At 39.1% G+C, this 57,671-nt stretch carries 47 protein-coding genes (2 of these 47 cut by a window edge); 28 read left to right on the plus strand and 19 right to left on the minus strand.

Translation table 11 applies throughout. The features are described 5' to 3' along the window. A protein-coding gene (locus PX700_RS15480) for a PepSY-associated TM helix domain-containing protein (RefSeq protein WP_479521175.1) crosses the window boundary here: on the minus strand, positions 1-1,119 show its 5' portion. Its footprint begins 477 nt before the window's first position; only the first 1,119 of its 1,596 coding nucleotides appear in the window; the start codon lies at positions 1,117-1,119; its stop codon lies off the left edge, out of view. Continuing rightward, positions 1,116-1,403 carry a hypothetical protein gene (locus PX700_RS15485; protein WP_197120138.1) on the minus strand — a complete coding sequence of 96 codons (288 nt, stop codon included), beginning with the start codon at positions 1,401-1,403 and terminating at the stop codon, positions 1,116-1,118. Before PX700_RS15485 ends, PX700_RS15480 begins: the two co-directional genes overlap by 4 nt. Before the next feature lie 236 nt (positions 1,404-1,639). Between PX700_RS15485 and PX700_RS15490 the strand changes: the two genes are divergently transcribed. From PX700_RS15490 to PX700_RS15505, 4 genes are all read left to right on the plus strand, one after another. Continuing rightward, entirely contained in the window at positions 1,640-2,410 is a 771-nt protein-coding gene (locus PX700_RS15490; protein ID WP_479521176.1) for an undecaprenyl-diphosphate phosphatase, read from the plus strand. A 9-nt stretch (positions 2,411-2,419) separates the two neighbouring features. After that, on the plus strand, positions 2,420-2,641 hold the full coding sequence (locus PX700_RS15495) for a penicillin-binding protein (protein ID WP_479521177.1): 222 nt from the start codon (positions 2,420-2,422) through the stop codon (positions 2,639-2,641). A 222-nt stretch (positions 2,642-2,863) separates the two neighbouring features. Beyond that, complete coding sequence (locus tag PX700_RS15500) at positions 2,864-4,879, plus strand: GAF domain-containing hybrid sensor histidine kinase/response regulator (RefSeq protein WP_479521178.1); 2,016 nt, start codon at positions 2,864-2,866, stop codon at positions 4,877-4,879. Positions 4,880-4,971: 92 nt separating this feature from the next. Then, complete coding sequence (locus PX700_RS15505) at positions 4,972-6,531, plus strand: hypothetical protein (RefSeq protein WP_479521179.1); 1,560 nt, start codon at positions 4,972-4,974, stop codon at positions 6,529-6,531. A 136-nt stretch (positions 6,532-6,667) separates the two neighbouring features. Here PX700_RS15505 and ahpF read toward each other — a convergent pair whose 3' ends face one another. Both ahpF and ahpC read right to left on the minus strand, forming a co-directional pair. Continuing rightward, positions 6,668-8,242, minus strand: coding sequence for an alkyl hydroperoxide reductase subunit F (gene ahpF, locus PX700_RS15510; RefSeq protein ID WP_479521180.1), 1,575 nt, complete (start codon positions 8,240-8,242; stop codon positions 6,668-6,670). A 154-nt stretch (positions 8,243-8,396) separates the two neighbouring features. Then, positions 8,397-8,966 (minus strand): alkyl hydroperoxide reductase subunit C, encoded by a 570-nt coding sequence (ahpC, locus tag PX700_RS15515; RefSeq protein ID WP_008134426.1) that lies wholly within the window; start codon positions 8,964-8,966, stop codon positions 8,397-8,399. Between the two features lie 279 nt (positions 8,967-9,245). On the opposite strand from ahpC, the gene PX700_RS15520 reads away from it, so the two are divergent. The 3 genes from PX700_RS15520 to PX700_RS15530 all read left to right on the plus strand — a co-directional run bounded on the left by PX700_RS15520 (position 9,246) and on the right by PX700_RS15530 (position 10,950). Beyond that, positions 9,246-9,665, plus strand: coding sequence for a DUF3429 domain-containing protein (locus tag PX700_RS15520; protein WP_479521181.1), 420 nt, complete (start codon positions 9,246-9,248; stop codon positions 9,663-9,665). A 67-nt stretch (positions 9,666-9,732) separates the two neighbouring features. After that, positions 9,733-10,131 carry a hypothetical protein gene (locus PX700_RS15525; protein WP_479521182.1) on the plus strand — a complete coding sequence of 133 codons (399 nt, stop codon included), beginning with the start codon at positions 9,733-9,735 and terminating at the stop codon, positions 10,129-10,131. Between the two features lie 3 nt (positions 10,132-10,134). Continuing rightward, complete coding sequence (locus PX700_RS15530; RefSeq protein ID WP_479521183.1) at positions 10,135-10,950, plus strand: class I SAM-dependent methyltransferase; 816 nt, start codon at positions 10,135-10,137, stop codon at positions 10,948-10,950. A 13-nt stretch (positions 10,951-10,963) separates the two neighbouring features. Here the strand turns inward: PX700_RS15530 and PX700_RS15535 are convergent, their stop codons facing one another. Continuing rightward, on the minus strand, positions 10,964-12,568 hold the full coding sequence (locus PX700_RS15535; protein ID WP_479521184.1) for a GMC family oxidoreductase: 1,605 nt from the start codon (positions 12,566-12,568) through the stop codon (positions 10,964-10,966). Between the two features lie 102 nt (positions 12,569-12,670). Between PX700_RS15535 and PX700_RS15540 the strand changes: the two genes are divergently transcribed. From PX700_RS15540 to PX700_RS15555, 4 genes are all read left to right on the plus strand, one after another. Then, positions 12,671-13,690, plus strand: a complete 1,020-nt coding sequence (locus PX700_RS15540) for an AraC family transcriptional regulator (protein ID WP_479521185.1) — start codon at positions 12,671-12,673, stop codon at positions 13,688-13,690. Between the two features lie 305 nt (positions 13,691-13,995). Further along, complete coding sequence (locus tag PX700_RS15545; RefSeq protein ID WP_479521186.1) at positions 13,996-14,982, plus strand: Gfo/Idh/MocA family protein; 987 nt, start codon at positions 13,996-13,998, stop codon at positions 14,980-14,982. Positions 14,983-15,432: 450 nt separating this feature from the next. Then, positions 15,433-16,176: a FadR/GntR family transcriptional regulator gene (locus tag PX700_RS15550; protein ID WP_415637203.1), complete on the plus strand. Its 744-nt coding sequence runs from the start codon at positions 15,433-15,435 to the stop codon at positions 16,174-16,176. 285 nt (positions 16,177-16,461) lie between these two features. Further along, positions 16,462-17,325 carry an EamA family transporter gene (locus PX700_RS15555; RefSeq protein ID WP_479521187.1) on the plus strand — a complete coding sequence of 288 codons (864 nt, stop codon included), beginning with the start codon at positions 16,462-16,464 and terminating at the stop codon, positions 17,323-17,325. A 73-nt stretch (positions 17,326-17,398) separates the two neighbouring features. On the opposite strand, the gene PX700_RS15560 is transcribed toward PX700_RS15555, so the two are convergent. Then, entirely contained in the window at positions 17,399-18,595 is a 1,197-nt protein-coding gene (locus PX700_RS15560; protein ID WP_479521188.1) for an MFS transporter, read from the minus strand. A gap of 72 nt (positions 18,596-18,667) precedes the next feature. Further along, positions 18,668-19,762 carry an NADH:flavin oxidoreductase/NADH oxidase gene (locus PX700_RS15565; protein ID WP_479521189.1) on the minus strand — a complete coding sequence of 365 codons (1,095 nt, stop codon included), beginning with the start codon at positions 19,760-19,762 and terminating at the stop codon, positions 18,668-18,670. Positions 19,763-20,239: 477 nt separating this feature from the next. Between PX700_RS15565 and PX700_RS15570 the strand changes: the two genes are divergently transcribed. Together PX700_RS15570 and PX700_RS15575 are read left to right on the plus strand one after the other, a co-directional pair. Next, complete coding sequence (locus PX700_RS15570; protein WP_479521190.1) at positions 20,240-22,663, plus strand: TonB-dependent receptor; 2,424 nt, start codon at positions 20,240-20,242, stop codon at positions 22,661-22,663. Between the two features lie 104 nt (positions 22,664-22,767). Then, positions 22,768-24,351 (plus strand): tetratricopeptide repeat-containing sulfotransferase family protein, encoded by a 1,584-nt coding sequence (locus tag PX700_RS15575; protein ID WP_479521191.1) that lies wholly within the window; start codon positions 22,768-22,770, stop codon positions 24,349-24,351. A 133-nt stretch (positions 24,352-24,484) separates the two neighbouring features. Here the strand turns inward: PX700_RS15575 and PX700_RS15580 are convergent, their stop codons facing one another. Both PX700_RS15580 and PX700_RS15585 read right to left on the minus strand, forming a co-directional pair. Further along, entirely contained in the window at positions 24,485-25,333 is an 849-nt protein-coding gene (locus tag PX700_RS15580; protein ID WP_479521192.1) for a pirin family protein, read from the minus strand. 369 nt (positions 25,334-25,702) lie between these two features. Next, complete coding sequence (locus tag PX700_RS15585) at positions 25,703-26,443, minus strand: FAD-dependent oxidoreductase (protein ID WP_479521193.1); 741 nt, start codon at positions 26,441-26,443, stop codon at positions 25,703-25,705. A 122-nt stretch (positions 26,444-26,565) separates the two neighbouring features. Here PX700_RS15585 and PX700_RS15590 point away from each other — a divergent pair, with 122 nt between their 5' ends. Beyond that, complete coding sequence (locus PX700_RS15590) at positions 26,566-27,444, plus strand: LysR family transcriptional regulator (protein WP_479521194.1); 879 nt, start codon at positions 26,566-26,568, stop codon at positions 27,442-27,444. Positions 27,445-27,797: 353 nt separating this feature from the next. On the opposite strand, the gene PX700_RS15595 is transcribed toward PX700_RS15590, so the two are convergent. The 3 genes from PX700_RS15595 to PX700_RS15605 all read right to left on the minus strand — a co-directional run bounded on the left by PX700_RS15595 (position 27,798) and on the right by PX700_RS15605 (position 29,950). After that, positions 27,798-28,541, minus strand: coding sequence for a DUF4145 domain-containing protein (locus PX700_RS15595; RefSeq protein ID WP_479521195.1), 744 nt, complete (start codon positions 28,539-28,541; stop codon positions 27,798-27,800). A 365-nt stretch (positions 28,542-28,906) separates the two neighbouring features. After that, positions 28,907-29,452 carry a DUF7010 family protein gene (locus PX700_RS15600; protein WP_479521196.1) on the minus strand — a complete coding sequence of 182 codons (546 nt, stop codon included), beginning with the start codon at positions 29,450-29,452 and terminating at the stop codon, positions 28,907-28,909. A gap of 81 nt (positions 29,453-29,533) precedes the next feature. After that, positions 29,534-29,950 (minus strand): hypothetical protein, encoded by a 417-nt coding sequence (locus tag PX700_RS15605; RefSeq protein WP_479521197.1) that lies wholly within the window; start codon positions 29,948-29,950, stop codon positions 29,534-29,536. 201 nt (positions 29,951-30,151) lie between these two features. Between PX700_RS15605 and uvrA the strand changes: the two genes are divergently transcribed. Beyond that, positions 30,152-32,719, plus strand: coding sequence for an excinuclease ABC subunit UvrA (uvrA, locus tag PX700_RS15610; RefSeq protein WP_479521198.1), 2,568 nt, complete (start codon positions 30,152-30,154; stop codon positions 32,717-32,719). Positions 32,720-32,940: 221 nt separating this feature from the next. On the opposite strand, the gene PX700_RS15615 is transcribed toward uvrA, so the two are convergent. Next, complete coding sequence (locus tag PX700_RS15615) at positions 32,941-33,531, minus strand: 3'-5' exonuclease (protein ID WP_479521199.1); 591 nt, start codon at positions 33,529-33,531, stop codon at positions 32,941-32,943. Positions 33,532-33,988: 457 nt separating this feature from the next. After that, positions 33,989-34,885, minus strand: coding sequence for a haloalkane dehalogenase (locus PX700_RS15620; RefSeq protein ID WP_479521200.1), 897 nt, complete (start codon positions 34,883-34,885; stop codon positions 33,989-33,991). 108 nt (positions 34,886-34,993) lie between these two features. Here PX700_RS15620 and PX700_RS15625 point away from each other — a divergent pair, with 108 nt between their 5' ends. From PX700_RS15625 to PX700_RS15650, 6 genes are all read left to right on the plus strand, one after another. Then, the gene (locus PX700_RS15625) at positions 34,994-35,506 is read left to right on the plus strand and encodes a MarR family winged helix-turn-helix transcriptional regulator (protein ID WP_479521201.1); all 513 of its coding nucleotides are present in this window, start codon (positions 34,994-34,996) and stop codon (positions 35,504-35,506) included. Positions 35,507-35,780: 274 nt separating this feature from the next. Beyond that, entirely contained in the window at positions 35,781-36,848 is a 1,068-nt protein-coding gene (locus tag PX700_RS15630; RefSeq protein ID WP_479521202.1) for a hypothetical protein, read from the plus strand. A gap of 54 nt (positions 36,849-36,902) precedes the next feature. Beyond that, positions 36,903-37,739 carry a TonB-dependent receptor gene (locus PX700_RS15635; RefSeq protein WP_479521203.1) on the plus strand — a complete coding sequence of 279 codons (837 nt, stop codon included), beginning with the start codon at positions 36,903-36,905 and terminating at the stop codon, positions 37,737-37,739. A gap of 67 nt (positions 37,740-37,806) precedes the next feature. Further along, entirely contained in the window at positions 37,807-38,592 is a 786-nt protein-coding gene (locus PX700_RS15640) for an ETEC_3214 domain-containing protein (protein WP_479521204.1), read from the plus strand. A 9-nt stretch (positions 38,593-38,601) separates the two neighbouring features. Next, positions 38,602-39,900, plus strand: coding sequence for a transglycosylase SLT domain-containing protein (locus tag PX700_RS15645; RefSeq protein ID WP_479521205.1), 1,299 nt, complete (start codon positions 38,602-38,604; stop codon positions 39,898-39,900). Beyond that, complete coding sequence (locus PX700_RS15650) at positions 39,890-40,450, plus strand: hypothetical protein (protein ID WP_479521206.1); 561 nt, start codon at positions 39,890-39,892, stop codon at positions 40,448-40,450. The genes PX700_RS15645 and PX700_RS15650 overlap by 11 nt, the downstream gene beginning before the upstream one ends. A gap of 62 nt (positions 40,451-40,512) precedes the next feature. On the opposite strand, the gene PX700_RS15655 is transcribed toward PX700_RS15650, so the two are convergent. Beyond that, positions 40,513-41,130 carry a LysE family translocator gene (locus PX700_RS15655; protein WP_479521207.1) on the minus strand — a complete coding sequence of 206 codons (618 nt, stop codon included), beginning with the start codon at positions 41,128-41,130 and terminating at the stop codon, positions 40,513-40,515. A 72-nt stretch (positions 41,131-41,202) separates the two neighbouring features. Further along, a complete protein-coding gene (locus PX700_RS15660; RefSeq protein WP_479521208.1) occupies positions 41,203-43,665 on the minus strand; it encodes a S9 family peptidase in 2,463 nt (820 codons plus the stop codon). Between the two features lie 166 nt (positions 43,666-43,831). Here PX700_RS15660 and PX700_RS15665 point away from each other — a divergent pair, with 166 nt between their 5' ends. The 3 genes from PX700_RS15665 (at position 43,832) to PX700_RS15675 (ending at position 47,396) form a co-directional block, all read left to right on the plus strand. Beyond that, on the plus strand, positions 43,832-44,827 hold the full coding sequence (locus PX700_RS15665) for a LacI family DNA-binding transcriptional regulator (RefSeq protein WP_479521209.1): 996 nt from the start codon (positions 43,832-43,834) through the stop codon (positions 44,825-44,827). Continuing rightward, positions 44,824-46,053: a glycosyltransferase gene (locus PX700_RS15670; RefSeq protein ID WP_479521210.1), complete on the plus strand. Its 1,230-nt coding sequence runs from the start codon at positions 44,824-44,826 to the stop codon at positions 46,051-46,053. Before PX700_RS15665 ends, PX700_RS15670 begins: the two co-directional genes overlap by 4 nt. Before the next feature lie 116 nt (positions 46,054-46,169). Beyond that, the gene (locus PX700_RS15675) at positions 46,170-47,396 is read left to right on the plus strand and encodes a threonine/serine exporter family protein (protein ID WP_479521211.1); all 1,227 of its coding nucleotides are present in this window, start codon (positions 46,170-46,172) and stop codon (positions 47,394-47,396) included. 553 nt (positions 47,397-47,949) lie between these two features. Here the strand turns inward: PX700_RS15675 and poxB are convergent. After that, positions 47,950-49,674, minus strand: a complete 1,725-nt coding sequence (gene poxB / locus PX700_RS15680) for a ubiquinone-dependent pyruvate dehydrogenase (RefSeq protein WP_024597229.1) — start codon at positions 49,672-49,674, stop codon at positions 47,950-47,952. Between the two features lie 316 nt (positions 49,675-49,990). Here poxB and PX700_RS15685 point away from each other — a divergent pair, with 316 nt between their 5' ends. After that, positions 49,991-51,646 (plus strand): RluA family pseudouridine synthase, encoded by a 1,656-nt coding sequence (locus PX700_RS15685; protein ID WP_479521212.1) that lies wholly within the window; start codon positions 49,991-49,993, stop codon positions 51,644-51,646. A 1-nt stretch (position 51,647) separates the two neighbouring features. Here the strand turns inward: PX700_RS15685 and PX700_RS15690 are convergent, their stop codons facing one another. Further along, positions 51,648-51,866, minus strand: coding sequence for a DUF6500 family protein (locus tag PX700_RS15690; protein ID WP_024597227.1), 219 nt, complete (start codon positions 51,864-51,866; stop codon positions 51,648-51,650). Between the two features lie 363 nt (positions 51,867-52,229). Between PX700_RS15690 and PX700_RS15695 the strand changes: the two genes are divergently transcribed. Continuing rightward, complete coding sequence (locus PX700_RS15695) at positions 52,230-52,655, plus strand: hemerythrin domain-containing protein (RefSeq protein ID WP_008134499.1); 426 nt, start codon at positions 52,230-52,232, stop codon at positions 52,653-52,655. Positions 52,656-52,749: 94 nt separating this feature from the next. Here the strand turns inward: PX700_RS15695 and PX700_RS15700 are convergent, their stop codons facing one another. Continuing rightward, positions 52,750-53,163, minus strand: coding sequence for a hypothetical protein (locus PX700_RS15700; RefSeq protein WP_024597226.1), 414 nt, complete (start codon positions 53,161-53,163; stop codon positions 52,750-52,752). Positions 53,164-53,581: 418 nt separating this feature from the next. On the opposite strand from PX700_RS15700, the gene PX700_RS15705 reads away from it, so the two are divergent. After that, on the plus strand, positions 53,582-55,942 hold the full coding sequence (locus tag PX700_RS15705; protein ID WP_479521213.1) for a TonB-dependent receptor: 2,361 nt from the start codon (positions 53,582-53,584) through the stop codon (positions 55,940-55,942). Between the two features lie 10 nt (positions 55,943-55,952). Beyond that, positions 55,953-57,671 carry the 5' portion of an FAD-dependent oxidoreductase gene (locus tag PX700_RS15710; RefSeq protein ID WP_479521214.1) on the plus strand. 435 nt of this gene lie beyond the right edge of the window, so the window shows 1,719 of its 2,154 coding nt (coding positions 1-1,719); its start codon is at positions 55,953-55,955; its stop codon lies off the right edge, out of view.

The raw sequence follows: 57,671 nt of genomic DNA on the forward strand, positions 1-57,671 counted from the left end.
AGGTAAAAGCGCAGTACTTAAGCCAAGTAATACCCAAAGCAGTTTTACAAACACTCCTGCAAAGTTCCCAAAGTGCAGCGGAAACATCAACTCAATTACTTTTATCGAAACACCTGAAATATCACCAAAACTACTCATCGACTGTACAAACTCACCATTGCCCTGATAATGCAGCAACTGAGAAGCAACAGCCTCGCCACCTAACAAACGCAAATATACCTGCGCGTTCGCATCGTTATGCGCCATTATGGTTACATCTCTAATTATTGCTTGAGGGTAACGACTATGAGCATGCTCTAAAATAGTGTCTATTTTTGTAGGCTGCTTAATGTGGCTAACTACAGGCTCAGGAATGGCGGTAAACGTTTCTATTAACTTATCTTGATCGCCACCAAAGCTCACAAACGCTGCTGCTGGTAGTAAAATAATGGTCGCGAGCCCTAAAAATGATCCTGTAAAACCAATCAAAATATTAAATACGCTGCCCCAAATACCTATAACCTTATGTGCATCGCTTACTGCAATATCTAACCCTTTATCTCGCCTAAACGTAAAGAGCTCTTTTATCAATTTGCGATGAATAAACAAGCCTGTCACTGCACTTACTAAAAGCGTTAAACCTAAAAACCCAGTGAGTATTAACCCAATTGGTCGTCCTAAATGCAAATCTGCATGAAACTCACCTATATAAGTTGGCGCATCCGTTTTTTTATTAGCGTAAAACTCTTTACTAGGCCCATAATAAGTATTTTCCAGCGCCAACGTATCCGGATGAAACTGGAATACTCTAGCCACCTCTTGGTCGTAATTTTCATCGCCATGGTGAGATTCAAATACCAACGTTAATAAATGAAAGTTATGCCCACTGGGTAAAAACACATGAATGTTTTCGCCAAATTCACTAGGCACCTGTTTATGGTATTCATTTACTAATCGGTTAATTTGAGCGCTAGCAACGTGTTGGCTAGATTGTAGTTCTGGATTAGCCCATATTTTTAACTCAGGGCGCGACAGCACCGCTAATGCCCCACTAAATGCGACAATAAATAGCAGCACAGCAGTAATAATTCCTACCCAGCTATGTAATAAAAATAGCTTTTTTAAAGTAATCGACTTCATCCCTGCCCCTGCGTTAACGCCCAAAAACTCAATAAACCATGTGATACACACAATGCAATCATTACTACAAAAGGTTGCCATACTTTTTGCGCCAAATACGCATAAATAAACAACGCAGTCCAAATAACAGGAAAGAGTAAAATAGGCAGTAATATTTGTTCATTCATTTGAAACGGTAAATAGGTTGTCATACCCGGAATCATTATTACCGCAGTAACTAACGCTAATACACACGCAATTAAGTGCCTTCGCCGTGTAGCTGTAAAGGTTTTTTTATTATTCATTATTCGCTCATTAAATTTGCCCAAACATATACAAAACAGCACATGCAAATGATAACAATTGCCATTATATTGTGCATTTAATGCTTAATGCAATTTATTAAACAAATTAAGTCTAAAAACACTGTTGGTTTGCCTTAAGAGCTTTTATGCTACGCCTCGCAATTTAGGTACGCAGTAATGCGTCATTTCAGTTAAGCCGAGTTCGGGCTTTTTAATTTTTCAGGAAGCAGTAAACCGTGGATATAATTAACGCGATTATTTTAGGTATTATTGAAGGTATAACAGAATTTTTACCCATATCATCAACTGGGCACTTAATTGTAGCGTCAAAGTGGTTAGGCATTGAATCAACAGACGCTAACCTCGCCTTCGAAGTAATTATCCAGCTTGCCGCCATTTTAGCGGTACTTGCCAATTATAAAGACAAGTTCAGCCCTAAACACTTCAATTTATGGGTTAAAGTTGCCATTGCATTTATTCCCTTGGGTATTATTGGCTTTATATTTAGCGATGTAATAAAAACACTGTTTAGCGTACCAGTAGTCGGTGTTATGTTTATTGTAGGCGGTGTGATTTTTTTACTATTAGAGCGCAGTTATAAAGAAGCTAACTGCACAACTACCGATGTAACCCAAGTTACTTATAAACAAGCTCTTTGGATTGGCGTAGCACAAGTATTTGCGTTAATTCCGGGGACTAGTCGTGCTGGGAGCTCTATTGTTGGTGCCATGTTATGTGGCTTAAATCGAAAAGCCAGCGCTGAATTTTCATTTTTACTTGGTTTACCTGTACTTGCAGCAGCCTCAGGGTACGACTTACTTAAACATTACCAACTGTTTAGCTTAGATGACCTAACTGCACTTGCTGTGGGTTTTATTACCTCTTTTGTTGTTGCCTATTTTACTATTAAACTGTTTATTCGATTTTTAGAAAACTTCACTTTTGTAAGTTTTGGTATTTATCGAATCGTATTTGGTGTTATTTTATTAACTATAGCCTACACATAAGAGAACATTATGAGCGAAAAAATAAACGAAGAAGCACTCCACGCCCTAAAAATAGCTTTTACTTACATGCCTAAAGCTATTGAAGTTACAAAGTACGAATATGGCGAACGTTACCAAACAGTGCTTAATCACATAGAAGCTGTACGCGAAACATTGCTTATTAACGATGTAGATCCAGAAGAAGTGGGCGGTGATATCAACCCGCAATATACCCCAAATTCAACGTATTAAAAGTATGCCGCTGAGTATTATATACTTGGCGGTATCGCGTTCTATACTACTATTAATAAACCACTAACTTAGTTCATAAAAACATAAGGTTATAAAATTTAATACATATCAATTTTAGTTATTACTTATTAAAACTGCTAAACTGAATTTTAAACTAATCACAACGCCTTAACTGGCTTATGTATTATATATATTGAACAAAAGCTTACGGGGTGTTTTCTTTTGAATTTTTTACGACGTTTTCATGATATAGTTTCGAATCAATCGCTTGATTTTGAAAGTAAAATTAATAAGCTCTTAGTGTTTGGGTTAGAAGTATTTAACCTAGAGCTAGGTATTATTAGTAAAGTAGATGAAAACAGCTATACCGTTTTACATGCCATAACCCCCGACAACTCACTTTTGCCCGGTACTGTGTTTGATTTACAAGGCACCTATTGCGTACATACGCTCGCTGCAGGCTCTGCACTTGCCTTTCATAAAGCATCTCAAAGCGCAATTGCAAACCACCCCTGTTATATCAATTTTCAGTTAGAGTCTTATATCGGCGCGCCAATAAAAATTGGCGAAAAAATATTTGGTACCGTTAACTTTTCATCTGCAAAAGACTCCCTCGCTTTTAATGATGACTCATACGACTACATAGAACTTCTTGCACAATGGCTAGGCTCAGAATTTGCTCGCACCCAAACTAAAGAACAATTAATAAAAAATAGTAATACACTACTAAAGTTAGAAAGCGTTGCAAATATAGGCACTTGGGAAGTTGATCTAATCTCCGATAAAATTACCTGGAGTGAACAAACCTATCTCATATATGAAGTGGGTGAACAATTTCAACCGCAAATGAATTCTGCAATCGAGTTTTATAAAGAAGGCCCAAGTCGTGAAGGCATAACACGCGCGGTAGAATTAGCCATAGAAAAAGGCAAAAAATGGAATCTAGAACTAGAAGCAGTAACCGCTAAAAATAAACATCTATGGGTAGCTACTTTTGGTGAGGCCGAATTTGATGAAGGCCGATGTGTACGATTATTTGGCACCTGCCAAGATGTAACCGAATCAGTAATGCTCCGAGAAGAACTTAAACAAAAGCAAGCCCAAGCCGAGCGCTTACTTGAAGACAGAAGCATGCTATTTGCTAAAATCAGCCACGAATTAAGAACCCCTCTTAATGGCATTACAGGTATGCTAACTACATTAGTTGATGAACACAGTGAAGAAGTTCGCGCTGAAAAAATTAAAATAGGCCTTAGAAGCGCCGATATTTTACTTAGTATTATTAACGAAGTGCTCGATTTTTCTAAAATTAATCATGGTGAGCTAAAGCTAGAACCCACTGACTTTTTATTAAAAACAATTTTTACCGATTTAACGTCTTTGTATACACCTCTATTTAAAAACACGCATGTAACGCTGCAAGTAAATAATACAATTGATGATAACTGCTGGGCGTTTAGCGATAACACACGCCTTAGCCAGATTACTTCTAACTTACTGAGTAATGCGCTTAAATTTACTGAAAATGGTTCAGTTACACTAAACACCAGCCTTTCTAAAGTAAAAGCTAAGCTAATTTTAAATATTGAAGTGTCTGATACTGGCCGAGGAATGAGTAAAGGTTTTTTAGAATCACTGTTTTCTCCTTTTTCTCAAGAAATCGACGCTAAAAACTCAAAAGGTGGCGCAGGCCTTGGGCTTGCAATAGTAAAAGAACTTGTTGAATATATGGGCGGTACAATAAAGGTAAACAGTGCACCTAATAAAGGCACTTCGTTTTTAGTAAATATTCCTATTGAACAAGGGACAGAACAAAAACAAGAAAGCCTTAAATCAACGTTAGATATCAATGGCAGTGAACTATCAGTACTTGTAGTTGATGATAACGATATTAATAGGTTGGTGCTTCATGCTTCTTTAGGCAAACTTAATATTAAAGCCGACTCAGCAGTAGATGGCCAAGATGCAGTATTAAAATGTCGCCAAAAGCATTATGACCTTATTTTTATGGACTGTATAATGCCCATACTCGATGGATTTGAGGCAACAAAGCAGCTCAGATCAGAAAACATCTGCTCGCATGAAAAAACCTACATAGTGGCCATAACTGCTAATACTTCATCACAAGACAAACTTGCCTGCAAACAAGCAGGTATGGATATGTTTATATCAAAACCATTTAAAATGCACTCATTAGAAATTGCGATTGCATCGGCCGCTAAACGGCTAGATTTTTAAACTTATTGACCTTTATATACTTACGAGTGAATAAAAACTAATATAATTAAAGTGTTTATCTCGAATAATTTGAATCATAAGGAAAGCGAAGTATGATCTTCGGTAGTGAAAAAAATAATAGAGAAGAAATTGGCTTAATTTGGGAAAGACTTGTTCCGATCGAACGAAAAAACACCGAATTCGATAAGAAATTTATAGCTCTAGATGAAAAACTAGATTTACTAGAAGCAAAAGCTAAACAACCAAGTGAAAGCCAAAAAGATGCTCAAACAGCATCAAGATCAGCAATCGCTTACAGGTCAAATATAAAGAAAATAAAAGAAGAAATTGAAAAATATGCCGATTCAATTAAAGCGATACATACCTCCGTATCGAGCTCCAAGACAAGTATTGAAGAGAACTTGGAGTTAGTTACTAACTCTCAAGATAAATCCATTGAATTATTACATAAGATTCAAAGTATTGAATCTGAAACTGAAGAATTAAAGTCATCTTTACAAGCTAATGTAGACATACTTGTAACAACTGTTGATGAGCACAGTGATTTACCGACAAAATTAGTTAATGCTCTTGAAAGTATTGATGAGTTAGAAGGCATTGAAACTAAAGCTCAAGGCATTCTCAAAAATATTGCATCTCATCACAGTAAAATAAAAGAATTAAGGCAAGAGATTTTAGGGTATGACACAGAAAGTGATACTGGTGAAATAGAGCATATTGAAGGACTTAAAGATGAACTTGAAATCTCATTTAATGAGTTGAAAAAGAACTATTCAGATTTCAATCAAGAACTAATTGATTATAAACAAGTCAAAACAGAGCAATTTGAATCACTTGTTAGTAAATCAGAAAAAGATATTGAAGAATTACGAGATAAATATGACATTTCTCACAAGGAACAACTTAGCAACCATAATAATCAACATAATGAAGTTTATAATAGGATAATTAAGTTATTACCTGATGCACTAACTGCAGGTTTAAGTAGTGCTTATGATGAAAAAACATTATCGGAAAAAACCGAAATGGAAAATCATAAAAAAACTTTTACAAATGCTATCCGTAGCCTTGTCGCTATTTCTTTAGTTCCTTTTGCTGTTGATCTTTATTTACTGATTGGCCTAAATAAAGATCTATTAGCCGTTTTGTCAGATACTCCAAAAATTATATTATCAATTTTACCACTATATCTACCTGTTTTATGGATAGCTTATTCAGCCAACAAAAAAGCAAACCTTTCCAAAAGGTTAATCGAAGAATACACACACAAAGGAGTTTTAAGTAAGACATTTGAAGGCTTATCAACCCAGATAGAAGAATTGAAAGACGGTGATCTATCTAATGAACTTCGTGTAAAGCTATTATTTAACATCCTTCATGTTAATGCAGAAAATCCAGGGAAACTAATTTCTGATTATAAAACGACTGACCACCCTATTATGGATGCACTTGATAAAAGTGTTAAATTAGGAAATGCGGTAGATAAATTAAAAAACATACCTGGTTTTTCAAATTTAATAACAAAACTAGATAAAGAAAGCCAAGATATATTAATAAAAACAGCAGGTAAAGTTGAGACAGGGCTACAAGCCAAAGATTCAATAATAGTAAAATCAGATGATCTAGATAGTCGTTCACCAGGTAGTGCTTAAGAAACATGTATTTAAAGAACTTTATAAATTAAAAAAGCCGCCTTTGGAGAAGGGCGGCTTGGGTTAACAAACAGCTATGGGTGTAGCCTTGCTGTTATATCAAGAGAGTTTTTACTAAATTTTTTATTAAATAATGTTAAGCAGCGCTTTGATCAGCGTCTTCAGAGTGACGAATTAAATAATCAAATGCGCCTAAGCTTGCTGTTGCACCACTGCCCATTGCAATAATAATTTGTTTAAACGGAGTATTGGTTGCATCCCCCGCGCCATAAATGCCTGGTAATGACGTCGCGCCTTTAGCATCAATCAGTATTTCACCAAATTTGCTTAATTCAAGGTCGCTGTCTTTTAACCATTCGGTATTAGGTATCAAACCTATTTGTACAAATATACCGTCAAGTTCAAGCTCTTTGCTCTCTCCCGACACTCTATCTGTGTACATTAAGCCTGTTACTTTTTTACCATTGCCTAATACTTCAGTTGTTTGTGCACTTTTGATAATCGTAATATTGGCCATGCTTTTAGCTTTACGAATAAGTACTTCATCTGCACGTAGTGTGTCTGCAAATTCAAGTACTGTAACGCTTTGTACAATATTAGCTAAATCAATTGCCGCTTCTATACCTGAATTACCACCGCCAATTACGGCAACAGGCTTACCTTTAAATAAAGGACCATCGCAATGTGGGCAATACGCCACACCATGGCCGCGATATTCTTGCTCCCCTGGTACGTTCATTTCACGCCAGCGTGCACCGGTTGCAAGTACGAGCGACTTAGCTTTAAGTACTGCGCCATTTTCAAGTGTGATTTCGTAGCCATTATTATAACCAAGTGCCGCTGCGCGCTGATTATGCATTACATCTACGTCGTATTCTTTAACGTGCTCTTCAAGCTGGGCAACCAATTTGGGACCTTCAGTCGCTTTAATCGAAATAAAGTTCTCTATTGCTAATGTATCTGCAACTTGTCCGCCAAATCGGTCGGCAACAATACCTGTATTTAACCCTTTTCGTGCTGAGTAAATAGCAGCTGATGCGCCCGCAGGCCCGCCACCAATTACAAGTACATCAAATTTATCTTTTTTGCTTAGCGACTCAGCTTGGCGCTGTGCCCCTTTGCTATCTACTTTATTAAGTATGTCGGTAAGACTCAGTGCACCTTGGCTAAATGGTTCGCCATTTAAATATACAGCCGGTACAGCTAAAATATTTCGCTCTTCTACTTCTGCTTGAAATAATGCGCCATCAATCATGGTCGCTTTAATATTGCTGTTTGTCGCTGCCATAGTATTAAGTGCTTGGACTACTTGCGGGCACGTTTGGCAACTTAAGCTTATATATACTTCAAAGTTGAGTTCTTGAGTAAGCGATTGTATTTGCTCAATGTCTTCACTTTTGGCTTTACTTGCGTGTCCGCCAGTATGTAAAAGCGCTAACACTAAACTTGTGAATTCGTGACCCATAGGTACGCCTGCAAACGTAATATGAGTATTTTTAATAGGTGAATGTACAACCATTGATGGGCGACGTGCGCTTGTATCAGGATTGCTTATTACAGTAAATTTATCGCTCAGTGAGGCTAAATCGTTCGCTAAGCTTTCTACTTCTGCTGATTTTTTGCTGTCATCCAAGGCAATAAGTAGCTCAACAGGTTGAGTAAGCGATTCGAAATGGCTTTTTAATTGATTTTTTATGTTGTTATCTAACATGGCTTAACCCTTTTAGGAAAATTTAAACAGCAAGCCTCCCATGCCAAATAATGCATGTGCTTAAACAAGTATTTTGATATAGGAGGCACCAACAAACGGATGTTCGTTGATTTAAGGGCAGTTACCTGCCCTTATAGTAGGAATAAATCTATACTTAGATTTTACCCACTAGGTCTAATGAAGGTGCAAGTGTGTCTTCACCTGGCTGCCAAGATGCAGGGCAAACTTCACCGTCGTGAGTTGCAATGTACTGTGCAGCTTGTACTTTACGAACAAGTTCTTTAGCGCTACGGCCAATACCTAAATCGTGAGTTTCGATAATTTTAATTTCGCCTTCTGGGTTCATTACAAATGTACCGCGAAGTGCTAAACCTTCTTCTTCAATCATTACACCAAAGCTGCGTGTAATACGACCAGTTGGGTCACCAATCATTGGGTAAGTAATTTTACCAATAGTGTCTGACGTGTCGTGCCATGCTTTATGAGTGAAGTGAGTATCGGTAGATACTGAATAAACTTCTACGCCCATTTCTTGAAGTTGTGCGTAATGATCTGCAACATCACCAAGTTCAGTTGGGCATACAAACGTAAAATCAGCTGGGTAAAAGAAGAAGATTGACCATTTACCTAGAACATCTTTTTCAGACAATTCTACAAAGTCACCGTTGTGGTAAGCGGTTGCATTGAATGGTTGTAATTTAGTATTGATTAATGAAGTGCTCATGGTATTTCCTCATCTATATTTAATGTATTTAAAAAGTAATCAACGCTCTCGTTTAAAACGACCTTCTGCGTTGGCTTGATTAGTACAATACGACCAATGGGAAATTAAATAAAATTGATTGTTTAGATTAAAGCAATCTATTTTTTGGATTGAACTATATAATCTCTTTTACCGTAAGCATTATTTGGATTGTAAAGTCTGGCGAATTATTAAGATCGCTAATCGCAATACTGCTACAATAGCCGCGCTTAAAAACGTTCAAACACAAGGCACACTGCTATGGAAAAATTTTTTAACCACATACAACTAGGTTACTTAGGCTTAATCCCGTTTTTAGGGTGTGTGGGTTGGCCGCTTATGTTTGGCAGTAATAGCCTTAACTTAGAGTTTTTTACTTTTTACAGTATCGCCATTTTAGCATTTATGTCAGGTAACTTGTGGCGCGCCGGAGAGCAAAGCTATAGCAATGCAATTAAAGCGGTATTACCTGTTATCCCAGTTCCATTTTTATCATTTTTACCTGTAGAGTGGGTACTGGCTTGGCTAGGAGCTAGTTTTTGGTTAGTACTTATATTCGAAAAAGCCACAGCGCAATGGCAAACCTACCATAAAGATTATCAAAAAATGCGTGTTGTACTTACCTCTGTTGTGTTTGTTTGTCATATCCTTACTATTGGTATGAGTATTTACCCTAAATAGTGACTGTAAACTTAAATATTGCGTGGTTATAAGGTAATATCCGCGCACTGCTATTTGAGGACACACCATGATTGACCAATTACGCCAACAACTTGATGAACTTGGCGAAAACTACGTAGAAAAAAACGCGGCATTTAAAATCAAAGTGATTCCATTTTTTTGTGCTATTCGCATAAAAAAAGATCATAAAAGTGAAGGTCGTTTGAGTTTTTATTCAAGTCAATTACTCGAAATTTTCTTGGTCGTCTTATTTTTGCTATTCGGTTTAATGCTTTACGACACAGATGCAGGATTTACCCACGGGCCTATTCATATTGCCTTTGCCATTTTAATTACCTTTAATCTTATTATTAAACAAATCGCAATTGAAGGGTTAAAAACACGTCTTGCGTTTCATCGCTTACTTGCCGCACAGTCTCAAAAAAGTACGCCTGATGCTGATAACACACCAACTAAACCGCTTTAATTTATGTATTTAGATCCTGATTGGCGAATACTCACTGTTGGCGATGGCGACTTATCATTTTCGAGCGCCATACATAACAACGTAAAGCCGCGCACATTAGTGGCCTCTACCTACGATGATGCAATCACTATTGAGCAAAAGTACCAAGACAATGCGCTTAACGATTTAAAAGCGCAAAACGTTGCCGTACTTAATAGCTTTGATGTAACAAACCCTGCGTGTTGGCAAACTCTAAGTGCAAATCAGCACAGCTTTGATGTGGTTATTTTTCAGTTTCCGCTTATACCTGCGTTTGTTGGCCGTGAAGCATTTGAAAACAACACGCGCCAAACCAGTATGAATGTATTAAACCGCGCTTTACTGCACCAATTTATTAAATACGCGAACGAATATGCGCTGAACCCTGATGGCCCAATGCTTTGTTACATCACCTCTAAAGACGTAAAGCCCTATCGCGAATGGAATATAGAAGGCAGTTTAAATAACGGTTTAAACGCTGATTACTTAGGCCAAATCCCATTTGATATTAGCCATTTTGAAGGTTATAAAATTCGTAATGTTGACCGCGATAAACACGTAAAAGACACCAGCGGTATCACTTATGTGTTTAGCCCAAAGGGTATTGATGCACACATTAGCGAATTAAGTTCACGCCTTACCAAGCCTGCATATTTAACACCTAACCATTGCCCGCTTTGTCGCGTTGGACCTTACATGGCAATCGAGGACGAAAACAAGCACCTAAACGCTAAAAAACATCAGCAAATGCTGCACCTTGAAAGCGATTGGCAACAATGGTTAAACGAATTTTATAGCTAAGTGTCTTTAATAATTAAACGTTGCCGCGTTTAATTAAATCAGCTGCTTTTTCAGCAATCGCAATTACCGGTGCATTTGTGTTACCGGTAATAATTGTAGGCATAATCGACGCATCCACTACGCGTAAGTTACTTACCCCGTGTACTCGCAAATTAGTATCCACCACTGCCATTGAGTCTTGCCCCATTTTGCATGTGCCAACCGGATGATACTCGGTATCTGCCGTTTGGCGTATAAACTCAATTAACTGCTCATCATTATTTATATCAAGCGGATAGACCATTTTACCGCGTATAGTATCAAAGGCTTTGCTTTGCATAATAGCGAGTGTTTTTTTAAGACCAGCAAGCATTGTAGCTAAGTCGTCTGGGTGGCTTAAGTAATTAGGGTCAATAAGTGGAGCACTACGCGGGTTGCTGTCGGCTAATGTAATAGTTCCTCGGCTTTTAGGGCGCATAATACTGCTGTGTATACTGTAACCATGCCCAGCATGTAATTTACGACTATGATCGTCCACCAGCCCTATAACAAATTCTAGCTGTACGTCAGATGCAGGCGAATCTTCAAATAGCTTAATAAACGCATGCGACTCTGCAAAATTACTCGTTAATCGCCCTTCTCGCTTACTAAACCAGTTAACGCAGCCTTTAAAAATGCTCGCAATACCAAGTGGGCTTATACCAAAGGTACCCTTGTTTGTTTTTGATTTATAAAGCGGCACTACGGTTAAGTGATCTTGTAAATTAGCGCCAACACCTTCAAGTACGTGTTGAGCCTTAATATTATGAGCGCTTAACTGAGCTTTAGGGCCAATACCCGAAAGCATTAATACCTGCGGGGAATTAATAGCACCGGCACTCAAAATCACTTCTTTATTAGCAAGTAAATCTATTACTTTGCCGTTTTTTTCTATTTGCACACCTTGGGCGGTTTTATCATTAATTATAATTTTATTAACGTGGCTTTTAGTCAGTACCGTTAAGTTAGTTCTATTTAAGTTAGGTGTTAAATACGCTTTAGCGGCGCTACAACGCTCGCCATTATGTTGAGTAACTTGTGAAAGCCGTGCACCTTGCTGCTCTGCACCATTAATATCGTCGCTTAAATTAACGCCCTGCTCTTTACAGCCGTTTAAAAAACACTGATTAATTGCACTTGGGTTATTAAGATCTTGCACATGTAAGGGGCCATCAGTGCCATGCAGCTCATTATTTATAAAGGTTTTATTGTTTTCAGCTTTAATAAAATACGGGAGTAAACTATTAAAATCCCAGCCTGTATTACCAAGCTGTGCCCACTGGTCGTAATCGTATTTAGTACCGCGAATATAAACCATTGCATTGGTAGAGCTCGAGCCACCCAGCACTTTGCCACGCGGCACAAAACCACACCGATTATTTAACTCTTTTTGAGGTACTGTATTGTAATGCCAACTATTTATGCCATAAGGCACACTTGCCGCTATGCCAGCTGGCATTTGTACAAATGCGCTTTTATCGCTGCCGCCGGCTTCAATTAAGCACACACTAACATTTTTATCCTCAGACAAGCGCGATGCCATCACGCAGCCGCCACTACCTGCGCCAATCACAATGTAATCAAATGTTGTATTGTTCATGGTGTACCTTAATAAAAGTGTTAAACGACCTTAACAGTAATAGTGCATAGAAAAACTCAACAAAACTTGATATTTTTAGACATTACTTATTTGAGGTTAACCATGAGCAGCCTAATCAGAGCCACGTCATTACAAGGTATAGACACGCTAATTAGCGAATTTGGCGGCGATCCGCATGAAATAATGCAAAACTGTAATATTAGTAACGTTGACTTTAAAAACCTCGACAACCACTATTTGCCTTATCGAGATTACGCTGAGTTATTAGAATACTGTGCTTGTGAGTTCAATTGCTCTAGTTTTGGCCTTAAGCTCGCAAGTAGACAAAATTTTGATATTTTAGGACATATTGCAATAGCAGCCAAAAGCAGTACTAATTTAGGTGATGCACTTAATTGGGTTATTAAATACCTTTACTTGCACAGCCCTGCACTTAGCTTAAACTCGCACCCTTTAGAGAGTGATAAAAGCGTGTTTTTATCATTCGAAATTAATTTAAAACCATTACCGCACATTAACCAAGTAATTGAGCTAACCATTGGTTTAGCACTGGCTGTTATTAAAAAGCTGAGCAATAACCGCTGCAAACCAATTACTATATTTTTGCCAAAAAAATTAAGTACTAATACTCGTGCTTATAACACTTATTTTGGTTGTAACGTTACAGAGCATCGCAACAGCGCTGGTATTGTAATCTCAAAAAGTGATTTAACCCTTGAGCTTGATCACCCTGAGCTAAATAAAGTACAAGCGGCGCTAAGCTTCTTGGCAAAAAACAAAGAACACACCCAATCATTGCCCAACCAAGTTAGTGCGCTAATTAGGCCTATGCTTCCTATTTATCAATGCAGTAACCAAACTATTTCAGCTGCGCTGGGTATGCACCCGCGTACTCTGCACCGAGAACTTACCAAACATAATACGAGCTTTGTAAAACTTAAAGACGATACTCGCCGCGCTTTAGCTGCCCACTACTTAGCGCAAAGCCAATTTACAATATCAACCATATCTGAGCTTTTAGGGTATCAGGAGCAAGCAACGCTAAGTGTTAATGTTAAACGCTGGTTTGGGTGTTCTCCTAGGGCGTGTCGAACTTTGTGGATTGAAATTTGTTCAATCTAGGGGCGATTTAATCGCGGCGCGAGGTTTGTAACCTAGTGGGCTAAGTAAAAATCGAGCAACAAAGAGTCAATCGTCCCTAGAAAGAACCCATAGGGCAGCGCATGTTTGGCCTTTATGCTGCGTTATCGCCTATTTATGGGGAATAACCACACTACATAGGCTCTGCCTTGCCTAAAAACCAAACATACTGCTGTGAATTCAACCACCAAAGGTCAACACGCCCTAAAGCATATAGAACTAAAAAAATGTTAAACTAAACACTCTTGTTATTTTTATTTAAGTTTTATTTAAGCTAGGGAGTGAGCATGAACTTTGTTATTGTTGGCACCAATTTTATTAGCGACACACTATTAGCCGCTGCAAATACATTAAACGATTTTAATTTATACGGGGTGTGCTCGCGGGCAGTATCAAGCGGCGAAGCATTTTTAGCCAAACACCCACAAAACACACAAGCAAAAATTTTTACCTCAATCGAACAAGTATGCCAAGATCAAAACGTTGATGCTGTCTACATAGCCGCCCCTAACAGCTTACACAAACAATACGCCGTTATGTGCCTAGAAGCTGGTAAACATGTCCTTGGCGAAAAACCCTCTGCAGCCAACTCTAAAGAGCTTGCAAGTATTATAGCGAAAGCCAAAAAGCATCAGCGCATATACATGGAAGCCATGATGACCACTCACCTGCCAAACTTTGCACTTTTGCAAAAGGCAATGGTAAAAATTGGCACACCACGTAAATATATTGGCCAGTACAGTCAGTATTCGTCGCGTTACGATAAGTATAAAAATGGCGAACGCCCAAATACATTTTTACCTGAGTTTGCTAATGGCGCATTGGTCGACTTAGGTATTTACCCACTGTATTTATTAATTGCACTGTGGGGAGCGCCAAAAAGCGTAAGTGCCAGTGGCGTATTACTTGATACAGGTGTAGATGGCGCGGGCGATGTATTACTAAACTACGCAGATAAACAAGCCGTTATTAGTTACTCTAAAATATCGCAAGGCGACAACATAACCGAAATACAAGGCGAGCTTGGACGCATACGTATAGAAGCCGTATCGCAACTTAAAAAGGTGGAATTTATTGCTAATAATGGTGACGTAGAGGTTATATCCCAGCCGTTTGATGAGCACTTTATGAAATACGAAGTTGAACATTTTATGTCATTAGTGAAGCAAAATATCCATGAGTCACCTGTTAATACGCACATTTTAGCCAGTAACGTAATGAGCGTTCTTGATGAAGCGCGCAAACAACTTGGGGTTGTGTACCCTAACGACTAATTAAATAAAATATGGGCGTTAACCAACGACAGTCAACGCCCATAAAAAAGCTATTTAAGCTTTCGTACAACGACACACTTTACAAAACGTTTAAAAAATAACGATCCCCATCCATGGGCAATCAAATAAGATGTCTTAGAAATAAAAATACTTCCGCAACAAATTTAACACCAACAACTTAAACTGACTTATTACCAATATTTATTACTCAATAACCTTAAAACTAACCTAACACATAAAAATATTACCAATCAAGCTGGCCAATTGCATTGTTTTAAATTAAATTGGTAATACAAGAATGCAACCATTGGTGTATAGTGGTTTTTAACCGCAACATCGCGTTAGAATTTTGACATAATAGTGAATTTTGAGGTAACCTCTGGTATTCACAGTTGGTTTTGACTTTTAGGCCCCAGAGGCCACTATTCCTTAAGGTAATGAAGGTAAAGTATGGGTAATCGTCGCTTATTTTGGCGCATAGTTGATAAAATTGAGTCTTTAATAAATCAAGGCGAATTTTCTGCTGGGAGTCGTTTACCACCTGAACGTGAACTTGCAGAAATGTTTGATGTAAGTCGCCCTACTATTAGAGAAGCTATTATCGCATTAGAAGTACGTGGCCGAGTTGAAGTTAAAACTGGCTCTGGTGTATACGTAGTAGAACAAAAAAATGCATCTATAAAATCTAAAGAGATCAGTGCATTTGAACTTACTCAAGCGCGTGCATTAATTGAAGGCGAAATTGCCGCTTTAGCTGCTCAAAGTATTACAGAAGAAGAACTAGAACAATTACATAAAACATTAATTGTTATGGAAAAAGGCCTTTACGTTGAGCAAGCTGACCGTGAGTTTCATGAAATAATCTCGCGAGCAACACGCAATAAAGCGCTAGAGTTTGCCGTATCTAACTTATGGGATTTACGCCTAACTAATCCACAAATTGTTGCCGATTATGGCAGTGTTTGTAAAAACAATAACGAATGCGTTATGGACGAGCACACCGCTATTTATACCGCTCTAAAATCTCATGATGCAAATGCAGCACGTACTGCAATGCATAAACATTTTAACCGCTTAATTAATGCTTTATTTGACGCTGTAGAATCGCGCGCACTTGAAGAAATTAAACGTAAAAATGATGAAAAACGAGGCCTTTACTCGCTTGATGGCTTAGTTAATAAAAGCACCCAATAACAGTCTTTTTAGCTATTACTGCTGGTAAACGCCTTGTTTACTAGCTTTTTAATATTATCTCCTCAAAACTTCTTTAACTTGCGCTTTAATTATTTTTATATTGCGAATCAATTTCGAACAAATACCTTATTTTTGGTCGCAAACACTTACCTCTAAATTTAAAAAAAGATACTATGCCGCCATTAATATCGAGCGGGTTTAGTTATTACACTCACCTGCATGACTACTTAACCTGAACTCTGGTTATTTATACAATTGATAGAGTTACTCAACTCAAGGATAAAAATGCAAGCATCTTCAAAAAGTTACTTACTGGCAATAGTGTGTGTACTGCTTGCCATGATGACCATTCAAACGGGCGCGTCGTTTGCAAAACAACTTTTTCCTATTGTTGGCCCTGAAGGCACAACGGCACTTAGGCTTGGTTTTTCTGCCCTTATACTTTGCTTAGTATTTAAACCGTGGAAACACTTACCTACACGAGGCAATCGTATTCCTATAGTTGTGTATGGTTTAAGTTTAGGCGGTATGAACATTTTGTTTTATTACGCCATTGAACGCATTCCACTTGGCATAGGTGTAGCGCTTGAATTTACAGGCCCGCTTGCTGTTGCCTTATTTTCATCGCGCCGTAAACGTGATTTATTTTGGGTTGCCTGTGCTATAGCAGGTATTTTGCTTTTACTTCCTGATATGAGCGGACAAGATAGCCTAGATCCGCTTGGTGTTGCACTTGCTTTAGGTGCGGGTGCATGTTGGGCTGCTTATATATTATTTGGTAAAAAAACGGGTACTCAAAGCTCTGGTGGAGCAACTGTTGCATTGGGTATGACTGTTGCCGCTATAGTGCTAGTACCTTACGGCGGCATTATGCAAAGCGCCGCATTTACATGGGAAATTATTCCTCTGGGTATTGGCATTGCCATTTTATCAAGTGCATTGCCTTACACACTCGAAATGGTTGCACTGCGTAACATGCCCTCGCAAGGGTTTAGCGTAATGATGAGCTTAGAGCCTGCAATTGCTTCGCTCGCAGGGTTTATTATTTTAGGTGAGTTACTTACTTTATGGCAGTGGCTAGCTATTTTACTTGTGATAGTTGCATCTGTTGGTAGCTCGTTTTCAAACGCAAAAAAGCAGGTTGCTTAAATAAAAACTGTAATCGACTAATTCTAAAAAATAAAGCCACCGCGTAAGCTGTGGCTTTTTTGTAGCAACGTAATTAGCTTACCGCCTTACTTTGCTTTTTAGTTGTAACCAAATAACCAATCAACGAAATAAGTGGCATACCCGCAGCAACTAACGCAATACTTGTCCAACCGCCGGCTTCATACAGCGGGCTAGCAATAAGTGAGCCTAAAGCGGCACCTACAAATATACTGGTCATATAAATAGCATTCAAACGTGCTCGGCTTTGTGGCTCCAGTGAATACACCACCCGTTGCCCCAGTACCATATTGGCTTGCACAGCAAAATCAATAAGCACGCCCGTTAACGCTAAAATGACTATTGCGTAAGGTGATTCAAATAAACTGGGCAAAAAGCAAACAGCCGCTATAACTTTTGCAAGTAACGATACCTGATGTGTATAGCCTTTATCGGCCAAGCGCCCAACAATAGGGGCTGCTATTGCACCTGCCGCACCTACAAGTGCAAACAGTGCTATTCCTGATTGCGATAAACCATACTCACGCGCAAGCACTATCGGCACGCTCGTCCAAAACAAGCTAAATGATGCAAACATTAACGCTTGAAAAAATGCGCGTTGACGCAGCACTGGTTGGCTTATCATTAACTGTTTAAGCGATTTTAATAACTTAAAGTACGTTGTTTTATGGGTTGGTTGCCGAGTTGGAATAGCAAAATAAATTACGCCTGCAATAAACACCATACAGCCTGCGGCAAAATAAAATACAGCGCGCCAACCAAAGTGATCGGCTATTAAGCTCGATATAGGCCTTGCAAGCAAAATACCTAACAACAGACCTGCCATAATATTACCAAGTACCTGGCCACGTTTTTCATCCGACGATAAATGCGCAGCAAGTGGAATAAGCACCTGAACAGACACCGAACTTATACCTATCATCAAACATAAAATAAGCATTACATTAGGTGAGTCAGCCAGTGCTGTGCCTATTAAACTTAAAAACGACACAGCGAGCGTTATAAGCATTAAGCGTTTGTTTTCTATTAAGTCAGCTAAAGGCACTAAAAAAAACAAACCTAAGGCATAGCCTATCTGTGTTAGCGATACGATAAGGCTGGCACTATGCGAGCTTAATCCCACCTCTGGTGCTAGTAACTCAATAATAGGTTGAGCATAGTAAATATTGGCAACAATAAGGCCACAACACAAAGCAATAATAGTGACGAGTGTATTGCTAAGTGGTTGTGGTGAAACGCCAGTTTGAGTCATGTGTGTCCTACTTTACAAAAATAATAAAACCCAACCAGCAAACGCGGGTTGGGTTATAACCTCGTAATTTACTTACTTTATTGGTGATGGCTGCCCATGTGGGCTTGAGCGTAAATACTGTTTAGGTGCAGTCACTGTAGCGCCAAGCTCTGCAGCTGCATGCCATGGCCAATGCGGGTTATATAAAATACCACGCGCAAGTGCTACGCCATCGGCTTGCTGCTCACTAATAATATCTTCAGCTTGTTGCGCCTCGGTGATTAAACCTACGGCTATTACAGGCATTTTAACAACGTCTTTTATAGCGGTTGAAAATGGCACCTGAAAATTAGGTTTTACTGGTATTTGTTGCTCAGGGCTTAAACCCGCCGTACTTACATGAATAAAATCACAGCCGAGTTCATCAAGCGCTTTACTAAGCACTATCGATTGCTCTAAATCCCAGCCGCCTTCAACCCAATCGGTTGCCGAAATACGCACACCCACTGCTTTTTTACTTGGGAATACCGCGCGTACCGCTTTAAACACGTCAAGCAATAAACGCATTCTGTTTTCTAGACTGCCGCCGTAGTTATCATCGCGCTTGTTTGAAAGGGGCGACAAAAATTGGTGTAACAAGTAACCGTGCGCACCATGTAGCTCGATTAAATCAAGGCCGAGTTCATCAGCGCGTTTAGCCGTACTTACAAAGTCTTTAATTAACGAGTCAATATCAGCTTGGCTCATTGCTTTTGGCACAGGGCTGTTATCGTCGTACGCAATTGCCGAAGGAGCGAGCGTTTGCCAGCCATTTACTTCATCTGGTGCAATAGCGCCAATATCTTCCCACGGCTTACCTGTAGAGGCTTTACGCCCAGCATGCGCCAGCTGAATACCGATAGGCATAGAGCTGTATTGCCTCACTGCTTTTAAGCTTTTATCTAACGCTTGTTGTGTTTCGTTATTCCAAAGTCCTAAATCGCCGTAGCTAATACGCCCTTCTGGGTTTACTGCTGTTGCTTCTAAAATTAGCAATCCTGCACCGCTTAAGCTTAATTGGCCTAAGTGAATAGTGTGCCAATCGCTAGCAGCGCCATTATTTGCTGAATACTGACACATAGGTGCAATAATAATACGGTTATCTAACGTTACTTGCCCTAGTGATAAAGGCGAAAATAGTTGACTCATTGTTAATCCTTAAAAACACGCACAAAAAAATGCGGAAAAATAAAAAAGAGAATACGAAGCGGCAATCAAACACGCTCACTCAAAAGCTTACACAGCCACTTATAATTACGACTACCACTCATAATGGGGATAAAAATACACTTTAATAGTGCTAATAAAAGTATAAGTAATGACATTATGAGATATATTTTTTAATGTAATTATTTGTTGAGTAAACGCAGTAAAAATCTAGTTTTACAAACTGAATGACTATTTACCTTTAAACAAGGGTACAATTTATAACCTAACCGTACCTAATAGCACTAAGCTATTGCTTGTGTTACCTATTAACTGAATAAAAACCACTTACAACCACTATATTTATTCTATAAAAGTGAATTAAAATTCAATTTAAATATTCCAAGCCACTTCACTCCCTGATAAACTACTTTACTTAATTAACTGATGTTAAATTTTTGAATCTGGGGATCAATTTTTATGTTTAAACCAAGCTTGTTAACCTTGGCTATTTCGAGCGCTGTTTCTAGCGTATTTTTATTGCCTAATGCCGCACTTGCTCAAGAAGAAGTTGCCGCTAAAAACAAATCACTCGAAGTAATTGAAGTAACAGCAACAAGACGCAGCGGCTCTGTGCAAAATGCACCGCTAAATATTACCGCCCTTGACGCAGATATAATGAAAGATCAAAATATTAGCGAACTTGCCGACGTAGCGCGCTGGGTCCCTGGTTTAACAATTACCGATCAAGGTGGCCGCTCAGGCTCCCCTATTATTGTTCGTGGTTTAAATACAAATTCATCTGGTCCATCGTCAGATGGCGGAACAGTATCTACTTATATTAACGAAATTCCGGTTTCGGTAGATATGCGCCTAGTAGATATTGAGCGTGTTGAAGTATTAATTGGGCCACAAGGCACGCTTTATGGTGCAGGTACATTAGGTGGTGCAATTCGTTACATGCTTAAACAGCCTGAGCTTGATTTTACATCACTTGAAGTTTACGGCGACCTGTTTCAAACAAAAGAAAGTGACTCTTTAGGTGGCGAAGGCGGCTTTATATTTAACCTGCCACTTATTGAAGATAAATTAGCAGTACGCGCCAGCTTAAATGTATATGAAGATCCGGGTTTTATCGATTACGGCTACGTAGTACGCGAGCCTGGCGTATCGTTGCCAGATCCTGATTGGAACGATAGCTCAGCAGTTAACAACAACCTTAAAAATGTAAAAGACGCCAACGGCGAAACCACCACTACAGGTCGTATTTCTGTACGCTTTAAACCAAATGAATCATTTGAAGGTACGCTTAACTACTTTTATCAAAACCAAGACAGCGAAGGCCGCTCGATTGTTCATTACAACAGCCTTAATGCTAACAACGGCTTAAGCGACATAATAGGCAAATACGAATCAGCTTATCGCTTTGAAGAGCCACGGATAAAAAAAGATCAATTACTAAGCCTTGAGCTAAAAGCCGACCTAGGTTTTGCAGAGCTAGTATCGGCAACCGGTATTTCGAGCTTTGATGCCGACGGTCAACGCGATCAAACCGATTTACTTATTCGCCTTGATTACGGTTATGAAGAATTTCCTTCGTTTTCAACGTTTACCCGTGAAATAGACGAAGAAGACACCTTCACTCAAGAAATTCGCTTAGTGTCGCAAAGCGACAGCGACTTTAACTGGATTGTAGGTGGTTTTTACAATAAAACAGAAACCGAAGCATCAAGCAGAGAGTTTACGCCTGGGTTTGATCAATTTGCTGTCGATAACGAAGAGTTTGGCGGCGCGCAGCTAAGACCTGACTCATTAGAATACTTAGAGCTTACAAAAAGTACCGTCACTGAGTCTGCACTATTTGGTGAAGTTGGCTACCAAGTTACCGACAAATTAGATGTGACCATTGGTGCTCGTTTTTACAAGTACGATATAGAATCGCAAGCGGCTTTTGACTTCCCATTAGCCAATACATTGTATAGTGGCGCAGGTCCTGACGACATCACCGTTGCATACGAAAAAGACGAAGCTGACGATAACGGTAACTTATTTAAATTTAATGCTAAATACCAGTTTACTGACTCTGTAATGGGTTATGTAACCGTAAGTGAAGGCTTTAGAATTGGTGGTTCAAACGGTTTAGTGTCTTGCCCAGATCCAATCCCTGAGGATCAACAAACAGGCTGTGGTAAACCTGACGAATTATTATATGAAGCCGACACCACAACAAACTACGAGCTAGGCTTTAAAAGTACGTGGTTTAGAAGCCAACTACACTTTAACGCCGCGTTATTTAACGTAGATTGGGATGATGCACAAATTTCGGGCGCTACAGATATAGGCCAATTAACATATATTTCAAATGCAGGCAGCGCTAATGCAAAAGGGGTAGAAATTTCAACCCGCGCTATTTTATCCGACTCGTTTTCAGTTTATGCAACTTATGCCTACACAAAAGCAGAGCTAACATCAGACGCACCATTTTTGTTTAATGCCGATGGTACCGGTGGCGCAGAAGACGGCGACCGTTTACCTGGCTCACCTGAAAACCAATTTTCGATGGGTGTAAACTATCAAACAGACGTGTTTAACGACAAAACGCTTGATATTAACTACGGTTTAACCGCGCAAAGCGACGTGCTTTCAAGAGTAGGGCTTCGTGATAACGGCGAAACACTACCAGGTTACAGCTTAAGTAATATATCAGCTAAATTAACAGCCGATGCATGGTCAACTACCCTATATGTTGATAACCTATTCAACAAATACGCAGTTACCTCAGTTCGTCGTTCAGATGCCGATATAACATCAGCTAATGGCGCCGACATACAACGTAACTACGGCCATTACATTAATCGCCCGCTTACGGTAGGTGTTAAATTTAACTATAAATTTGAAATATAATTTAAGCGACTTTTAAACAGTCTCATTTTTTAAACACTGTTTTAAGGCTCAAATTTATTTGAGCCTTTTTATTTTCTTTTACAAAATAATAATTACCAAAAACCATGCAGCCAAATTTAAAGCAACTTCATCAAAGCGCAATACAGTCCCTAAACCAAGGTAAAATAGAGCAAGCACACAAAGCCTTAGTTGAGTTAGTAACACAAAAGCCCGACTTTGCTGATGGATACTTTTTGCTGGCCATGGTTAATTTAACGGTTGGGCAAATACACAAAGCCATAAAGCTCATCGAAAAAGCCCTTACACTTGGTCAAAGCATTGAATACACCGCGCAACTTGCAAAGTGTTATGCACTTACTGGCGAATTACAAAAAGCAAAAAACACCGCCTTAACTATACCCATTCAACAAATACAAAAACCGCTTGATGCCGACACCCTAGGCGTAGCCCTTACTCAAGCAGGCTTGCACGAACACGCAATTAACTACTTTGAATGCGCTATTAAACTGGCTAAAGCAGCTAACAAAGCCCAGCCGCAGTTTTATTATAACTACGGTGTAAGCGCTAAGTTTTTAGGATTATTTGATAAAGCCCAAGATGCGTTCGAACATGCCATAGCGCTTAGCCCGCTGCATCATCAAAGTCATTTTGCGTTAAGCGACTTAACTAAAGCAACCGCACAAAACAATCATATTGAACGCTTAAAAAATGTATTTGAGCAAGTAACACACCCCGATGCAAAACTACATATTGGCCATGCTTTAGCAAAAGAATACCAAGACTTAGGTGAATTTACTCAGGCTTTTAACGCGTTAGAGCAAGGTAAAGTAGCAAAACGTGCTGTGCAGCCGTTTGATCATACAAGCTCAACTGCGTTATTTGAACATATTAAACTGCTAAGTGAGCAGCACAAAAAAGCAGTAATACAAGGCAACCTAACGGCCGAACCTATTTTTGTACTAGGCATGCCCCGCTCTGGCACCACATTGGTTGAGCGTATTTTATCGAGCCACAGCGACGTGCAGTCAGCCGGTGAATTACAAGACTTTGGCTTAAGTGTTAAAAAGCTCTGCCAAACGCAAACACCTCATGTACTCGATACTCAAACACTAACTAAAGCCTACGATCTTAATTTTAATCAGCTTGGGTCAACCTATTTAAACGCAACACGTGTAATAACAGGCAGCCATAAACACTTTATTGATAAGCTCCCATTTAACTTTTTTTATATCGACTTAATAACCAAAGCACTGCCAAACGCCAAAATAATTTGTATGCTGCGCGACCCAATGGACACCTGTATTGGTAACTATCGCCAATTATTTACCATTAACAACCCCTACTACGCGTACTCGCTCGACTTACTCGATACAGCCAAATTTTACAGCTGTTTTTACAAACTAATGCAGCACTTTAGCGCCCTGCACAGCAATATAAAATTAGTAAAATACGAAGAGTTAGTAGCAAAGCCCGAGCAGCAAATAAAAGACTTAGTGAGCTTTTGTAACCTAGAATGGCAAGAACAGTGTATAGATTTTCACTTAAACACCGCACCGGTTTCTACCGCAAGCAAGGTGCAAGTACGCCAGCCACTTAACAATAAAGCAATTGGCCGTTGGAAAGCGTTTAAGCCACATACAGAAGAGATAGAGGATTACTTTTTAAAGCAAAATATCAGTTTTGAGTAAAGGTTTTATAGCTTGGGAGTTAAATGGATGAACTCAAAGCCAAAGCGGACATTGATGCTTTGAAGTTCATCACGGTAAAGTAGTCTTTATAATTAGTACTATTTAGTCAAAACTTTAAATTTAACTACTAAATTTAACTGTAGTCTATTGTCCCATATTTCCCTAGTTGATAATCTTTATATGCAATTGCCATTTCTTGATCACTGTTCATAATAAATGGACCGCTAGAGATAATAGGCTCTTGATAAAGTTCTCCGCCAAAGATAAATAGCTCGCTATCTTCTTTTGCCATGATTAGAATTTCTTCAATGCCATTTCTTAGAAAACCTTGCTGTGAAGCTTGTAAACTTTCCCCCAGAACATCTATTAAACCAGAGGCCAGAAATGCTGCATATTGATCGTTTTCATTTAGCGGGAGTTTAATTTCGTCGCCTGATTTTAAGCTTAAATGAAATAACAACTGTCGTGACTCTACAGGTATTTCAGAACTATTATTTTTATATTCACCAATAATAATTTTTAACTTACTCCCTAACTTTCCAATGCTAATTAAAGGTAGCTGCTCACTTAATAGGACTTTATATTCAGGCCTTTCAGCTTTTCCTTTCGCATTAAGATTCAACCAAAACTGTACGCCAATTAGTTTGTTATTAATTGGTTTAGCCCATTCATCATGAACAATGCCATTGCCTGCCTTCATCCATTGTACGCCACCTGAGTCAACACTACCTTTATGGCCATAACTATCTAAGTGCGTAACTTCTCCCTTTATCAAGTACGTCAGTGTTGCGATTCCTCGGTGTGGATGCGCAAGTTTGCCATCAGGCTTGGGTATTTGCTTAGGTGTTGCATTAATATCAAAGTGATCTAAAAAGACAAAAGCACCAACGGGCGTTATTTCTTGCTGAGGCATAACCCTATTTACAGAAAAGGGGCCCAGAGGGTGAGGTACTGAAGATATGATTGATTTGAATAGTTTCATTGCGGTGCTTCCTCTATTTCATTGATGAGCAAATAATTTAATAACAAGGATGTTATTTAGCGAATTCATTGTAGGTTTTGCTGATGAACAGGTCTTTTTGTTTCATGTTTACCAGTCCTTTCCATGTTGACACCATAAACGGCAGCTGCACGACACCGGTTTTTTGTCCTGTCGGTATTAAGGCCATAAATGGATTTCGTTTATAGGCCTTAGTCAATTTACCTTGAAACGCTTTTACCAGTGCTTTGCCAAGGTATTTACCTTGCTCTAGCGCTAAGTAACCTAATTTTGCTTCGCCGACATCAGCAATATCCCCAATGGCATAAAAATTCTGCTGTCCTACAACCGCAAGATTACTGTCAACGTTGACTAAGCCTTTTTCATTAAGAATATGGGAAAATTTTGCTGTAAAAAATCGTTATTTGGTAAGGTGCCAACGGCAACAAATGTAATATCAGGCGTTATAGACTTCCCCGAATTAGCATCAGTGTATATTTTATTATTTTCTTTATAGAGGGTATTAAACTCAACATTAACGCCTAAACTGGTTAACTGTTCTAATGTTTTTTGCTGAGCTTTTTCTTTAAAGCCATCCAATAAAGTATGGGTGTTGTGAGCAAGTGTTACTTTTACTTTCGGCATTGCAAAAGCGATTTCACCAGCAAGTTCAACACCCACAACACCGCCACCAATAATTAGTACATGAGAAGCTGAACGTACTTTGCTGTGATGGCTTTTAAGCTCTTCATCACGACTTGTTAATGCCATTGCCTCTGAAGACTTTGCAAGCGGTAAACTTGGATACCTGGAGCCAGATGCAATAACAACTTTCTCAAAATGTACCGTGTCGCCATTTTCCAATAGAGCAGTAGTTTGTGTTAATTCTTTAACACCACTTTGTATAAAACTACCTTTTAAAATATCTCTGTAGTGTTGGCGTGCTGCGCCATTAGTTTTTTCTGGTGCTGCGACGTCTCTTAATACGGCATAAGTCACTTCAAAATAGTCTTTTCTATCAACAAGCGTTGTTTTAATACCTTCTTTTTCAAGTTTTTGCGCTGTTGCTACACCAGCGAAACCGCCACCAATAATTAGTACCTGAGTTTTCATGATTTTTCCTACTTTAAGTCTGCTTAATATCTACGTTATAGGTGTATATTAAGCTGTTGCTATATCAGTTTGAATGAGTGAATATGATACGTAAGTGTGCAAATACGCAACATGGTGGTGATATGGAAAAATGGACAGAATTTAAAACGGCATATAGACTGGCAAAATTAAAAACACTAAGTGCAACAGCTAAGGATTTGGGCATACATCGCTCGACCGTGATGCGACAAATTGATGTACTGGAAGAGAGCTTAGGCATTAAGCTCTTTCAAAGAAATGATAAAGGCTATATTGCAACAGAAGCAGGCTTAGAGGTTATGCGACTAGGTGAAATAACTGATGTTCAGCTGACTCAGTTTGCCAATAGAGCCAAAAGTAAGGAAGATGTTTTAGAGGGAACTCTCAAAATTACTTGTGTGAATGAGTTATCACTTTTGATATTTCCAGCAATAACAAAATACCAATCACTTTACCCACAAGTTAAATTTGAAATTATTGGCGATATAAGAAAATATGATCTTGAATATGGCGAGGCTGACCTAGCAATACGTACTGGCGTAAAGCCAAGCACCTTAGACAATATTGTAATTCCTTTTGCGAAAATAGAGTTGGTGCTATGTGCTCATCAGAATTATATAAAGACGCACGGGCTTCCTACACAGGAAAACTTCAATAAGCATAAGTTTGTTGCTAATTCGGAAAGGTTAGCGCATATCCCTTGGAATGAGTGGATACATAATCATGTAGCAGAAGAAAATATCTCGGTATCAAGTACCTCGCAACAGATACTGAATTACGCTATGCAAACAGGGGCAGGAATTGGTGTTTCAACAAAGGAAACAGTCCAAAATAATAATCAATTAAAAGCATTGGCGTTTGGCGAAAATTGGGAGGTTAATACTTGGATTCTTGTTCACAGAGATATCATTAACATTCCAAAAGTTAGAAAGTTTATTGATTTATTAAAACTAGAAGAACAACTTTACATGGATTTTAATTAAAGTTCGGCTAAGTATCTGCATTTAATCATTGTATTTTTCCAACCTCATAAATGCTTGTTCTAAATCGGCACATAAATCATTTTTATCTTCTAACCCAATATGCAGCCTTACCATTCTTCCTTCGTTTTGTCGCGTGGCTGGAGAGTGCCAGTCCAGGTCGGATAAGCGAAGCGCTATCCGACACAGTAAAATACCTTACCAATTATTATCAATATTTTGTGTTGTCGAGTGGCTGGAGGGTGTCAATTACTGACAGTGATAATGCCCAGCGCCCGCATTTTCGGCTGTATTGATGCGCAGCCGAAAAAAGTCCGACAACATGCGCTTGTTATGTGCAGCCTCTATACCTGTGATCATTTACCGTCTCGCTCATTTATATGTTGCTGTTTGTCTTCAGGAACAATATCTGAGTAAAGAAGATCAAGCTCTTTAGGTTTTGAGATCATTTCGTCGGCTATGAAATTAAGCACATGAAAGAGTTTAAGAGCTATATCATGGCCATCTTCGAGATCAATTTGACCTGGATGAACTGCGTTATTACCAACGACACGAAGAAGATCTAATGCTTTCTGAATTTTAGAACTTAAACCGTCAGCAACTAATTCCTTAATGTCATTGTTAATGTTTTTTCCAGATTTACCTAGTTGCTTCAGAAGTAGCTGAAGAGCCAAGCGAAGCAAGGCCGTAGCACCTTTGGGAGAATCTACAACAATTGTTGATGCCTCAAGATATAGATCTTGAATTTCTTGCTCCATATCTTCGTTTGGTGGAGCCACTGCGGTTTGTTTGGGGTAAACAATTTCTTGGTTTACCCAAAGAGATATATCCCCGCATGAAGAACAAGTTGCTACAGAAAAGCCTTTAGGAACAAATTCAGACATATGCCTTTTATTCGCGTTCTCTACTTTCTGAATAAAATCGGCAATTGCTTCTTGCTTATAACCCTGAATCTGAGTTCTGTATTCATAGAATATGTGATTAAGAATACTGTTTGCTGCACTACTAGAGCTATCTAGATCAAACCAAACTTGTTGAGAGACTACTTGGCAATGCGGGCATAGAAATTTTTCACTCTTGAATATTGGGCTTAAGTCCAAAATTAGGCTCCTATTTTCTTGGGCACTGAACAATTTAATAGTGCGCTCATCGCAGAATATTTCTGCCGATGCTACGCTCACTTTTCTACATTATATATGTTTTAGCAAATTATCTAAGGCATTACTATCACTAACTTTTCTAAAATTTTTAGGTCAATTTAAATGAACCAATATGCACGCAGAGCTCATTTTCATGAATATATGCGCTAACGACACAGTTTAACGAATCTATTCACGACGATATTTGGCCAATCTCAACGTCCGCTTGTCGCTAATCGCTGACTAATAACTACATGCAATTTGCAGATACTCAACACTTTAAAATCTTTGCTATAGCACACTACTTTTACCATTATGACCGCTTGTTATTCAGCTTTTAAAACCAGTCCTTTCGATTGGGCAAATATCACTAGCGCAAATAGCATTTCGGTTATCCCGCCAATAAAGGCGCCAATTACAAAATTGGCATTTAATACAATACACAACATGCCAAAAAACATAAGCAAAGCCCCCAAAATCCAATATATTTTCATGTCATATAAGGTGTTGAAAATTAAATAGCGAACACCAATTATCATCAGCATGATTGGATAAAACCATTCAGCTTGAAGTTTTGCTACGTAAAACGCTAAAAACAAACCAACAAATAAAATAATAGTGCTTTCTAAGGCCAATTTACCTAATGGGTTTTTAGGGTCGTGATTGCCAGAGCGTTTAAGTGCTTTTGAAAGTAGCATAGCTAATGGATGTATAAACATGCCACCAAAAAACAGTGTAAGCATGCTTACTTGATTTGAATGCATTAGTGCGACAAAGCCAGCTATAGACCAAACCAAGCCAGACACTAATACGCCCGTTCCACCACCAAAATATGCAAGGTTCATATTTTGTTGCGCATCTTCAAATTTCATAGTAATTCCTTAACTTTAAATCCTTAACTTTAACTAAAGCCCAAGGCAATATTATTTGCATCACTTAAACTCTAGTATTAACTACAAATCATTACTCGAATACACACTTAAAATAGGAAACTTATGCTCAGCAAACGAGACGGTGACTGATTGTGTTTCACTACCTTTAAAACCGAGCTTAAATTCTATTGGCGTTAATCTGCTGCCATCTGCAAACAATGCTAATATATGATCTTGATTGAGTTCGCGGTTGCCTGACGATAAATTATTTAGCGTAATAACTGCCCAGCGCTCGCCTTCGTTATTGCTCATAAGAACGTAATTTAAAATTGTGAAATCAGATTTTTTAGGCGTTATATTGTTATCGTTTGCAAACGATAAATGAATATTACTGGGTATGGCACGGTCAACATTTAATACACTATTAAGGGTGTTTGATGTGTTGGCAGCGACTGCCGATGAAAACACAATAAAAATCAAAACTAAAGCTTTAAACACAGTGCAACTTCCTTTTATTAAATTGTGTTTTTAAAAACAATCGTTGAAAATTATACTCTCAGTTTTTACCTATTATGTAAACGCACAATAATCATAATTTAATGCATATTTTGAATAAGCGCGCATTCAGTGAGACGACTGTAAGGTTTATACCTTGAAAGGCTCGCGTAATCATAAGGTTATTAAACAGGAGTAAACTACATGCCAACCACACCTAAAAGTCCCCAAGCGGTTAATAATGAACAATCGGCTTTATTAAACCCTGAGCACAGCATTCAAGTAAGAGGCGCACGTGTTCATAACTTAAAAGATGTGGATGTAGATCTCCCCCGTAATTCACTTGTTGTTTTTACCGGCATATCGGGTTCGGGTAAATCATCGCTAGCTTTTGGTACATTATTTGCCGAATCGCAGCACCGATATCTTGATTCGGTATCGCCCTATGCACGCAGATTAATAGATCAAGTAGATGAGCCCGATGTTGATTCAATTGAAGGCCTACCACCTGCGGTTGCACTGCAACAACAGCGTGGTGTGCCGTCGGTACGCTCATCTGTGGGTAGTGTAACTACTATTTCTAACGCGCTACGTATGTTGTACTCGCGAGCAGGTGAATACCCAAAAGGCCAAGGTATACTTTATGCCGATGCATTTTCGCCTAATACTCCGCAAGGCGCGTGCCCAGAATGCCACGGTATTGGCCGTGTGTTTAACGTAACCGAAGAGCTGCTAGTGCCCGACCCCAGTAAATCAATTAGAGAACGCGCAATAGCTGCGTGGCCGCCAGCATGGCAAGGTAAAAATTTAAGCCGTATACTTACCTCCCTTGGTTATGACATAGACACGCCTTGGAACAAACTTTCTAAAAAAACGCGCGATTGGATTTTATTTACCGACGATACGCCTACGGTGCCGGTATTTCCTGAGTACACACTTGAGCAAACACAAGCGGCTATTAAAAATGAAGAAAGCCCTAGCTACATGGGTACATTCTCGAGCGCTAAACGTTTTGTTTTACAATCGTTTGCGAGCACTCAAAGCCCACGTACTAAAAAGCGCGTGTCGCAGTATATGCAAATATCACCGTGCCCACAGTGCAATGGCAAAAAGCTGAAAAAAGAGTCGCTGTCGGTTAAATTTGCTGGGCTTGATATTGGCGAAATCTCGCAATTAACGCTAAGCGAATTGGCTCAAACACTTAGTATTGCGGCTAATAAAAAGCCTAAAAATAACGCTGCTAACCCAGAAAAAGCCATAGTAGCAAAGCGTATAGCCAGCGACATTCTTAAACGGGTTGAAGCACTTACCAAACTTGGCTTAGGGTATTTATCGCTTGAGCGTACCACTCCTTCTTTATCGCCTGGTGAATTACAGCGCCTAAGGCTTGCTACGCAAATTCGCTCAAAACTATTTGGTGTGGTTTATGTGTTAGATGAACCTTCGGCGGGTTTACACCCAGCAGATACACAAGCGTTGTTAGCCGCTTTAGATGAGCTAATAGCAGCGGGTAACTCAGTATTTGTGGTTGAGCACGACGTAAGTGTTATTCGCCACGCCGATTGGGTGGTTGATGTAGGCCCAAATGCGGGCACTCACGGCGGTAATATTGTTTATAGCGGCCCCGTTGAAGGCTTGCAAAAAGTGACCAGCTCGCACACTAGCCAATACCTTTTTAAAAATGATGAAAAGCTTTTAAGCCAAAGTAACAAACAACAACGCAGCGCAAAAGCATGGTTAAAGCTTAGCGGTATTGAGCGTAATAATTTACAAAAACTCGATGTTGAATTTCCGCTAGGTGTTATTACAAGCGTTACGGGCGTGTCTGGCTCTGGTAAATCGAGTTTAGTAAGCCAAGCTTTAGTTGAGCTGGTATACGATGCACTTGGGCAAAAATCAATGCCGCAAATACCTACAGACGAAGCCGAACTGCTCGACCAAGAGCTCGATATAACAACAGAGGGTAAAATTACTCAAGGCATTGAGCATATAAAACGCCTAATAACGGTTGATCAAAAAGCCATTGGACGTACACCTCGCTCTAACCTGGCAACTTACACGGGGTTATTCGATCATGTTCGTAAATTGTTTGCGAACACAAGCGAGGCAAAAGCACGTAAGTTCGATGCAGGTCGTTTTTCGTTTAACGTAAAAAAAGGTCGCTGCGAAAACTGCGAAGGTGTTGGTTTTGTAAGCGTAGAGCTTTTATTTTTACCTAGTGTTTATTCGCCTTGCCCTGTGTGTAACGGTAAACGCTATAACGAAAAAACACTTGAGGTTACTTACAAAGATAAAACCATTGCCGATGTGCTTAATTTAACAGTTGAGTCGGCGCATACATTTTTTGCCGATGAACCCGCTATTTTACGTGCGCTAAATGCGTTGCTGCAAGTGGGTCTTGGTTACTTACGTTTGGGGCAACCAGCTACAGAATTCTCGGGCGGCGAAGCGCAGCGCATTAAACTTGCCACAGAGTTACAGCGCACACAACGCGGCGATACCCTCTATATTTTAGATGAACCAACCACAGGCCTACATCCTAAAGATGTGGCCATGTTAATGGCGCAATTAAATGGGCTCGTTGATGCCGGCAACACCGTTATTATGGTTGAGCACGATATGCAAGTAGCCAGTAATAGTGATTGGGTTATTGATATAGGGCCTGGTGCGGGCGATGAAGGCGGGTTAATAGTGGCGCAAGGTAAACCTACCGATGTGGCTCAATCTAAAATAAGCAAAACCGCGTCTTTTTTGTTAACTAACGAGCCATAAGTTAAAAGCTTTTAAATACCCAATTAGTTATTAGTGTTAAAAATAACTATAACTCAGCGCAATAAAGTAAAGTGTTTTAACGATATAACTTTTATAAATATAGCTGTATGTCATATATCCATAATGATTTTTAAGGGGTATACGGCATATAGTTTATGCAACAGTAGCAACTCTAAAAATGATACCGCTGGTGTTTTATTAAATATATAAACCCGCTCTCCTTATGAATCACTATCTTTTTCTATTTCAAGTTCGATTAGCAAAGCTGAGTGAGCATCGTTTGCGGCGTACATTTTTTGGTGATCTTTTAAAGGAAAAACAGACCAGTTTGAACGCTGTGCACCTTTAGATAATCGCTGATTAAAAAACATTGCCACAGCAGCCCTTGCGCCAACACGCTGCGTTACTTGAGCAAAATGCATGACTTTAGAGGATAATTCGATTGTATTTTCTAATCTAATTCCAAATTTTCTAAAAATAATTTTTTTGTCTTCTTTTAATCCAAAACCCACTTTTTTGATTGTTGGATCAGACAATACACCTTCGATAGCGGCAAAGTTTTCAAAAAATTTAGTTGGAAATAAATACGCTTTTGTTTTTGTAGAAAGCTGAATAAGGTGAGGTCCATCACTTATTTCACCTTTTTTAAAACAAGGCTTACTTTCAGTATCAAACCCTAAAACTGAATGCTTTTTTAGCTCTTCTATCGCGCTTATCGCGTCTGACTCTTGCGTCACTACAATTATATTATCTAGGCTTAAACCATCGTACATCGGTAAAAATTGAACCTGCTCATTTGTTAACCTTTCCATTTGTTATTCCTTTTAAAACAGTTAGAACCTAGCTTAAGTCTACTGTTAATTTAGCACCAAAATTAAACTCAGGAGTTCGCTTTTATGTTTGCATCACTGTTTGTTATCTCGTTTACTTACAAGTAAACATTTGATAAAAAGGTTACCATATTCATCTAATTTATATGGTGCTTTGTTTTTTTGCTCAACCTCCTAAGGCCTATAGACCTTAGTAGGTTGAAATTCGTTCTATTTAGAGGCAATTTAATCGCGCCGTGAGGTGTGTAATCCAGTGGGCAGCACAGAGTAAATTACCCCTATGGCAGATTCAATGGCAGTACATATTTATGGGAAACAACCACACTGTATAGGCTACATAGGCTCTGTCTTTCCTAAAAAACCAACACGTCACTGCTCGCTCAACCTCAAAAGATAAACATGCCTAATAACACCTTACTTTTAGGCGCTCGTTTATGTGTTAAGCATTTTTTACAGCTAGCCAGTCTGCTATAGCTTCCCCTATTTCATGTGGAGAGTCTTCTTGTATATAGTGAATACCGCCAACAGTAACTTCGGTTAGGTTTGGCCATGTGCGTACAAAGTCTCTTGCGTAACCAGTTAAAAAAGCACCTGGTTCTGCATTAATAAATAGCTTTGGAATATCATGAGAGCTGGCTAAATAACTCGCATAGCTTTTTACTAAAGCGACAGTATCGGCAGGCTCTCCGGCAATGGGAAGTTGGCGAGGCCCCGCTAAAATTGCGCGGCGATCTTCCCCTGCATTGATAAAAGGTCTGCGATATTCATCGTGTTCTTTTTGCGTTAACTGGCGCGTAATAGTCGCGGGCAATATGGTTTCAATAAAAAAGTTATCATCAAGCACCATTTTTTCGCCTTCCGCTGAGCGCAGAGTACCAATCGGACCATGTAGCTCTTTAGGAAAATCGTCCCACGTTGGAAAATCGGTCACGATTGCTTCCATAAAGGCAATGGCTTTTACAGCGTCGCGATGTGTATTTGCCCAGTTAAAGCCAACGCCTGAACCCCAATCGTGCAGTACTAAAGTAACATTATTGTTTACGCCGAGCGCATCTAAAAGTGCAAATGTGTACTTACTATTTTCAGCTAATGAGTAACTTCCCTCATGGGTATTGTCTAGCTTTTGTGAATCACCCAATCCAATCATGTCGATAGCAATTAAACGCCCTTGTCCTTGCATATACGGCATAATATTTCGCCAAAGGTAGCTAGATGTAGGGTTACCATGTAAAAATACGATTGGATCGCCTTCGCCCTCATCTATATAAGCCATTTTTTTATCTAATACAGTTTTAAACTTTTTTGCATAACGTAATGTTTCTGAATCGTTTTTCATCAAATTTTCCACTTTTTTTAATTGGTATACATGACTGAGTCACACAATAAGCGAGCGCACTTAACTTGTCACTATATTTATATGATCGAATCACATACAATTGAATTTATGAAAAATGAAAAATACATAGCAAATTTAATAGGCACCTTCGCGACCTCTGTAGCTACTGATATAGAAAAACAGATTGCTGAATTAGGCGGGCGAAGCTTAAGCCACGAATCAGCACTGGTCACTATTTACAATCACCCAAATGAAACCATTGATGTACTAAGCAAGGTTTTAGGCTTAACGCACTCTGGTGCGGTTAGATTAGTAAATACGCTTGAAAAAGAAGAGCTTGTAGAAAGGCGTAAGTCGGTAAAGGATGCTCGCTCTGTTGTTTTATACATAACTGATAAAGGAAGCCAAAGGGTTGAGCTAGTACTAAACAGCCGAGAAACAGCCACGTCTAAAATACTAAATAACTTTAATAATGAACAAAAAAAAAGCTTTTTAAGTTTGATAGAAATAGCACTTAGCAGCCTAACAAGCGAGCAGATAGAAGCGCGTAAAATATGTAAACTATGTAACGAAGGTGTATGTAGAAAGCGCGGTTGCCCAGTAGAAAATGCTATTAAATAAAATACATCCCACTTAAGAATTTATCCAATAAATTAAAAAATGACAGCAGCCACTTTAGTCGTTTTTCTTGCTTGAAATTAGGTAAATATGGATTCGATTATAGTTATAAAATTCATGTATCTTTTTAAATTGTAAAGATATCCCCCCCTTATACCTTTTTTAAAGTAAGAAAAAAGAATTGTTTTAAGGGGGTTTCCTAGCTGTAAGGTTGACCCGCTTAGTTACAAGTGTTAAAAAGCAAATGTGAACACTAACTTAATAAAGGAATAATTGGATGATAAAGGGAATAAAAATCGCTTTAGTATCAAGTGTAATGCTCTCTGGCTGTGTAGTTACTGAAACTATTAATGGAGGTATTGCTAGTTTAAATAACTCTTTCACAACTGCTGAATTACCTATTACATATACAGAAGCGGCTAAAGAAAGCGGCACTGAGAAAATGAAGCGTCTTGCAGTTATTTCAAATAACAGTAACGCAACTACAGGTATAATTGAAACAAACCTTTCAAATATTCGTGTGAGTGGCCAACCTTACTTTACCTTTGTCGATAAAGCTTCTCTTAGTAAAATTATAGAACAGCAACGTTTTAATGAAAGTGATATCAGTAACTCAAAAAACAGAACCCGCCTAGGTAAACTTACAGGCGCAGATACACTTATCACTGCTGACTACACTGCAGATGTAGATACCTCCACTTACTACGAAAAAGATAGTGAATGTATACAAAAAGGTGATAAATGGTACAAGTGTGAAAAATCTAGAGAAATAACCATTAAGTGCTCAGAAAAAATTGCGAAAGTAAATTTTACGCCTAAGGCTGTATCTGTAGAAACAGGGCAAATTGTTTTTACTAAACAATATTCACGCCTAACAAGTAGTAAAGTATGTAAAGGTGACGACCCTCATCCATCTGATTCTGTGTTACAAGGCAGAGCACTTGCCGCTGTAATAGAAGAATTAAAACAAGATGTTGCACCACACCAAGTAACTAAAAATATAAAGTTAATGGAATCTGATGATTCAGATTTAACCGATAAAGCAGAAGAGTTATTAGACCTCGCTGTTGAATTTGCAGAAAAAGACATGCCTGATAACGCCTGTAAAATCTTTGCAAAAGCTCAAAGTCACTATTCAGAATCATTAGCTATAAACTATAACAATGGTGTGTGCGCAGAAAGAGCAAATGATTTCGAATTAGCAAAAGCGTATTATGAAAAAGCGAGCAACTTAACATTAGACGTTGACGAACTTAAGTTTGTTATTGAAGGCCAAACAAGGCTTATTGAGCGTGAATCTGATAACGCAAAGCTGACTTTAGCAACAACTTCAAACCGTTTGTAATTTAAGTTAAGGCCTACCACTTTTGTGTTAGGCCTTATTGCTATTGGTAAAACTATGACTACTAGAATATCCTCACTACTATTAACGGCAATAGCGTTAAGCCCTTTTCTTACTAATGCAGCATCACATTGTAGTTGCAGTTCATACTATTCAAAAAATACCCAACCTAAGTGGGTAGGAATCGATATTGTTGATGATGAAAAATTAGCTAGTTCAGGCTCCTCACAATGCTCTGGTTTAAAAACAATTGATGAACGTCGGTCAGCTAAAAATGCTCGTGAAGAGCTCGCAAAATTACTAAACACTGATATTTCAGTGAAAGAAATAATTAAAAACACCTCATCAAGCACAGTAAGCCATTCCGATTACAAATCGGTAATTGAGTCTCAAACCAATCAGCTATTAAAAAGCGCAAAAGTATATGATCGTTATGTAGACCCTATTAACTGTACTGTATATGCAGCTATTTCAATTAGTAAAGCCCATCTTGAAGAAGGCCAACAAGAAAAAATAAAACAACAACAAGCGATGCTAGGCGCAAAAAATAGTTGCTTAAAAGTAACGGGCGAAAATAGCTCTCAACTTACAGAGTTATTAACTGAGCAACTTTTACAGCATGGATATAAATTAACAAACTCGGCTTGCGAAGTGACCTATTTAGTTAAAAACTCGATAATAAAAGCACAAAGTAAACTTGTGATTACACAGTTAAAACTTCAAATAGATACACAAAGCAAAAAGTCTATTTGGCAACAACGTTTTGAAGGAAAAGGTTTGAGCTACTCTAAACGCTCAAAAACCGAGCTAACTCATTTAGCAAATCAAGACAGCACAACTAATTTAATAAATAGCATTGTAAAGTTAAAAAATACTGCAATCGATTCTTATTAGCGATTATGTTAAGCCATGTTTTAAACAATTATATTTAACACTGATAAACTATATTTTAAGGATGAAAATGTCTGTAGGAAATAACTTAGAGCCTGAGGCTAACACTGAAGAAAATAAATCTTTGTTAGCTAAATTGAAAGGTTACTTTATTTTACTTATGGTTACTTTAATGGGTCTTGGAAATTGGGCCGATAGTAAAGCACTCATAATTGAAGGGTACGACGGATTCGTTACTCACTTTACGAACCAAATCGAAGAAAAAAAGATTACTGCGCTAGATATTGGCAACTATTTACCTTACGCTGAAAAAAAAATAGGTATTCCGCAAGTAATTAAAACATCATCTTTGAATGCTGATTACGAATATAGGTATTACAAAAATACGAAATATTTACTCACACTTATTAATAAAAATACTCGTATAGTTGGCATCGCTGTACACAGCTTAAAATACGATAAAGCTATGGTACCGGAGTTTACCCCCTTAATTCCTTTTAATAAAAAAATGCTCCGAGTTAATAGTCTAAGCGATGTTATAAAATCAAGTAACGAATTTTATTTTGATTCTCATAATATTAAATATTATATGCAGTCAAAGCAGTTAAATGCTCAAGGTATGTTTTTGAACCTTAGCGTTGGCTTTAGTAACTACGCACCATTACTTGATGAAACGCAAAAAGCTTTATTTAAACTTGATGAGTTAATGCTTACTCAAGACGATGAAAAAACCTTAGCTAAAACAACCGAGATACTTGCTAACACTGCGGCTACATTTTATGCAGTTTCTGAGCTATCTAGTGAATACATCTCTGATTCATTACTGACCAAGTATGAATTTAACGCTTATTTTTAAGGATAAAAAATGCGTCACACTTTATTATTTTTTGCTTTATTTAGTGCTTACAGCGGGGCTACAACGCCGACGTTTGAAGAATTTAAAAAACAGCAACTTGTAAAACAGACCACTTTTAAAAACGATCATCAGTTGGAATATCAAGCATTTAGACAAGCATATCTCGAGGAATACGATAAATTTAGAGATGGATTATTGCAAAACTGGTCAAAACCAATACAAAGTTCATTATTAGAGCGCGTTGAATATAGTGCGGATAAAAAAACACGTATTATTATTGATGAACAAAATTCGACAGTGACTGTACAAACACTTGAAGACTCAAATGAAGCAGGGCTAAAAGAAAGTTCTCAAGAAGAATTATTAGCAACAAATCAACTGTTAAATAATGTTAAATTATCGCCAGTTCTAACTGATATTTTTAAGAGCCCTAGCTTACTCGATAAAGCAGTAAAAACAGCAAAAGTTGATATAAAAGCACAGCCAGACGAACATGAAAGTGAAGTCGCGTTAATTAATGAAATTACTTCTCAACATGAGCAATCATTGAGTAGTTTAGATAAAAACGAGCAATTACCTAAAGCACAAATTGATACCCAAAAAGAGCAACTTACCAAAGAAAAAAAACAACGTATTAGTAAGTTAAACAATGTACTTAAAAAAACAAAAAATCAAAACCTTACCTACAAACGCATTAAGTCGCATACTTTCGCTTTACCCGATACTTATCTACAAAAAAAAGTAGCACCTTTTGTTACTTATTACAGCCAATTTTCTAAAGACCAATTATCTTTACTATTAGCTATTTCACATGCTGAGTCGTCATTTGATCCTAATGCAAAATCGCATATTCCAGCGTTTGGATTAATGCAAATAGTGCCAAATTCAGCAGGCTTAGATGTTGCTCGCAGACAATTTAAAAAAGATATAGCCCCAACAGCTAAAGAGTTATTCGACCCGAAAACTAATATAACTTACGGTGCCGGATACTTAGATATTTTAACTACCCGATATTTGCGCAAAATTAATAATCCTATAAGCCGAAGATATTGTGCCATTGCAGCTTATAATACTGGCGCTGGTAATGTAGCCAAGGCATTTAACTTAAATAAAAGTACGAATATAAATAAAGCGGTAGTCTTAATAAACCAATTAGATAGCGAAGGTGTGTACGCGCAACTTGTAAATAATTTACCGTACGACGAAACAAAAAAATACTTACAAAAGGTAAGTAAATTAGATATTCAATATCAAAAAAACTTAGAACAATGGAACCTAAACAATAAGGAAGTAAATCATGCGAAATAAACTTTTAATATTGGCAGTTGCTGGAGTTATTACAGCATGTGGTACAACGCCACAACAGTCTCAACCTCTTGCTGAAAACGATTCTGTTCCAAGCTGGGTTTTACAACCTGCAGCACCCGAGGGCGGTTTGGCTTCATCTAGCTGTGTAGTGTGGACGGGAAATATGGCTGCAAGTAGAGCACAAGCTATTGCCAATGCACGTGCCGATCTAGCAACTCAAATTAGTGCTAAAGCGCAAGTAATGGATACACTAATAAACAAACAAACTCAACAGCAAGACTCAACGACGACTAATTCATCATTTACTCAAATAAGTAAACAGGTAGCTGAGCAAAGTTTAGTAGGAGCTATTGCTAAAGAAATTGGTTTTGCTCGCTTAGATGGAAAGAAACAGTTATGTGCGCTTGTAACTATGGAAAATACTAAGCCTTTATTTGATAAATTAATCGAAACGTCAGGAAAGAATTTAAGCCCTAATGATGAAGATATGCTTTATCGTGAGTTCAGATTAAAAACAACATCTGATGAGCTTAAAGCGCTAGATAAATAAGTGTTTCATAACAACCCTAATATAAGTTAGGGTTGTTATATTAATTAAAAAACTACAGTAAATTACCCCAGTATCAACCACATACCTACTAAAGCCATTAAGCTGCCCGCTATTCGATTCATCCATTTAATATTATCGCCACGGGCTAAAAATAAACGTAGGCTTTTGCCACCTGTTGCATAAGCCAACATGCTTAAAAATTCGGTGGTCATTATTACGCCAAGCAATACTAAAAGCTGATGAGCGACTGCATGCTCAACACTAATAAACGGCGGTAATAGTGAGATCATAAACGCCCACCCTTTAGGGTTTGCAATGGCGGTTACAAAACCTTGCGTAAATAACGACTTCCTACTTACGTCACTTGGCTTTGAGGTATCGACCGACATTTTTCCTTTGGCTCGCCACATATTAAAGCCAATATAAATTAAGTATGCACCGCCAACCCATTTTAAAATAGCGAACGCATCTGGGTAATTTAGCATGATGCTTGCAACGCCTAATACCGCAGCTATGGCAACACTTGCGACGCCTAGCAGCTCGCCTATCATCATCCATAATGTACGGCGCACGCCAATACTCATACCGAGTGTCATGGCGAGCGTCATACACATACCTGGGGTGATAGACACAAAAAAGAAGGTAGGAATAAAAACCGCAAGTGCTGCTACATCAATCATTAATTTACTCTTATATAAAAAGCAAAAACGCGGCTAAAAGTTAGCCGCGCTATTGCTTACTCATGTTTATTACTATTGCCCAGTACTTACCACGGGTTCAGTAATGACCTCTTCTGGCTCTGCTGTATCATTTAACAAATACTTATCTAACCATTGTTCTTGTTCCCACAATACATGTAATAAGCTTTTACGTGCGCGGTAACCATGTGCTTCATAAGGGAGCATGACTAAACGTACGTCTTTACCAAGCCCTTTAAGTGCAGCGTACATGCGCTCACTTTGCATTGGGAAAGTTCCCGAATTAGGATCCTCTTGACCGTGGATCATCAGCATTGGCTCGTTAATTTTTTCAGCATGGAAAAACGGCGACATATTAGCGTACACGCTTTGTGCTTGCCAAAAATCACGCTCTTCTCCTTGAAAACCAAACGGCGTTAATGTGCGGTTATACGCGCCGCTGCGGGCAATACCCGTTTTAAATAAATCAGTGTGAGCCAACAAGTTAGCAACCATAAATGCACCGTATGAGTGCCCTGCTATGGCTATTTTATTTTTATCAGCAATGCCTTTTTTAACTAATACATCAACAGCGGCTTGCGCGCTTGATACTAACTGCTTTCTAAAATTATCGTTTGGCTCGCTGCCATCAATACCTACAATTGGCATTTTAGGGTCGTCAAACACGGCAATCCCTTTGGCAAGGTAAGGCATTGGGCCCCAATAGCCAATGTAGGTAAATGCATAAGGCGATTCGCGTACTTGCGATGCTACGGCTTTATCTTTGTATTCAAGTGGGTAAGCCCACATAAGTACAGGTAACGGGCCTTGTGTTTTATCGTACCCTGGTGGTAAATAAAGCGTGCCCGAAAGCTCAACACCGTCGTCACGTTTATAACGCAATTGCTCTTTTGTTACGCCTTTAAATGCAGGGTACGGGTGAGCAAATGTAGTTAGTTGTGTTAGCGTGTCGTTGCCTAAATCGCGTATAAAAAAGTTAGGTTGCTCAGTTTTAGATTCACGAATAGTAATAAATCGCTCACCTTCGTCGTCAAGCAGTGCACGTACACGTTCGTAATACGGCGCTTCTGATTGCCATAATCGCTTGCTGCTATTTGTTTTAACATCGTATTGATCTAAAAAAGGCACATTGCCTTGCTCTGATGCGCCATTACCACGCAGGTAAATATAACGCCCACCTACAATTTTAATAACGTTTGCGCCTAAATCGTTGCGCTCGTAAATTGCATTACCAGGGTCTTTATACGCATCGTTATAACTACGCTCTGAAAATAAAACGCGGTTTCTGTCGGCATCTCGTGGTTGCACTATGTAAGTACGAACTTGGCGATCGCTAAAGCGCCAGTCTGTCAGCATGGCTACGTTTTCGTTGCCCCACTCAATACCAGAATAACGGCGTTCTACTTTGGCAAATAATTTAGGCTCGCGTTTAAAGGGTGCACGTAAGCTGTAAACATAATCATGATGCTCAACGTAGGTTTTCATGTCGCCGCCATCTTGCGCCTCGGCCCAAATAACCTCAGCGCCTTGATCGGCTCGCCATTCAAAATCGCGGCGGCCAGTGCGAACACTGTCATAACCTTGCGGAATGTTATCGGCAAGTGGCTGTTTTGCCAGCTCTGCTAATGCATAGCCGCGCATGCCCCATATTTGCCATGTGCTTGCAAATCGACTGTAAGGCACTTGATACGAAAACGGTTCATTAATACCGGCAACTAAAATATTGGTAGAATCAGGTGACACCGAAAACGATTTAAATAAAGAAGGACTACCTATTGCTTGTGTATTGCCATCAAGTGTTACGTAAGCTAATTGCCCTTGGCCGTAAAACTTAAATTGCGCTTCATCAAACGGGCTGGTTAATAAATTTTGGTAAGTACGTGCTGGTGCTTTTTCGCCAGTACTTTGTTGAATAACTGGCATTACACTTTGGCTGTTATTTTCAAGCCTAGGCTTGCCAAAATTAACAGCGAGGTTTGCAACTATGGCGCTGCTATCTGGTAGCCATTTATAAGGTGATGATGTTAATACCGAATTTAATGCAGCGCTTGAAAGCTCTTTTGCTTGTTTGGTTTCAACGCTGTAAAGCCATAAGTTGGCTTGGGTTGGTTGCTCAACAACAAAGGCTAAATATTTACTATTAGATGACCATTTAGGCGAGCGAATAATGCCATTAGGCAGGTTATTAATGCTAATAACCGTGCCGCTTTGCACGTGCTTTAGCTCCACCGCACTAAATTTGGCACTCACACGAGAGCGCGAAAAATTAGCGGGGTTTAGCTTAATACCCGCAAGCTTAAGCTCTTCTTTTGCAAGTTCATCAAGGGTTACTATGCGTTTGCGTTCAAATAGCGCTAGCCACTGGCCGTCGCTCGATAAGTAACTAGTGGGTGCTAACTTAGCATCAACTAAAGCGGCAAGCTCAGGTGACGGGGTTTGATACCCTTGCTCTGCGTAACTTGTTGGCACTAATGCCGCACAACAAATAAAGGCAACTAACAGCCTAAAAGCGCTCATGTTTTTATCCTTTTGTTATTTTTTACTCTTATAGACGTATATAAACACGTTTTGCTTTGTTCATAAAGTATTAAGGTAAGTTAAACGGCTCTAAAAGATGACTTAATAGTGCTGATTAAGCTAAACTACAACGCTATTTATTCACCACTGCGGTACATAAAATACAATGTATAACAAAGCTAAATCCGTCACTATTTTTGATGTTGCAAAGCGTGCTGGTGTATCAAAATCAACCGTATCTTTGGTGCTTACCCAAAGCGATAAAGTGGGTAATGCCAGCAAACAAAAAATATTAAAAGCGATTGATGAGTTAGGTTACGTTTATAACCGTGATGCTGCAGCTATGCGCTCAAAGCGCTCTAACTTAGTGGCCATAGTTATAAACGATTTAACAAACCCAACGATGACGCAACTTGCTACCAGCCTACAACTTTTGTTAAACGACAATGGCTTACAAGCCATGATTGTAAGCAGTAATAACAGCCTTGAACTACAAGCAAACGCAGTTAAAAACTTAAAAGAATACAACGCTGCCGCATTTATTATTTGCCCTGTTGCTAATACGTGCGCCCAATGGCTTGATACGCTCAGCGCACAACACAAAGTCATTACCCTTATGAGTGAAGTGCCTTTTAGCGCAGCCCCTTGTATATTACCCGACTATAAAAAAGCCAGCCACGTAGCCAGCATGTATTTGCTCGCACAAGGCGTGACAGACATTGCATTTATAGGCAGAGAACTTACTTTAAGTGATTCACAAGCACTGCAAAGTGGCTTTAATACAGCGTGCGCGCAGCATAGCATTACACCATTTGCGCCCATTCACTGCGAAGTAAACACAGCACTTAGCGCTAAACATGCCTTTATAGAAGCGTATAATCACAACCCAGCATTAAACGCGGTTGTGTGTGCAAACGATATAATTGCCCAAGGTGTAATTGCCGCTATTAACTCATTAACACATCACTCTATTAAAGTAGTGAGTTGCCACCATATTCCTAATAGCGCGGTTATAGATAACAACTTAACCACCGTTGCTATAAGTACAACTGATATAGCCAAGCGGTGCCTTTTAATACTGCAAGAGCTACTACAAAATACAGCCCCGCCAGTAAAAACACTGGTAAATGTAAACTTACAAATTAGAGATTCTAGCCAATGAAAAAAGTGCTGGTAATTGGCTACGTATGGCCAGAGCCAAGTTCGTCTGCTGCGGGAACGCACATGATGTCGTTATTAAATGCATTTAGAGCGCAAAACTGGGACGTTGAATTTGCAACGCCCGCGCAGCGTACCGACCACATGGTAAACCTTGACGACTTTGGCATAACGAGCCAAAGCATTGCACTAAATTGCGATAGCTTTGACGAATACGTTAAAACCTACAATCCAGATATAGTCATGTTTGACCGTTTTATGATGGAAGAACAGTTTGGCTGGCGTGTTGATAAACATTGCCCTCATGCAGTTAAAATTCTCGATACCGAAGATTTACAATGTCTGCGTAACGCTCGCCACGAAGCGTTTAAAGCTGAGCGCGAGTTTACAACCAGCGATTTACACTCAGACATAGCCAAACGCGAAATTGCCGCTATTTTGCGCTGCGACCTAAGCTTAATTATTTCAAGTTATGAAATGAGCCTACTAAACAGCGTATTTAAAATAGAACCAAGCTTATTACACCATTTACCATTTATGGTTGATTTAAGCTCACTCCCTGCAAGTACAAAAACGTTTGAGCAGCGCCAACACTTTATGACCATTGGTAACTTTAGACACGCACCAAACTGGGATGCTGTACTTTACCTACAAAAAATATGGCCACTTATTCGCAAGCAACTACCAAAAGCAGAACTGCATATTTATGGCTCTTACCCACCACCAAAAGCCACGGCTCTTAACAACCCTAAAACAGGGTTTTTAATAAAAGGTTGGGCCGATAATGCATTTGATGTAATGCAAAGCGCACGCGTATGTTTAGCGCCACTGCGCTTTGGTGCAGGCATTAAAGGTAAATTACTTGAAGCCATGATTATGCAAACACCCAGCGTTACCACCAATATTGGCGCAGAGGGTATGCATAACGATTTAGCATGGCCTGGAAAAATAGCCAACACCGCCGACGACTTTGCCAATGCTGCTGTTGAAATGTACACCAATCAAAGTGACTTTGAACAAGCGCAGCAAGATGGCAATACACTCCTTAACACGCTGTATGACAAAGCCCAATTAAGCGCTGCGTTAATTAAAAAAGTTGATTCAATAAGTAGCGATTTAAACGCCCATCGCGAAAAAAACTTCATAGGCCAAATGCTCAAACATCATACAATGCGCAGCACTCAATACATGTCGCAATGGATAGCTGAAAAAAATAAAAAATTAGATTAAAAATGACTAGACACACACCAATTAGTGTTTAAAATCGCGCCCATCAAACGTGGGCAGTTTTAGCTGTATTGTCTATATTTTTAGCTTAGTTATCGCAATATTTGGTCCAAAAAGATTTGAAAACTGCAACCTTTACAGAAAAACGCAAATTTATCGTTAAATTGGGTAAAATGCTTCACAAGTATGGTACGCCTGCTTACCGCTTAGAAGCTCACCTAATGGAAGTAGCTACATACTTAGGGCTTAAATCGTCGTTTGTTATGTCGCCTACCTCTGTAACGTTTGTTATTTGGACCGATGGCCACGAAGACGAGTACACCCACGTTGCACGTGTAGACCCTGGCGATCACGATTTAGGCTCACTTGCCGACACCGACGATCTTGTAAACCAAATGCTTGACGACAAGCTAAGTTTACAAGAAGTTGACGCGCAACTAGACGCTATTTTTGTTATGCCAAACCCATACAATAAACTTATTACTGGCGTTGCGTTTGCAACCTCTGGTGGTGCGTTTGCAATGTTAATGGGTACTAGCTGGACTGATGTTATTTGGTCATCGCTTCTTACTTTAGTTGTTTATTTGTTTGTGCTTTGGTCGGGACGCTCAAAACGCGTAGCCCATATGCTTGAGCCATTGGTAGCCATAATATCGGCAATACTTGCCTGTGCAGTAAGCGTGTATATAACACCTGAAATAAACATACGCTTGGTGGTACTTTCGGCCATTATTGTATTTATACCAGGTTTAGCACTTGCGCTTGGCTTAGCAGAGCTTGCAGCGCGGCATTTAGTGTCGGGTACAGCAAGAGTCATGGACTCGTTTATGCTGTTATTTAAACTCTATTTTGGCGGTTTTATTGGCATAGGCATTGGCTTTGCACTCTTTGGGCAAGCTGACTTTGTACAACCTGAACCATTACCAAAGTGGACAGCATGGCTCGCCATATTTTTACTTTGTAGCAGCTTAATCGTTATTTTTAGAACCAAACTTAAGCACGCTGTGTGGTCTATAGCATCAGGCTTTATAGCGTACGGCACCAGTATTGGCTCGGCTATGTACCTTGATTACACATTAGGTACGTTTGTGGGTGCTTTGTCGGTGGGTATTTTTAGTAACTTGTTTAACCGCGTTGCTAATGCGCCGGCCTCTATTGTGGCCATGCAAGGCTTGATTGTATTAGTACCAGGTAGCAAAACCTATATTGGCTTAAACTCACTCATTGAAGGCCAAGACTTTATATACGCAGAGCATATAGGCCAGCAAACGTTTTTAATATTTATGTCGCTTGTTGCAGGGCTAATATTTGCAAACGTAGCCCTACCGCCTAAAAAGAGTTTGTAACTGATACTGAGCGCTCGCTTTACTTTAATTGAGTAAAGCGAGTAAAACATTAAACTAAAAACAACTACCAAGTAGCAATTGAGGCCAATGCTAAATGTTTTAGCTCATTACATTGCACTTGAGTCAAACTCAAAAACCTCATAGTGATTCCAACGTAAAAACAGTTCAGCGCTTTCTAAATAACCTAAACTCTGGATAATAAATCTATCTCAAGCAGCTATTTTCAGCGCTAACTGCGTTGAATTTACTTGCAATAGGCTAGATATTTGCGTATTCACTGGTGCGTAAACTGCTTTGCTGAGCTTGAATAAGCCATAAAACAGCCAGCGACAGTAAAACCGATTTCCATTTCATTATTGCTCTGTTCCCTCTATGAGTAGAGGTATTTTATGCGTGCTTTTATTAATTTAATGATAAACCATATATGGTTTTCTATTTCGGTTCAATCACTTACAAACAGCAGCCTTAGCTTATTAATAATAAAAGATGATAGTGAGGATTATTACTTGGCACTTCCCTATTGAGCTAAAATACTCAATAGGGAAGTAACTAACTAGCGTGACCAGTTAGTTTTGGCAAGCTCTACAATCTCGTTTCCTTTGCCGTTTATCAGCGCCTTCATCATGTAAACACTAAAGCCTTTTGCTTGCTCTAATTTGATTTGCGGTGGCATTGAAAGCTCTTGTTTTGCAGTATCGACTTCTAAAACAACAGGTCCTGAGTGGTTCATCATCTCGTTCATTGCCGATGGTAATTTTTCAGGGTCATCCACATGAATCCCTTTTAAGCCGCAGGCCTGTGCAATGTTAGCAAAACTTGGGTTTTCTAAATCGGTATCGCTTGATAAAAACCCACTGGCTTTCATTTCCATAGCCACAAAACTAAGTGAGCGATTATTATAAACAACAATCTTTATTGGTAAATTAAGCTGCTTAAGTGAGATTAAATCCCCCATTAACATCGAAAAGCCACCATCACCACACATTGCAATGACTTGGCGGTCTCTATCAACAGATTGAACCCCCATTGCCTGCGACATCGCATTTGCCATAGAGCCATGATTAAACGAGCCAATTAAGCGACGCTTACCATTCATTGATAAATAACGCGCAGCCCACACTGTTGGCGTACCTACATCACAAGTAAAAACAGCATCGTCAGCTGCTTGCTCGTTGAGTAAACGCGTTAGGTATTGCGGGTGAATTAAGTTTTGCGAGGTTTTGCCACTGGCAAGTTCATCAAGATCTTGTCGAGACTCTTTGTAATTTTTAACACATTTTTGTAAGTGCGAACTTGTCCGTTCACCTTTAATATAATCAAGCAGTGTGGCCACTGAGTTTTTAGTATCCCCTAACACGCCACAGTCAATTTGCACGTGTCGCCCGAGTGACGCAGCCTGATTATCAATTTGCAATATGGTGGTATTTTCGGGATAAAAAGCACGATAAGGAAAACTAGTACCAATCATTAATAACGTATCGGCTTCTTGCATTGCATGATAGCCCGATGCAAAGCCAATAAATCCGGTCATACCAACATCGTAAGGATTATCGTATTCAATAAATTCTTTACCGCGCATGGCATGCACTATCGGTGCTTGTAATTTTTCGGCTAGCGCAACAATTTCGTCGTGGGCATCCTTACAACCAGCACCACACAATAAGGTTACTTTTTTACTTTTATTAAGATGAGTCGCCATTGCTTCAATATCAGATAAAGCGGGGGTATAAGTTGCTGGCTTTGGCACGTTCCATTTCGGCTTAATAGCTTTAGGCATATCTTTTAATGCAATATCGCCAGGTAGCACAAGTACACTCACGCCTTTGTTTAGTATTGCTTGTCGCATTGCTGTTTCTAGCAGGTACGGCATTTGCTCAGGGCTCGACACCATTTCACAATACACACTGCATTCTTTAAATAATTCTTGCGGATGGGTTTCTTGAAAATAACTACTGCCAATTTCAGATGAAGGAATATGTGCGGCAATTGCTAATACTGGTACATTATTGCGCTGACAATCAAATAAGCCATTAATTAAATGAAGGTTACCTGGCCCGCAAGAACCCGCACACACCGCAAGCTCGCCTGATAAATGTGCTTCGCCACCAGCTGCAAATGCGGCAACTTCTTCATGTCGCGTACCTAGCCATTCAATTGTTCCCATTTTTCGCAGACTTTCACTAATGCCGTTAAGTGAATCGCCAGTTACTCCCCAAATACGTTTTACGCCTGCTTGTTCGAGGGTTTTAGTGATAAAACTTGCGATATTTTGACTCATAATATAGAACTCCTAAATATTCAGTTATTCTGTAAATTGATTTTTCGTCTCTGATCTATCAGGTAAGTCATCGTTTCGAAATGCGCTCAATTATTGAGAATCGATAAGCTTAAATATTTTGATAATGATAAATATATTACTACTGAGACTTTACTAACAAACGCCTATGCTTGCTGCGACCCCATACTGATACATAAAACATGAATGTCCGCTTTAAAGTGTTTATGAATATGCGGGTGCGAGATTTTTAGTGGCTTAACTATGAATATGTTATTATGCGCTCAATTATTTTACTGAATGCTTTTCTCTTACTTCTATGTCAAATTCTGCTTCTTGCTTTACATTATTTTCTCAAAATATTGATGCTCTCGCGCTTCCTGAAAAGTTTACTTTCCCTTTTTATTACGAGCCGCAACCATTAGCTGTAGCAGCCACTAAACAATTACAGCAACAGCTTGAAACGTTAGCGCATTTAAAAGCAGAAAATGCAGGTAAAATGTTTGGGGTTTTAGTGGTGCAAAATGCTAAGCAACAATTAGGCTTTTTAAGTGCTTATTCGGGACAAATTGAAGGTGATAAAGGTAATATTAGCTTTGTGCCGCCTGTTTCTAGCATGCAACTTCAAGACGATAGCTATTTGGCTCAAAGTAAAATAATTAACGATATTAATGCTCAAATTGAGCAATTAGAAAATAGTGAACAACTGCTTGAAGTTAATAGCAAACTTGATGATGCAACACAGAGCTACCAGCAAGCGCTATTAGCTCAACAGGCAGTAATGCAAGCCGGTCGTCAGCAGCGAAAAATACAACGTACCGAAGGTGAATTAGAACTTAGCGAAAGTGATTTTGAGCAGTTAAAAAATAAGCTTGCAGGGCAAAGCATCGTAGAAAAAAAGCAACTGCTGGCACTTAAATCCTATTGGCAAAATATAATCGAGTCACTGCAGCAAACACACATCAATATTTCTAATGAAATTGCTCATTTAAAAAAGCGCCGTAAAACACTTTCTAAAAGCTTACAAAAAAAGCTATTTGCACAGTACCAATTTTTAAATGCAAATGGTGAAACTACAGATTTAAATGCTATTTTTGCAGCATTACCTGAGCACACTCCTCCTTCGGGTGCTGGCGATTGTGCAGCGCCTAAATTATTACAATACGCCTATAAACATGACTTAAAGCCACTTGCTATGGCAGAGTTTTGGTGGGGAGCAGCACCTAAATCAGCAATTAGGCAGCATAAGAATTACTACCCTTCTTGTTACAGTAAATGCCAACCAATACTTGGGCATATGCTAAAGGGTTTAGATGTTGAAGATAACCCGCTACTTATCAACCCAGCTCAGGGTAAAGATTTAAGTATTGTTTATAAAGATGACGACTTACTTGTGGTAAATAAGCCCGCTGAGTTTTTATCAGTGCCTGGCGTTAATATTGATGACTCAGTTTATATGCGCATAAAAACGCAGTTTCCAGAGGCATCAGGGCCACTAATTGTACACAGATTAGATATGTCGACTTCTGGGTTATTGATGATTGCACTTAATAAACGCGTGCACAAAGCACTGCAAAAGCAGTTTATTGAACGCACCATAGATAAACGTTATGTAGCATTAGTTAATGGTAACGTAGCTGAGGATAGCGGAGTAATTGATTTGCCCTTAGTGCTCGACTTTGATGATAAACCGCGCCAAATGGTGTGTTACACACACGGTAAGCAATCACTTACTACCTGGCAGGTTTTAGAGCGTAACAACAATATTACCCGATTACAGTTATACCCTAAAACAGGGCGAACTCATCAATTAAGAGTGCATTGTGCGCACAGCTTAGGTTTAAACATGCCAATTATAGGCGACACACATTACGGGCAAAAAGCCGAACGATTACATTTACATGCAGAATACTTAGCATTTACTCACCCTATTACGCTTAAACGATTAGAGTTTGAAGTAGCCGCAGATTTTTAAGCTAAAGCCCATCTAAGATCATTTGTTTGATGGTCTTTGCTTTTACAAAATGATCTAATTTATGGGTGTGTATCCACCAAGTAGCAGCATCCATAAGTAGCTCTGGATCGTCGTTTTTATTGGCAAAAAATGCATAAAAAGAAAGCCCTACATTTTCTCCTTTAACTGCTATTTTTTTATCGCATACGGTAATTATTTTTGCTCTTAGTTCTTCTTTCATATGTACCTTATTAAACAAACTATGCTCTGGATTATAAATCTATCTCAAGATCTTTATGGGCATATTTACTTTTAGCCACCGTTACAAAAAATTAAAAAAGAACGTACTGATAGTATCAAAGAAAGTATCATTTTTTCATCTTTTTTATTTGCGCGCTATTTTATTAACTACCTTAACTCCTCCAACACATCAGTAAAACTAAAGCCTGAAAATATTGCATGAGCGTGCTTGTAAAACTTACAGGCCGCATACTCCCACGAGCAAACGAACAAATATAAACTAATTTAATTCAACAAGTTAAATCATGGCATTTAGCTTGCTTCAATATTTGTAAGCAATTAAAGAGCAAGTAAAGGACTAGTTATGAATATTTTTGAAGCACTACGTCATGACCATGACAAACAACGAGAATTGGTAGATGCGCTTATTCAAACACACGGCGACACAGAGCAGCGCCACACGCTAATGGATGAGCTAAAAACAGAATTAGAAAATCACGCAAAATTTGAAGAACGTTACTTTTATAACCCACTTATGTTTGATGACTTAACTCACGAAAAAGCGCGCCACAGCGTAGCTGAACATCACGAAATTGATGAATTAATTGAACAACTTGAAGATACCGAAATGAGCTCGTCTGCATGGTTAGTTGCAGCTAAAAAGCTACACCATTTGGTACATCATCATTTAAGTGAAGAAGAACACGAAGTGTTTCAATTAGCGGGTAAAGCACTTACCGAAGGGCAAAAAGAGAGCCTTGCTGAGCAATACAACGACGCAATGCATTAGTTGCATAACATGCAAACCGACTTCCACACACTCCCTGTGTACTTATTGGTTATAAGCCTTATGGCTTATAACCAATTTTTTTGCATGTACTTTATTACTTTACAGTAAATTTCACGTCTTGGTCGCGTAATAAGTAAAGTGCAAAACACGCAGCCCACATTGGCCATGCAGTAAAGAATAATAAGTTATTAAAGCCATCTATGTACTGGTTGTAAGAAGAAAGCGTAGATAAGCCATGCATTACAAAAATGATACCGTACGTTATACGCTTTTTAATACCTGCTAAAAATGCTAAAGCAAGCACTAACTGCACCGCACCAATAATGTAAGCCACTATATCTGTAGAGCCACTAATACCGTAAAAATGTTCAAAAATACGTGCGCTATGCCCAGGATTAACAAACTTATCGAATGTCCACATAACCATTACAATAAACACGCCTAAACGCAAAGATAAAAGTGACCACTGCAAACGGTTTTGCACATCAGAATTCATTGAACCTGTCATAAAATTTCCTTAAATGAATATTAATAAACGTAGAAGTAACCTAGACCGTATAAGTTGTTTTTTATTTCAAAAATTTTTAATTAAATTCATTAGTTAAGCCATGCAGTACTAAAAGTGAAGCTTATTTAAGTAATTTAAAAAATGCTGCATAAAAGTTAACTCTTTTAAAATGTTAGCAGGTTGAAAGTAGTCTATAATTAAAAATTCTATTAAAAGCATATATTTACATTCACTCTAGTACAATCGCTGTATTAATATTTTATCAACTAATAAAACAATAGTACTTAATTACCAACTTTGTAATGCATCTGTTTTGTTATGTTCTAAAAAACAAAAAGAATCAAAATTTTACTGAAAGTTATTTTTAATCCTTTCGGTCTTTATCGCCAACAACATTTTAACCGTAGAGAGAAAACGTTTGAAACACGCATATTTAGCACTTTCCCTAGCCACCATATTAAATACACCACTTAATGCTTTTGCAGCCGAAGAATTAAAAACAGCAAAAGAAGGCGCAATTGAGCGTATTCAGGTGGCAGGCCAAGTTATCAAATCTCAAGGTCTTTCGGTTAAAAATGCCACTGTAGACGGCCCTTTTGGCGACAACTTAGCTCTACGAGATATAGCCCGATCAGTAACACCAATTTCAAGCGAGTTAATAGAACAACTCAATATTACGACTTTACAAGACGTACTTGCAGTCAGCCCTAATACCTATTCAGCCAGTGGTTTTGGGGCACCAAGTTTACCTACTATTCGTGGGCAACTAGGTGAGCTTTTCCAAGATGGTACACGCCGCCAAGCAGGTAATAATGGCTTTGGCGTGCCGTTATCGTTCAACTCTATAGAACAAATAGATGTAGTAAAAGGCGCGCCACCGGTATTATTTGGCTCAAGCCAACGCAACGGTGGTTTTGTAAACTTACATTCTAAAAAAGCATCAACTGACGACAGTAAAGGCAAAGCAACGGTATCTGCAGGACGATGGGATCAGTACAGCGTTTTAGTTGATTACAGTGCACCTATAGTAAAAGACAAAGTAGGTTTTAGAGTAAGCGCTGAACACATTGATAACGGCAGTTACTACGACTTTTCGGGCACGAAAAGCGACAGCCTATTTGCAGCACTTAAGGTGTTACCTGATGACAAGAGCAGCTGGGATATTAACTTTGAGTTATACCAAGTTGAATTTACCGATAACGCAGGTATTAACCGCCCTACTCAAGCGCTAATAGATAATGGCCTTTATATTACCGGCCAAGGCGAACAAGCAAATGGCAGTTCAGTTCCAACTGCAGGTTCTATTGTTTCACCTACTGGGCAAGTAAAAATAGACCGTAGTACAGTACTTACCGACCCTGACAATCAAAACGAAGCCACTACTTATTTACTACACAGCATTTATAAGCGTGAACTTTCAAACAATGCATCTATAAAAAACATTACGTATTTTCAGCACTTACAACGCGAAGAAATTGCACAAAATAGCTTTGTTGAAATTATAGATGGTGCCGATACCGCGCAAAACCGTACCGAATTGACTTACCAATGGAGCAACGAGCAGCAAACAATTTTTGCTTTTGATGTGCGTTACAACCGCGTGCTAGGCTACAGCCAGTTTACAACAGAAGCCGACTTACCTATTGATTTAACTGGCCCAATTTCAAATCGCCGCATTCCTTTAACTGATGCACAACAAGCGCGTTTAATTGAAATTAGTCCAGGTGTATTTGTATCCCCTGGTGGTCAGTACGATATTAATAACGATGGCAGCGGCGACTTTAACTTATCAGACACTACCGATTCGCGCTCATGGCAAACGGGTTTTGCTATTCAGCAAGATTCAGATTGGACAGATAAGTTTCATACAAGTGTTGGCTACCGCATTGATTTTTATGACGTAGACGCGCACGACCCAATAGCACCAGAGGGTGAAATTGCAGCGAGCGATAGCATTAACGATAAGCTACATTCGGGGCAAATAAGCTTTAATTACCGATTAAACGGTGATTACACCACTTATGGTGCAGCAAGTTACAACGAAGCCACATCAAATAGTATGGCTGGCGGTACGTCTCTTGGTGGTGACAACACGATTAGCGCACAAAACTTTTCAACCGAAAATACCTTAGTTGAATTCGGTTTAAAATACGCACCAACCGACAGTGATTGGTACGCCGATGGTGCAGTGTTTAGCCAACGTCGTAGTTTACGTAATCGCGATGGTAGTAATACCGGCATTCGTACTACCGGCTTTGAAAGCCAAGTATTTTATGATGCTTACCCTTATTGGTTAAGTGCCGGCTACAGCTATATTGATGCTCGCTACGATAATTCTGCAAGTAGCCAAGACTCAGCACAAGTAGCCGATGCATTTGACAACTCACGCCCTGATATTATTGCAGGCACCAGTGTGGGCGCTCCTAGTTTTACCGCATTTGCGCCTTCAAGTAGCCAAGTTCAAGGCATTCCAGAGCAATCTTTTAGCTTTAACGGAAATTATTCAATTAATTCGAAATGGCAAACGGGTTTTTCAGGTCTATATACAAAGAGTTACCCATTAGACTTTTTGGCGACAGTAAAAATTCGTGATCATTACACACTAAACGTAAATACTAGCTATGCTTTTACGCCTAGTACCAAGTTACGATTAGATGTGAACAACGTAACGAATCAGAAAAACTGGCGCCCAGTATTTGAAGGCGGTTACTTTGGTGCAACTTTAGCTTTTCCTGAGTTGCCAATTAACGCCAAGCTTACGCTTACCCATAGTTTTTAAGAGAAAGAACATGATTAAAAAAATATTTTTATTATTGATTGCAGCGGCCGCCGTCGGCCTGTTCTTTCATTTTGACTTACACCAACTACTTACGCTTGATGGCTTAAAAGGGTCAATGGATCAGTTTAGCGATTACAAAGAGCAGTCACCGTTGTTGGTTATTGGTGGGTTCTTTTTACTGTACGTAGTAGTAACAGCTCTCTCGTTACCGGGCGCGGCTATTTTGACACTTGCAGCAGGTGCATTATTTGGCTTAGTTGAGGGTTTATTAGTTGCATCTTTTGCCTCAACTATTGGCGCAACACTTGCCTTTTTAGTATCGCGTTACTTACTACGTGACACTATTAAACAACGTTTTCCTGAGCGCTTAGCCGCAATTGATGCAGGCGTTGAAAAAGAAGGTGGATTTTACTTATTTACTCTTCGTTTAGTGCCGGTGTTTCCGTTCTTTTTAATCAATTTACTAATGGGTGTTACCTCAATAAAGTCTTGGACTTACTACTGGGTAAGCCAAGCAGGTATGCTCGCCGGTACATTTGTATTTGTTAACGCAGGTACACAACTGGCGCAAATAGAAAGCTTATCTGGAATTTTATCATTCAACTTAATCTTATCATTCGCTTTATTGGGTATATTCCCATTCATTGCAAAAGGAATCTTAAACGTGTTTAAAAAGCGTCGCGTATACAAAAACTACACTAAGCCTAAAAAATTCGACCGTAACATGATTGTTATTGGCGCAGGCGCAGGTGGTTTGGTAACAAGTTATATAGCCGCTGCTGTTAAAGCAAAAGTAACCCTTATTGAAGCGGGCGAAATGGGCGGTGACTGTTTAAACTATGGTTGTGTTCCAAGTAAAGCAGTCATTAAAAGCGCTAAAATTGCAGAACAAATTCGCCATGGTGAAAACTACGGCCTAGAAAATGCGACACCGCAGTTTTCGTTCAAAAAAGTAATGGCACGTGTACACAAAGTAATTGCAGATGTAGCACCACACGACAGTGTTGAGCGTTACACTGACTTAGGCGTAGATGTTGTAAAAGGCTACGGTAAATTAATAGACCCGTGGACTGTAGAAATTAAACTTAACGACGGTGGCACGCAAACACTCACGGCACGCACCATTGTTATTGCAACTGGCGCACGCCCATTTGTACCGCCACTACCTGGTATTGAAGAAACAGGCTATGTAACAAGCGATACATTGTGGGATAAATTTGCAGAGCTAGATGAGGCACCTAAAAAACTTGTAGTACTTGGTGGTGGTCCAATTGGTAGCGAATTAGCACAAAGCTTTGCACGTTTAGGTTCAAGCGTTACGCAAATTGAAATGGCGGAGCGCATCATGATCAAAGAAGACCTTGAAGTGTCTACTTTTGCTCACGAAGCGTTAACCGAAAGTGGCGTTAATATTTTAACATCGCACCAAGCACTTCGCTGTGAAGCTCGCGATGGCAAAAAATATATCGTTGTTAAACATAACGACAAAGAAATAGATATTGAATACGACGAGCTATTATGTGCCGTTGGTAGAAGTGCGCGCCTTAAAGGTTACGGTCTTGAAGAGCTAGGCATTGAAACAAACCGCACAGTAGTAACTAACGAATACCTAGAAACACTGTACCCTAATATTTTTGCAGCAGGCGATATTGTAGGTCCATACCAGTTTACACACGTCGCCGCTCATCAGGGTTGGTACGCAGCGGTAAATGGCTTATTTGGTCACCTT

The sequence above is a fragment of the Pseudoalteromonas sp. TP27 genome (genome assembly GCF_056470645.1).

Coding starts and splice junctions, on each gene's coding strand:
- PX700_RS15690 (WP_024597227.1), bottom strand. CDS start 51,866: ATGAAAGAAGAACTAAGAGCAAAAATAATTACCGTATGCGATAAAAAA.
- uvrA (WP_479521198.1), top strand. CDS start 30,152: ATGCCAACCACACCTAAAAGTCCCCAAGCGGTTAATAATGAACAATCG.
- PX700_RS15565 (WP_479521189.1), bottom strand. CDS start 19,762: ATGAGTCAACTATTTTCGCCTTTATCACTAGGGCAAGTAACGTTAGAT.
- PX700_RS15550 (WP_415637203.1), top strand. CDS start 15,433: ATGGGTAATCGTCGCTTATTTTGGCGCATAGTTGATAAAATTGAGTCT.
- PX700_RS15485 (WP_197120138.1), bottom strand. CDS start 1,403: ATGAATAATAAAAAAACCTTTACAGCTACACGGCGAAGGCACTTAATT.
- PX700_RS15585 (WP_479521193.1), bottom strand. CDS start 26,443: ATGAAAACTCAGGTACTAATTATTGGTGGCGGTTTCGCTGGTGTAGCA.
- PX700_RS15640 (WP_479521204.1), top strand. CDS start 37,807: ATGTCTGTAGGAAATAACTTAGAGCCTGAGGCTAACACTGAAGAAAAT.
- PX700_RS15650 (WP_479521206.1), top strand. CDS start 39,890: ATGCGAAATAAACTTTTAATATTGGCAGTTGCTGGAGTTATTACAGCA.
- PX700_RS15495 (WP_479521177.1), top strand. CDS start 2,420: ATGAGCGAAAAAATAAACGAAGAAGCACTCCACGCCCTAAAAATAGCT.
- PX700_RS15645 (WP_479521205.1), top strand. CDS start 38,602: ATGCGTCACACTTTATTATTTTTTGCTTTATTTAGTGCTTACAGCGGG.
- PX700_RS15560 (WP_479521188.1), bottom strand. CDS start 18,595: ATGACTCAAACTGGCGTTTCACCACAACCACTTAGCAATACACTCGTC.
- PX700_RS15630 (WP_479521202.1), top strand. CDS start 35,781: ATGATAAAGGGAATAAAAATCGCTTTAGTATCAAGTGTAATGCTCTCT.
- PX700_RS15555 (WP_479521187.1), top strand. CDS start 16,462: ATGCAAGCATCTTCAAAAAGTTACTTACTGGCAATAGTGTGTGTACTG.
- PX700_RS15530 (WP_479521183.1), top strand. CDS start 10,135: ATGTATTTAGATCCTGATTGGCGAATACTCACTGTTGGCGATGGCGAC.
- PX700_RS15580 (WP_479521192.1), bottom strand. CDS start 25,333: ATGAAACTATTCAAATCAATCATATCTTCAGTACCTCACCCTCTGGGC.
- PX700_RS15625 (WP_479521201.1), top strand. CDS start 34,994: ATGAAAAATGAAAAATACATAGCAAATTTAATAGGCACCTTCGCGACC.
- PX700_RS15685 (WP_479521212.1), top strand. CDS start 49,991: ATGTCAAATTCTGCTTCTTGCTTTACATTATTTTCTCAAAATATTGAT.
- PX700_RS15540 (WP_479521185.1), top strand. CDS start 12,671: ATGAGCAGCCTAATCAGAGCCACGTCATTACAAGGTATAGACACGCTA.
- PX700_RS15590 (WP_479521194.1), top strand. CDS start 26,566: ATGGAAAAATGGACAGAATTTAAAACGGCATATAGACTGGCAAAATTA.
- PX700_RS15525 (WP_479521182.1), top strand. CDS start 9,733: ATGATTGACCAATTACGCCAACAACTTGATGAACTTGGCGAAAACTAC.
- PX700_RS15695 (WP_008134499.1), top strand. CDS start 52,230: ATGAATATTTTTGAAGCACTACGTCATGACCATGACAAACAACGAGAA.
- PX700_RS15635 (WP_479521203.1), top strand. CDS start 36,903: ATGACTACTAGAATATCCTCACTACTATTAACGGCAATAGCGTTAAGC.
- PX700_RS15520 (WP_479521181.1), top strand. CDS start 9,246: ATGGAAAAATTTTTTAACCACATACAACTAGGTTACTTAGGCTTAATC.
- PX700_RS15700 (WP_024597226.1), bottom strand. CDS start 53,163: ATGACAGGTTCAATGAATTCTGATGTGCAAAACCGTTTGCAGTGGTCA.
- PX700_RS15575 (WP_479521191.1), top strand. CDS start 22,768: ATGCAGCCAAATTTAAAGCAACTTCATCAAAGCGCAATACAGTCCCTA.
- PX700_RS15660 (WP_479521208.1), bottom strand. CDS start 43,665: ATGAGCGCTTTTAGGCTGTTAGTTGCCTTTATTTGTTGTGCGGCATTA.
- PX700_RS15665 (WP_479521209.1), top strand. CDS start 43,832: ATGTATAACAAAGCTAAATCCGTCACTATTTTTGATGTTGCAAAGCGT.
- PX700_RS15570 (WP_479521190.1), top strand. CDS start 20,240: ATGTTTAAACCAAGCTTGTTAACCTTGGCTATTTCGAGCGCTGTTTCT.
- PX700_RS15655 (WP_479521207.1), bottom strand. CDS start 41,130: ATGATTGATGTAGCAGCACTTGCGGTTTTTATTCCTACCTTCTTTTTT.
- PX700_RS15545 (WP_479521186.1), top strand. CDS start 13,996: ATGAACTTTGTTATTGTTGGCACCAATTTTATTAGCGACACACTATTA.
- PX700_RS15670 (WP_479521210.1), top strand. CDS start 44,824: ATGAAAAAAGTGCTGGTAATTGGCTACGTATGGCCAGAGCCAAGTTCG.
- PX700_RS15505 (WP_479521179.1), top strand. CDS start 4,972: ATGATCTTCGGTAGTGAAAAAAATAATAGAGAAGAAATTGGCTTAATT.
- PX700_RS15615 (WP_479521199.1), bottom strand. CDS start 33,531: ATGGAAAGGTTAACAAATGAGCAGGTTCAATTTTTACCGATGTACGAT.
- poxB (WP_024597229.1), bottom strand. CDS start 49,674: ATGAGTCAAAATATCGCAAGTTTTATCACTAAAACCCTCGAACAAGCA.
- ahpC (WP_008134426.1), bottom strand. CDS start 8,966: ATGAGCACTTCATTAATCAATACTAAATTACAACCATTCAATGCAACC.
- PX700_RS15620 (WP_479521200.1), bottom strand. CDS start 34,885: ATGAAAAACGATTCAGAAACATTACGTTATGCAAAAAAGTTTAAAACT.
- PX700_RS15600 (WP_479521196.1), bottom strand. CDS start 29,452: ATGAAATTTGAAGATGCGCAACAAAATATGAACCTTGCATATTTTGGT.
- PX700_RS15535 (WP_479521184.1), bottom strand. CDS start 12,568: ATGAACAATACAACATTTGATTACATTGTGATTGGCGCAGGTAGTGGC.
- ahpF (WP_479521180.1), bottom strand. CDS start 8,242: ATGTTAGATAACAACATAAAAAATCAATTAAAAAGCCATTTCGAATCG.